Origin of the sequence: Streptomyces flavofungini, from assembly GCF_014650815.1 — a bacterium.
In the GTDB taxonomy this organism is placed as follows: Bacteria; Actinomycetota; Actinomycetes; order Streptomycetales; family Streptomycetaceae; genus Streptomyces; species Streptomyces flavofungini.
In genome coordinates, this window is the sequence record NZ_BMVR01000002.1 from 686,425 (window position 1) to 743,215 (window position 56,791).

Annotated in this window: 51 protein-coding genes and 1 pseudogene (1 of these 52 cut by a window edge); 28 read left to right on the plus strand and 24 right to left on the minus strand. The window is 72.6% G+C overall.

The window, feature by feature from the left end; all coding sequences use genetic code 11:
• The 5 genes from hutH to IE274_RS06830 form a co-directional block, all read right to left on the minus strand.
• A protein-coding gene (gene hutH / locus IE274_RS06810) for a histidine ammonia-lyase (RefSeq protein WP_190114764.1) crosses the window boundary here: on the minus strand, positions 1-824 show its 5' portion. It extends 715 nt beyond the left edge of the window; the window shows 824 of its 1,539 coding nt (coding positions 1-824); the start codon lies at positions 822-824; its stop codon lies off the left edge, out of view.
• Positions 825-1,030: 206 nt separating this feature from the next.
• On the minus strand, positions 1,031-2,179 hold the full coding sequence (locus IE274_RS06815) for a GGDEF domain-containing protein (RefSeq protein WP_190114645.1): 1,149 nt from the start codon (positions 2,177-2,179) through the stop codon (positions 1,031-1,033).
• Positions 2,180-2,372: 193 nt separating this feature from the next.
• Positions 2,373-3,167, minus strand: a complete 795-nt coding sequence (locus IE274_RS06820) for an enoyl-CoA hydratase/isomerase family protein (protein WP_190114646.1) — start codon at positions 3,165-3,167, stop codon at positions 2,373-2,375.
• Positions 3,168-3,251: 84 nt separating this feature from the next.
• Entirely contained in the window at positions 3,252-4,490 is a 1,239-nt protein-coding gene (locus IE274_RS06825; protein ID WP_190114647.1) for an adenylate/guanylate cyclase domain-containing protein, read from the minus strand.
• A gap of 199 nt (positions 4,491-4,689) precedes the next feature.
• On the minus strand, positions 4,690-5,568 hold the full coding sequence (locus tag IE274_RS06830; protein ID WP_190114648.1) for a biotin--[acetyl-CoA-carboxylase] ligase: 879 nt from the start codon (positions 5,566-5,568) through the stop codon (positions 4,690-4,692).
• A gap of 150 nt (positions 5,569-5,718) precedes the next feature.
• Here IE274_RS06830 and IE274_RS06835 point away from each other — a divergent pair, with 150 nt between their 5' ends.
• Entirely contained in the window at positions 5,719-7,338 is a 1,620-nt protein-coding gene (locus tag IE274_RS06835) for an acyl-CoA carboxylase subunit beta (protein ID WP_190114649.1), read from the plus strand.
• A gap of 24 nt (positions 7,339-7,362) precedes the next feature.
• The gene (locus tag IE274_RS06840) at positions 7,363-7,572 is read left to right on the plus strand and encodes an acyl-CoA carboxylase epsilon subunit (protein WP_190114765.1); all 210 of its coding nucleotides are present in this window, start codon (positions 7,363-7,365) and stop codon (positions 7,570-7,572) included.
• An 85-nt stretch (positions 7,573-7,657) separates the two neighbouring features.
• Here IE274_RS06840 and IE274_RS06845 read toward each other — a convergent pair whose 3' ends face one another.
• Positions 7,658-9,109: an FG-GAP-like repeat-containing protein gene (locus IE274_RS06845; RefSeq protein WP_190114650.1), complete on the minus strand. Its 1,452-nt coding sequence runs from the start codon at positions 9,107-9,109 to the stop codon at positions 7,658-7,660.
• Positions 9,110-9,261: 152 nt separating this feature from the next.
• Here IE274_RS06845 and mmpB point away from each other — a divergent pair, with 152 nt between their 5' ends.
• Both mmpB and IE274_RS06850 read left to right on the plus strand, forming a co-directional pair.
• Entirely contained in the window at positions 9,262-9,390 is a 129-nt protein-coding gene (mmpB, locus tag IE274_RS39995; protein ID WP_268255557.1) for a morphogenic membrane protein MmpB, read from the plus strand.
• 61 nt (positions 9,391-9,451) lie between these two features.
• Entirely contained in the window at positions 9,452-10,066 is a 615-nt protein-coding gene (locus tag IE274_RS06850) for a nucleoside triphosphate pyrophosphatase (RefSeq protein WP_190114651.1), read from the plus strand.
• Positions 10,067-10,164: 98 nt separating this feature from the next.
• Here IE274_RS06850 and IE274_RS06855 read toward each other — a convergent pair whose 3' ends face one another.
• Positions 10,165-10,608 (minus strand): hypothetical protein, encoded by a 444-nt coding sequence (locus IE274_RS06855; protein WP_229909281.1) that lies wholly within the window; start codon positions 10,606-10,608, stop codon positions 10,165-10,167.
• Positions 10,609-10,965: 357 nt separating this feature from the next.
• On the opposite strand from IE274_RS06855, the gene IE274_RS06860 reads away from it, so the two are divergent.
• Together IE274_RS06860 and IE274_RS06865 are read left to right on the plus strand one after the other, a co-directional pair.
• The gene (locus tag IE274_RS06860; protein WP_190114653.1) at positions 10,966-12,738 is read left to right on the plus strand and encodes an acetyl/propionyl/methylcrotonyl-CoA carboxylase subunit alpha; all 1,773 of its coding nucleotides are present in this window, start codon (positions 10,966-10,968) and stop codon (positions 12,736-12,738) included.
• Between the two features lie 239 nt (positions 12,739-12,977).
• Positions 12,978-13,535 (plus strand): TetR/AcrR family transcriptional regulator, encoded by a 558-nt coding sequence (locus tag IE274_RS06865; RefSeq protein ID WP_190114654.1) that lies wholly within the window; start codon positions 12,978-12,980, stop codon positions 13,533-13,535.
• Positions 13,536-13,730: 195 nt separating this feature from the next.
• Here IE274_RS06865 and IE274_RS06870 read toward each other — a convergent pair whose 3' ends face one another.
• Together IE274_RS06870 and IE274_RS06875 are read right to left on the minus strand one after the other, a co-directional pair.
• Complete coding sequence (locus IE274_RS06870; RefSeq protein ID WP_190114655.1) at positions 13,731-14,720, minus strand: DeoR/GlpR family DNA-binding transcription regulator; 990 nt, start codon at positions 14,718-14,720, stop codon at positions 13,731-13,733.
• A 216-nt stretch (positions 14,721-14,936) separates the two neighbouring features.
• Positions 14,937-16,385, minus strand: coding sequence for an NAD(P)H-quinone dehydrogenase (locus IE274_RS06875; protein WP_190114656.1), 1,449 nt, complete (start codon positions 16,383-16,385; stop codon positions 14,937-14,939).
• Positions 16,386-16,506: 121 nt separating this feature from the next.
• Between IE274_RS06875 and IE274_RS06880 the strand changes: the two genes are divergently transcribed.
• The 4 genes from IE274_RS06880 (at position 16,507) to IE274_RS06895 (ending at position 21,118) form a co-directional block, all read left to right on the plus strand.
• Positions 16,507-16,944: a gamma-glutamylcyclotransferase family protein gene (locus IE274_RS06880; RefSeq protein WP_190114657.1), complete on the plus strand. Its 438-nt coding sequence runs from the start codon at positions 16,507-16,509 to the stop codon at positions 16,942-16,944.
• 146 nt (positions 16,945-17,090) lie between these two features.
• Positions 17,091-17,915: a purine-nucleoside phosphorylase gene (locus IE274_RS06885; RefSeq protein ID WP_164321331.1), complete on the plus strand. Its 825-nt coding sequence runs from the start codon at positions 17,091-17,093 to the stop codon at positions 17,913-17,915.
• A gap of 97 nt (positions 17,916-18,012) precedes the next feature.
• On the plus strand, positions 18,013-19,680 hold the full coding sequence (locus IE274_RS06890) for a phospho-sugar mutase (protein ID WP_190114658.1): 1,668 nt from the start codon (positions 18,013-18,015) through the stop codon (positions 19,678-19,680).
• 229 nt (positions 19,681-19,909) lie between these two features.
• Complete coding sequence (locus IE274_RS06895; RefSeq protein WP_229909283.1) at positions 19,910-21,118, plus strand: glycosyltransferase family protein; 1,209 nt, start codon at positions 19,910-19,912, stop codon at positions 21,116-21,118.
• Positions 21,119-21,799: 681 nt separating this feature from the next.
• Here the strand turns inward: IE274_RS06895 and IE274_RS06900 are convergent.
• Positions 21,800-22,768 (minus strand): PH domain-containing protein, encoded by a 969-nt coding sequence (locus tag IE274_RS06900; RefSeq protein ID WP_190114659.1) that lies wholly within the window; start codon positions 22,766-22,768, stop codon positions 21,800-21,802.
• Between the two features lie 179 nt (positions 22,769-22,947).
• On the opposite strand from IE274_RS06900, the gene IE274_RS06905 reads away from it, so the two are divergent.
• A complete protein-coding gene (locus IE274_RS06905) occupies positions 22,948-25,281 on the plus strand; it encodes a glycosyl hydrolase family 18 protein (protein WP_190114660.1) in 2,334 nt (777 codons plus the stop codon).
• Positions 25,282-25,413: 132 nt separating this feature from the next.
• Positions 25,414-26,532, plus strand: coding sequence for an NAD(P)/FAD-dependent oxidoreductase (locus IE274_RS06910; protein ID WP_190114661.1), 1,119 nt, complete (start codon positions 25,414-25,416; stop codon positions 26,530-26,532).
• Here IE274_RS06910 and IE274_RS06915 read toward each other — a convergent pair.
• Positions 26,514-26,969: a MarR family winged helix-turn-helix transcriptional regulator gene (locus IE274_RS06915; protein WP_198897830.1), complete on the minus strand. Its 456-nt coding sequence runs from the start codon at positions 26,967-26,969 to the stop codon at positions 26,514-26,516. The genes IE274_RS06910 and IE274_RS06915 overlap by 19 nt on opposite strands.
• 169 nt (positions 26,970-27,138) lie before the next feature.
• On the opposite strand from IE274_RS06915, the gene deoC reads away from it, so the two are divergent.
• Genes deoC through IE274_RS06930 form a run of 3 tightly spaced genes read left to right on the plus strand, consistent with a single transcriptional unit; the run spans position 27,139 to position 30,507 of the window.
• Positions 27,139-28,122 carry a deoxyribose-phosphate aldolase gene (gene deoC / locus IE274_RS06920; protein ID WP_190114767.1) on the plus strand — a complete coding sequence of 328 codons (984 nt, stop codon included), beginning with the start codon at positions 27,139-27,141 and terminating at the stop codon, positions 28,120-28,122.
• A 5-nt stretch (positions 28,123-28,127) separates the two neighbouring features.
• On the plus strand, positions 28,128-29,585 hold the full coding sequence (locus tag IE274_RS06925) for an aldehyde dehydrogenase family protein (protein WP_190114663.1): 1,458 nt from the start codon (positions 28,128-28,130) through the stop codon (positions 29,583-29,585).
• A complete protein-coding gene (locus IE274_RS06930) occupies positions 29,578-30,507 on the plus strand; it encodes an aldehyde dehydrogenase family protein (protein ID WP_190114664.1) in 930 nt (309 codons plus the stop codon). Before IE274_RS06925 ends, IE274_RS06930 begins: the two co-directional genes overlap by 8 nt.
• A 263-nt stretch (positions 30,508-30,770) precedes the next feature.
• Here IE274_RS06930 and IE274_RS06935 read toward each other — a convergent pair whose 3' ends face one another.
• Positions 30,771-31,217, minus strand: coding sequence for a hypothetical protein (locus IE274_RS06935; protein ID WP_190114665.1), 447 nt, complete (start codon positions 31,215-31,217; stop codon positions 30,771-30,773).
• Between the two features lie 294 nt (positions 31,218-31,511).
• Between IE274_RS06935 and IE274_RS06940 the strand changes: the two genes are divergently transcribed.
• The 4 genes from IE274_RS06940 (at position 31,512) to IE274_RS06955 (ending at position 35,880) form a co-directional block, all read left to right on the plus strand.
• Positions 31,512-32,828, plus strand: a complete 1,317-nt coding sequence (locus IE274_RS06940) for a sensor histidine kinase (RefSeq protein WP_190114666.1) — start codon at positions 31,512-31,514, stop codon at positions 32,826-32,828.
• Positions 32,825-33,499 carry a response regulator gene (locus IE274_RS06945; RefSeq protein WP_190114667.1) on the plus strand — a complete coding sequence of 225 codons (675 nt, stop codon included), beginning with the start codon at positions 32,825-32,827 and terminating at the stop codon, positions 33,497-33,499. The genes IE274_RS06940 and IE274_RS06945 overlap by 4 nt, the downstream gene beginning before the upstream one ends.
• A 213-nt stretch (positions 33,500-33,712) precedes the next feature.
• Complete coding sequence (locus IE274_RS06950; RefSeq protein ID WP_190114668.1) at positions 33,713-34,942, plus strand: alpha/beta hydrolase family protein; 1,230 nt, start codon at positions 33,713-33,715, stop codon at positions 34,940-34,942.
• Positions 34,943-35,244: 302 nt separating this feature from the next.
• Positions 35,245-35,880, plus strand: a complete 636-nt coding sequence (locus IE274_RS06955) for a uridine kinase family protein (RefSeq protein WP_190114669.1) — start codon at positions 35,245-35,247, stop codon at positions 35,878-35,880.
• A gap of 255 nt (positions 35,881-36,135) precedes the next feature.
• Here IE274_RS06955 and IE274_RS06960 read toward each other — a convergent pair whose 3' ends face one another.
• A complete protein-coding gene (locus tag IE274_RS06960) occupies positions 36,136-36,912 on the minus strand; it encodes a SigE family RNA polymerase sigma factor (protein WP_190114670.1) in 777 nt (258 codons plus the stop codon).
• 201 nt (positions 36,913-37,113) lie between these two features.
• On the opposite strand from IE274_RS06960, the gene afsQ1 reads away from it, so the two are divergent.
• From afsQ1 to IE274_RS06985, 5 genes are all read left to right on the plus strand, one after another.
• On the plus strand, positions 37,114-37,791 hold the full coding sequence (gene afsQ1 / locus IE274_RS06965) for a two-component system response regulator AfsQ1 (protein WP_037659607.1): 678 nt from the start codon (positions 37,114-37,116) through the stop codon (positions 37,789-37,791).
• The gene (locus tag IE274_RS06970) at positions 37,788-39,395 is read left to right on the plus strand and encodes an ATP-binding protein (RefSeq protein ID WP_190114671.1); all 1,608 of its coding nucleotides are present in this window, start codon (positions 37,788-37,790) and stop codon (positions 39,393-39,395) included. Before afsQ1 ends, IE274_RS06970 begins: the two co-directional genes overlap by 4 nt.
• The gene (locus tag IE274_RS06975) at positions 39,392-40,000 is read left to right on the plus strand and encodes a hypothetical protein (RefSeq protein WP_190114672.1); all 609 of its coding nucleotides are present in this window, start codon (positions 39,392-39,394) and stop codon (positions 39,998-40,000) included. The genes IE274_RS06970 and IE274_RS06975 overlap by 4 nt, the downstream gene beginning before the upstream one ends.
• A gap of 166 nt (positions 40,001-40,166) precedes the next feature.
• A complete protein-coding gene (locus IE274_RS06980; RefSeq protein WP_190114673.1) occupies positions 40,167-40,661 on the plus strand; it encodes a VanZ family protein in 495 nt (164 codons plus the stop codon).
• Positions 40,662-40,763: 102 nt separating this feature from the next.
• Positions 40,764-40,964: a PspC domain-containing protein gene (locus tag IE274_RS06985; protein ID WP_190114674.1), complete on the plus strand. Its 201-nt coding sequence runs from the start codon at positions 40,764-40,766 to the stop codon at positions 40,962-40,964.
• 102 nt (positions 40,965-41,066) lie between these two features.
• Here the strand turns inward: IE274_RS06985 and IE274_RS06990 are convergent, their stop codons facing one another.
• Both IE274_RS06990 and IE274_RS06995 read right to left on the minus strand, forming a co-directional pair.
• The gene (locus tag IE274_RS06990) at positions 41,067-41,531 is read right to left on the minus strand and encodes an ATP-binding protein (RefSeq protein ID WP_190114675.1); all 465 of its coding nucleotides are present in this window, start codon (positions 41,529-41,531) and stop codon (positions 41,067-41,069) included.
• 132 nt (positions 41,532-41,663) lie between these two features.
• Positions 41,664-42,857 carry an adenosine deaminase gene (locus IE274_RS06995; protein WP_190114676.1) on the minus strand — a complete coding sequence of 398 codons (1,194 nt, stop codon included), beginning with the start codon at positions 42,855-42,857 and terminating at the stop codon, positions 41,664-41,666.
• Between the two features lie 103 nt (positions 42,858-42,960).
• Here IE274_RS06995 and IE274_RS07000 point away from each other — a divergent pair, with 103 nt between their 5' ends.
• Entirely contained in the window at positions 42,961-43,722 is a 762-nt protein-coding gene (locus tag IE274_RS07000; protein ID WP_190114677.1) for a prolyl oligopeptidase family serine peptidase, read from the plus strand.
• Positions 43,723-44,778: 1,056 nt separating this feature from the next.
• On the plus strand, positions 44,779-45,297 hold the full coding sequence (locus IE274_RS40320; protein ID WP_233103175.1) for an ATP-binding cassette domain-containing protein: 519 nt from the start codon (positions 44,779-44,781) through the stop codon (positions 45,295-45,297).
• Here the strand turns inward: IE274_RS40320 and IE274_RS40325 are convergent.
• A pseudogene (locus tag IE274_RS40325) lies at positions 45,248-45,361 on the minus strand (hypothetical protein); the annotation flags it as partial. The gene IE274_RS40320 and the pseudogene IE274_RS40325 sit on opposite strands and share 50 nt — an antisense overlap.
• Before the next feature lie 161 nt (positions 45,362-45,522).
• On the opposite strand from IE274_RS40325, the gene IE274_RS07010 reads away from it, so the two are divergent.
• Positions 45,523-45,927, plus strand: a complete 405-nt coding sequence (locus tag IE274_RS07010) for an STAS domain-containing protein (RefSeq protein ID WP_190114678.1) — start codon at positions 45,523-45,525, stop codon at positions 45,925-45,927.
• Here IE274_RS07010 and IE274_RS07015 read toward each other — a convergent pair.
• Both IE274_RS07015 and IE274_RS07020 read right to left on the minus strand, forming a co-directional pair.
• Positions 45,838-46,821, minus strand: a complete 984-nt coding sequence (locus tag IE274_RS07015) for a sigma-70 family RNA polymerase sigma factor (protein ID WP_190114679.1) — start codon at positions 46,819-46,821, stop codon at positions 45,838-45,840. The genes IE274_RS07010 and IE274_RS07015 overlap by 90 nt on opposite strands.
• A 204-nt stretch (positions 46,822-47,025) precedes the next feature.
• Positions 47,026-48,333, minus strand: a complete 1,308-nt coding sequence (locus tag IE274_RS07020; protein WP_190114680.1) for an MFS transporter — start codon at positions 48,331-48,333, stop codon at positions 47,026-47,028.
• A gap of 62 nt (positions 48,334-48,395) precedes the next feature.
• On the opposite strand from IE274_RS07020, the gene IE274_RS07025 reads away from it, so the two are divergent.
• Positions 48,396-49,358: a LysR family transcriptional regulator gene (locus tag IE274_RS07025; RefSeq protein WP_190114681.1), complete on the plus strand. Its 963-nt coding sequence runs from the start codon at positions 48,396-48,398 to the stop codon at positions 49,356-49,358.
• A 54-nt stretch (positions 49,359-49,412) separates the two neighbouring features.
• Here the strand turns inward: IE274_RS07025 and IE274_RS07030 are convergent, their stop codons facing one another.
• The 6 genes from IE274_RS07030 to IE274_RS07055 all read right to left on the minus strand — a co-directional run bounded on the left by IE274_RS07030 (position 49,413) and on the right by IE274_RS07055 (position 56,683).
• Entirely contained in the window at positions 49,413-50,693 is a 1,281-nt protein-coding gene (locus IE274_RS07030; protein WP_190114682.1) for a thymidine phosphorylase, read from the minus strand.
• A 191-nt stretch (positions 50,694-50,884) separates the two neighbouring features.
• Positions 50,885-51,283, minus strand: a complete 399-nt coding sequence (locus IE274_RS07035; protein WP_190114683.1) for a cytidine deaminase — start codon at positions 51,281-51,283, stop codon at positions 50,885-50,887.
• Positions 51,280-52,542 carry an ABC transporter permease gene (locus tag IE274_RS07040; protein ID WP_190114684.1) on the minus strand — a complete coding sequence of 421 codons (1,263 nt, stop codon included), beginning with the start codon at positions 52,540-52,542 and terminating at the stop codon, positions 51,280-51,282. Before IE274_RS07040 ends, IE274_RS07035 begins: the two co-directional genes overlap by 4 nt.
• Positions 52,539-53,702: an ABC transporter permease gene (locus tag IE274_RS07045; protein WP_190114685.1), complete on the minus strand. Its 1,164-nt coding sequence runs from the start codon at positions 53,700-53,702 to the stop codon at positions 52,539-52,541. Before IE274_RS07045 ends, IE274_RS07040 begins: the two co-directional genes overlap by 4 nt.
• The gene (locus tag IE274_RS07050) at positions 53,699-55,384 is read right to left on the minus strand and encodes an ABC transporter ATP-binding protein (RefSeq protein ID WP_190114769.1); all 1,686 of its coding nucleotides are present in this window, start codon (positions 55,382-55,384) and stop codon (positions 53,699-53,701) included. The genes IE274_RS07045 and IE274_RS07050 overlap by 4 nt, the downstream gene beginning before the upstream one ends.
• 246 nt (positions 55,385-55,630) lie before the next feature.
• Positions 55,631-56,683, minus strand: a complete 1,053-nt coding sequence (locus IE274_RS07055) for a BMP family lipoprotein (protein ID WP_190114686.1) — start codon at positions 56,681-56,683, stop codon at positions 55,631-55,633.
• Positions 56,684-56,791 lie beyond the last annotated feature (108 nt).

Consider the following 56,791-nt stretch of genomic DNA (forward strand, 5'->3'; position numbering starts at 1 on the left):
GCGTCGTCCTGGTGGTGGCCCGTCAGGCCCGAACCGTCGAGCACGGCGGCCATGTTGGCGGCGGAGGCGGCCTGGCCCGGGTGCGGGCGGATGGCGTGCAGCTCGGGGGCGAGGACCTTGGCGGTGCCGAGCAGCGCCTCCAGGCTGAGGGCGGCGGTGACGTCGGCGGACTTGTAGAGCGTGTCGAGGTCGGCGAGGGCCATGACCAGCATGCCGAGCATGCCGTCGGTGCCGTTGAGGAGGGCGAGGCCCTCCTTCTCGCGCAGCTCGACGGGGGTGATGCCGTGTGCGGCGAGCAGGTCGGCGGCGGGCTTGGTCGCCCCGTCCGGGCCCTCGGCCTCGCCCTCGCCCATCAGCGTCAGCGCGCAGTGGCTGAGCGGGGCGAGGTCGCCGGAGCAGCCCAGGGAGCCGTACTCGTGGACGACCGGGGTGATCCCGGCGTTCAGGACGTCCGCCATGGTCTGCGCGACCTCGGGGCGGACGCCGGTGTGGCCCGAGCAGACCGTCTTCAGGCGCAGGAACATCAGCGCGCGCACGACCTCGCGCTCCACCCGCGGGCCCATGCCCGCCGCGTGCGAACGCACGATGTTCCGCTGCAACTGGGCGCGCAGGTCCGGGCCGATGTGCCGGGTGGCGAGCGCGCCGAAGCCGGTGCTGACGCCGTAGACGGGCTCCGGCTTGGCCGCGAGCGCGTCCACGATCTCGCGGGCCGCGGCGAGGGCGGTGACGGCGTCCGCGCCGAGTTCGACGCGTGCGTTGTGGCGGGCGACGGCTACGACGTCCTCTGCGGTTGTGCCGGTGGTACCCAGCACCACGGTCTGCATATCCATATTCAGGGAGCCTACGCACTGAATCGCCTCGTGTCACGAGTCCGCCTGCCCCGCCTTTGGCCCCACGGGCGGGCCGGGCTGCCGCCGCCGGGGAGGGTGGTACGGCGCCGAGGGCGCGGACGGGGGGTGGGCGCAGCCCGGTCCGACGGCGCCCGCACCGCCCGGGCCCACGGCACCGTGACGCCAGGGGCGCCCCGCCCCTACCGCCCGCGGAAGCGCCGCCGCTCCCCCGCCCCCGCGGGCCGCGTCGAGTCGGCGAGCCGGATCACCGGGTCCCCGCCCGCAGGCCCCTCCCGCCCCGCCACCACGGGCTTCGCCGCCCGCGCGGCCTTCGCCCGGTACTGAGCCGCGTCCGCCAGCCGGAACAACCGCCGGGCCGTCCGCACCGCCCCGATCGGATCCCCCGTGGAGGCCACACCGCAGGCGACCCCGTCCCCCAGCTCCAACTCCCCGGCCCGCACGCACAGTTCATCCGCCACCCGCACCACCTCGTCCGCCGACGGCCCCACCGAGAGCAGGCAGAACTCGTCCCCGCCAAGACGCGCCGCGAGCGCCCCCGGCAGCATCGCCCCACACAGCGACAGCACCGACCCGAACCGCTCCAGCAGCCGGTCCCCCACCGCGTGCCCACGGCTGTCGTTGACCCGCTTCAGCCCGTTCAGGTCGCACACGACCAGGCTCACCACCGCCCCCTCCGCCCGGTGCCGCTCCACCGCCTCGTCGAGCCGCAGATCGACCGCACGCCGATTGGCGAGCCCGGTCAGGGAATCCGTGAAGGCCAGCCGCCGCGCCTCCTCCAACCGCTCCGTCTGGGCGATCCCGGCGGCGACCACGGCCGCGAGCACGGAGGCGAAGTCCGCGTCCCCCCGCGCGAAGGGCGGCGCCCCCACCGGCCGGGCCACGTACAGCTCCCCCCACGCCCGCCCGTGCAGCACGATCGGCGCCACCACGCAACACCCGCGCCCCCTCCTGCGCAGCGCGGCCACCCGCTGATGGCAGTACCCGGCCCGCTCCCGCTCCCCGGGCCCACCCGCCGTCTCCACCCACGCGTGCGGCTCCCCGCCCCCGGCCCAGCGCTCGTGCAGGAACTCGGTGATCTCCGGAAACTGGTGCACCGGGTACGCCTCCCCCTCGGGGAACTCCTCCTCCCCCGGGGCGCGTTCACCGACGTTGGCCAGCACGCGCAGCCGCCCCCGCTCCCGCTCCCACACGGACAGCGCGGCGAAGCTCCCGCCCAGGGCGAGCAGCGCGCCCTGGGCGGCGGCCCGCCAGGACTCACGCGGAGTGTGCGCGGCAGCCATGCCCTGTGCCAGGGCCACAACGGCGCGCAGCCGGACGTCCTCACCCATTGCTCCAGGTTACGGACATTTCACGCATTGAGTACACCAGCGTGCACAAACCCCACGCCCACCCGCCCGCGGGGCCCCGGGACACCCGGGCCCCGGCACCCTTTCCGCCCGTCGTGGGGGTACCCCCTGCCCCTCCCGAGCCCGGGCGAGCTAGAGGACGCGGCCGCAGGCCGATCGACGGCGCCCCGCCCGCCTACTCACCGGGCCACTGCGGCTTCCGCTTCTCGTTGAACGCGGCCACGCCCTCCGCCCGATCCCCGGAGAACGCCACCGACCGCCAGGCCGCGTCCTCGACCTCCAGCCCCGCCCGCAGGTCAAGCCCGTGCCCCAGGCGCAGCGCCCGCTTGGCGGCGCGCAGCCCGACCGGCGAGTTGCCCGCGATCCGCGCCGCGAGGGCGAGGGCCTCGTCCCGGTCCTCACCGTCCCCGGCGACGATGTCGACGAGCCCCAACTCCTTGGCCTCGGCGGCCTCCACGCGCCGCGCGGAGAAGATCAGCTCGGCGGCGCGGGCGGCGCCCACGCGCCGGGGCAGCAGTTGCGTACCGCCGCCGCCGGGGATCACACCGACGGACACCTCGGGCAGGCCGACCACGGCCGTGGGGTCGGCGACGATGATGTCGCAGGAGAGCGCGAGCTCGAACCCGCCGCCGAGCGCGAAGCCGTGGACGGCGGCGACAGTCGGCATGGGCAGTTCAAGGACGCCGGTGTAGGCGCCGCGCGCGACGGGCCGCTGGCGCACCAACTCGGCGTCGGAGAAGGAGTTCCGCTCCTTGAGGTCGGCGCCGACGCAGAAGGCGCGCTCATGGGTGGAGGTGAGGACGACGACGCGGGCGTCCGGGTCGGCGGCGAGCGCCGCGCAGGCCTCGCCGATGGACCGGGCCATGGCGCTGGACACGGCGTTCATGGCCTTGGGCCGGTCCAGCGCGAGCTCGGCCACGTACCCGTGCCGCCGTACCTCCACGAACTCCCCGAACCGACGCTCGCCCATGACCAGTCCACCTCCGGTTAACGACCGTTACCCGGCGATCATGTCAGCCGACGCGCCCCTTGGGTACCCGGCCCGGAGGACGGGTCAGCCGCGCCGGGCGAGCAGCCAGGGCTCGACGATGCCGAGCCCGCGGACGGGCCGCTGCCACATGGGCTGCAGGGCGAAGCGGTAGCCGGGCGGCTCCTCGCCCTCCTTCTCGGCCTTCTCGGCCAGGGCGGCGGCCTCCGTCTCGGAGGCGGGCGCGTCGCCGGTGCGCACCAGCTCCTCGGCGAGCGCGCCGTCGACGAGGACGGCGTCGCGCGGCGCTATCGAGGTGAGCCGGGACGCGAGGTTCACGGTGGTGCCGAAGACGTCGCCCATGCGCGTGGTGACGGTGCCGAAGGCGATGCCGACGCGCAGCTCGGGCATGGTCTCGTCGTTGGCCATGGTCTCGATGAGGCGCAGCGCGATCTCCGCGGCGGTGCCCGCGTCGTCGGCGGCGTAGAGGACCTCGTCGCCGAGGGTCTTGATGAGCCGCCCGCCGTGCGCGGCGACCAGGTCCGCGGCGGTGGTCTCGAACGCCTCGACCAGCTCGCCCAGTTCCTCCTCCTCCATGCGCCGGGTCAGCCGCGTGAAACCGACGAGGTCGGCGAACCCGACGGCGAGCCGCCGGTCGACCATCTCCTCGTCGTCGGCGGCCTGCACGACGCGCCCGGTGGCGGCGGCGAGCTGGCGCCGCCACACGTACACGAGGAACTCCTCGAGCTCCGGCAGGAGCAGTTCCACCAGGGGGTACGTCACCTCGGTGCGGGTCATGCCCGGCTCCGGCGGCTCCGTGAGGCCCTCCAGGAAGGAGTCGATCTGCCATTCGGCCAGGCGGGCGGTGGTCTGTCCGGTGGAGCGCGCCACCTGCACGGCCATGGCCTCGCTGAGCAGCCCCGCCTCCACCAGACCGGCGAGCCGCCGCAGCGCGAGCACGTCGGCCTCCGTCAGCGCCTTGGCCTGACCGATGTCCGGGAAGCCCATGGCCCGCCAGAAGCGCGAGGCCAACTCCATGGAGACACCGGCACTGCGGGCCGCCTGGAACGGGGTGTAGCGGCGGTCCGCACCGAGGATGAGCTGTTCGAGCCGGAGCGCGAGCGGATTCTTGCCCTCGCCGTCCAGATCGTCCAGGCCGCCGTCGTCCACGCCGAGGTCCGGTTCGTCGGGCTTCTCGTCGGGGGCCGGGCTGTCGTCGCCCGCGCCGCTCGCGTCGTTCTCGGGGTACGCCGATTCCGCCGGGCGGGGGGCACCGTCGGGGCCGGGGGGTGTGCCCTGGCCGGAGCCGGTGTCGTCGACGGTCACGCCTGCTGCCCTTCCGATCTGCCGTGGTCAGATATCGACCGGCGCCAACTTTACGGCAGGTGTGCCGCAGCTCACTCCCCACTCCGGCGCGCCGCACCACCCGACCTTCGTCCGACACCCACGCGGAACCGTCGACGACACCGCCCCCGCCCACCCGGGACCGCGCCCCCCGCCGCCCGCGGCGCGCCGCCGCCCCGCCTCACCCCTCCCCGGCCCCCCGCAGATGCACCACGTCGCCCGCCCCCACCGGCTCCCGCACCCCGTCCTCCGTGGCCAGGACCAGGCGGCCGTCGCCGTCCACGGCCACCGCCTCGCCGGTGACGTCCCGGCCGCCGGGGAGTTCGGCGCGGACGCGGCGGCCGAGCGTGGCGCAGCCGGCCGCGTACGCCTCCTGGAGGCGGGTCAGTGACGGGTCGCCCTTCGCGGCGCGCCACTCGCGGTACCAGCGCTCCAGTTCGCGCAGTACGGAGCGCAGGATCGGATCGCGGTCCGTGCCGACGGCCCCGGCCAGCGCCAGCGAGCCCGCTCCGGGGACGGGCAGTTCGTCGGCGCGCAGGGTGACGTTGACGCCGATGCCGACGACGATTCCGCCGCCGCCGACGGATCCGGCGCGCTCCGCGAGGATGCCACCGGCCTTGCGCTCCGCGCCGTCGACCTTGATCAGGAGGTCGTTGGGCCACTTCAGGGCGGTGTCGACCCCGGCGGTGCGGGCGATGCCCGCGGCGACGGCGACGCCGGTGAGGAGGGGGAGCCAGCCCCACCGCTCCACGGGCACGTCGTCCGGCTTGAGGAGGACGGAGAAGAACAGGCCGGAGCGCGGGGGCGCGCTCCAGCGCCGGTCGAGGCGCCCGCGCCCCGCGCTCTGCTCCTCGGCGACGAGCACCGCGCCCTCGGGCAGCTCGTCGGCGCGGGCGGCGAGGTCGGTGTTGGTGGAGCCGGTGGCGGCGACGACGTCGAGGGAGGTCCACAGGCCGCCCTCGCGGACGAGGGCACGGCGCAGCGAGGCGGCGTCGAGGGGCGGCCGGTCGAGGTCGGACCAGCGGTTCGGGGGGTCGTTTGAGTCATTCGGCGGCGTCATGCAAGCCACCCTAGGTGTGGTAAACGCCGCACTGCACAGGCGTATCCCCGCCGATACGCTACGGGTCAGTAGCCAGCTGGCACCGCGTGCCACCAACGCACGCCGTCACCCGCCCCAGTCCCCATTGAGCAGGCAGGGAGCCGCGACCCGATGTCCGAGCCGCAAGAGCCCAACCAAGCCGACACGCCCGACACCGAGATCGACATCCACACGACGGCGGGCAAGCTCGCCGATCTGCGGCGCCGCATCGACGAGGCGAAGCACGCGGGTTCCGCGCGGGCGGTCGAGAAGCAGCACGCGAAGGGGAAGCTGACGGCGCGCGAGCGGGTCGAACTGCTTCTGGACGAGGGGTCCTTCGTCGAGCTCGACGAGTTCGCCCAGCACCGCTCGACGAACTTCGGCCTGGAGGCCAACCGTCCGTACGGGGACGGCGTGGTAACCGGGTACGGCACCGTGGACGGCCGTCCGGTGGCGGTGTTCTCGCAGGACTTCACCGTGTTCGGCGGTGCGCTCGGCGAGGTCTTCGGCCAGAAGATCGTGAAGGTGATGGACTTCGCCCTGAAGACGGGCTGTCCGGTCATCGGCATCAACGACTCGGGCGGCGCCCGCATCCAGGAGGGCGTGATGGCGCTCGGGATGTACGGGGAGATCTTCCGCAGGAACACCCACGCTTCGGGGGTGATCCCGCAGATCAGTCTCGTGGTCGGGCCGTGTGCCGGTGGCGCCGTGTACTCGCCCGCGATCACCGACTTCACGGTCATGGTCGACCAGACGTCCCACATGTTCATCACGGGCCCGGACGTCATCAAGACGGTCACCGGCGAGGACGTCGGCTTCGAGGAGCTGGGCGGCGCCCGCACGCACAACGCGACCTCCGGCGTGGCGCACCACATGGCGGGCGACGAGAAGGACGCCATCGAGTACGTCAAGTCGCTGCTCTCGTACCTGCCGTCGAACAACCTGACCGAGCCCCCGGCCTTCCCGGAGGAGGCGGACCTCGAACTCTCCGACGAGGACCGCGAGCTGGACACGCTGGTGCCGGACAGCGCGAACCAGCCGTACGACATGCACACGGTGCTCGAGCACGTCCTGGACGACGCCGAGTTCTTCGAGACGCAGCCGCTGTTCGCGCCGAACATCATCACGGGCTTCGGCCGCGTCGAGGGCCACCCGGTGGGCCTCGTCGCCAACCAGCCGATGCAGTTCGCGGGCTGCCTGGACATCGACGCGTCCGAGAAGGCGGCGCGGTTCGTGCGCACCTGCGACGCGTTCAACGTGCCCGTGATCACCTTCGTGGACGTGCCGGGCTTCCTGCCGGGCGTCGACCAGGAGCACACGGGCATCATCCGGCGCGGCGCCAAGCTCATCTACGCGTACGCCGAGGCCACCGTCCCCCTCATCACCGTCATCACGCGCAAGGCGTTCGGCGGCGCGTACGACGTGATGGGCTCCAAGCACCTGGGCGCCGACCTGAACCTCGCCTGGCCGACCGCGCAGATCGCGGTGATGGGCGCGCAGGGCGCGGTGAACATCCTGCACCGCCGCACCATCGCGGCGGCCGACCCGGCGGACCAGGAGGCCACCCGGGCCCGCCTCATCCAGGAGTACGAGGACGCGCTCCTGAACCCGTACACGGCGGCCGAGCGCGGCTACATCGACGCCGTGGTCCTGCCGTCGGAGACCCGCTCGCACCTCGTACGCGGACTGCGTCAGCTGCGGACGAAGCGGGAATCCCTGCCTCCGAAGAAGCACGGCAACATCCCGCTCTAGTCCGTGCCGCCCCCGAAGGGAGCCATTGTGATCAAGGTCGTACGGGGCAATCCCACCCCCGAGGAGCTGGCCGCCGCCCTGGCGGTGGTCCAGGCGCGCGCCGCGGCGGCCGCGAACGCGCCGTCCGGCGCGCCCCCGATCCCGGCCGCCTGGGCGGACCCGGCGCGGGTGGCCCGCGAGCGGATGCCCGCACCGGGCGCGGCGGCGTGGAGCCGCACGTACTGGCCGGGGTGACCAAGGCTGTCCGTCCGGCCGGGGTGACCACGGGTGTCCGTGGGGCGCGCGCGATCCGTGCGCGCCCCACGGCCCGGCCCCCGGATCAGCTCCCGAGCACCGACCCGAAGCTCTTGTTCTGGTAGGTGAGCCCGAACGCCTTCTCGCTGAGCGCGTACGCAGAGGTCGCCGTGACCCCGGCGGCCGACCCGCGCAGCACCCAGTTCGAGCCGTCGGACCAGCGCGCGCCGGGGAACACGTCCTCGCCGGTCGCCGCGACGACGACCTCGGCACGGCCGTCGCCGTTCGTGTCCCGCGCGTGGACGGCGGAGCCGAAGCGGTCGTCGTCCTCGGCGGCGCCGGGCACACCCGCGGTGCTCTGGTTCAGGGCCTGCGCGCCGGCGCCGGTGAGGCCGGACGCGGAGCCCTTGAGGAGGGTGACGGCGCCCGTGGCGACGCGGCCGTCGACGTCCTCGGCGGGCGCGCCCACCGCCACGTCCGCGTAGCCGTCGCCGTCCACATCGCCGACCGCGGCGCTCGCGCCGAACTCGTCGGCGCCCTCGTCCACGCCCGGTACACCCGGGCTGTCCTGGTCGAGGACGGTCTTGCCGCCGGTGCCGGGTCCGGCGGGGCCGCCGTAGTAGACGCCCACGCCGCCGCCCTTGCCGACGTTGAAGTCGGTGACGACGACGTCCGCGTAGCCGTCCTTGTCGATGTCGCCGGAGCCCTTCAGGCCGGTGCGGGTCGGAGGCAGGGCGGCGGGCTGGTCGGTGAACTCCATGCCGTCGCGGCCGCCGGACCAGTGCCCGAACCAGCCGTTCAGCTCGTCGCCCTCGGCGTTCTCGATGCCGGAGGCGAGCAGGTCGTCGTCGCCGTCGCCGTCGTAGTCACCGGCGTCCAGGCGCTCGACGAGCCGGAAGCCGTCGGTGTCGCCGAGGGAGAGCCGCCGCTGCTCGGGCGCCCTGGTCCGGGTGAAGCCGTCACCGGACAGGCTGACGGCGCCGTAGTACGAGTGCGTGGCGAGCTGCTGCTTGCCGTCGCCGTCGAAGTCGCCGACGACGACGGACTGGCCGTAGTGCAGGTCGAGGTCCGGGTGCGGCGTCGCCGTGCTCAGGCCGCCGTTGTCCAGCCCGCCCCGGCCGCCCCACAGAACGGTCATGAGCCCGGCGTTGTCGTTCTCGCCCGGCACGCCGACGACCAGGTCGGTGTACCCGTCGCCGTCCAGGTCCCCGGTGTCGTACGCGCCCCCGAACCGGTCCCCGGCCTCCGGGGTGCCGGGCACCTTCGCGGAGGCCTGGCTGAGCAGCGCCTTGCGGCCGCCCTCGACGCCCCGCGCCGAGCCGTACAGGACGGCGACGTGCCCGGCCTTCTTGACGCCGTTCACGGTGGCCTTGGGGGTGGCGAGCACCAGGTCGCCGTAGCCGTCGCCGTTGAAGTCGGCGGCCTCGGGGGCGGCGGGGGCCGCCGCGGCGGTGCCGGACAGCGGGACCAGCAGTCCCGCGGCGGCCGTCACGGCCGTCGCCACCGCGGTCAGGACACTTCTGCGCATCTTGCGCATATCGGTTCGCTCCGTTCCCTGGAAACCCTCGGCTGGTTGACTCCGGGCGGCGGGCGGGGGTTGTACGGGTGAACGGACTCGGGGCGGGAAGCGCGGGAAGTTGAGTACGCGTACTCAGGCGCGGGCCGCGGGCCGGTCGCACCATCGGAGCCATGCTGTGGTCCGACCCGGAGAACGACCCGCCCAAGGACATGCGGGAGATGCAGGCGAAGATGCGCCGCGCTGGTGTCCTGCTCGCCCTCGCGATGGTGGTGGCGATGGTCGTCCTGGGCGTGATCTGAGCCGCCGGGACCGCCCGGGGCGCGCACCATGGCGCCCGGCGGCGCTCGCTAGGCTGACCGCATGAGCGATCAACCCCGCCGTCTCGTCCTCGCCTCCCAGTCCCCGGCCCGGCTCGGCCTGCTGCGCCAGGCGGGCCTCGCGCCCGAGGTGATCGTCAGCGGCGTCGACGAGGACGCGGTGACCGCGCCGACCCCCGCCGAGCTCGCCAAGGCCCTCGCCGTGGCGAAGGCGTCGGTGGTCGCGGCCCGCCCGGAGGCCAACGGCGCCCTGGTCGTCGGCTGCGACTCGGTCCTGGAGCTGGACGGCCGGGCCCTCGGCAAGCCCGCGGACGTCGCCGAGGCCACCGCCCGCTGGCAGGACATGCGGGGCCGCGCGGGCGTCCTGCAGACCGGGCACTGCGTGTACGACACGCTCTCCGGCGAGCACATGGCGGCGACCGCGTCGACGGTGGTCCGCTTCGGCAAGCCGTCCGACGCGGAGATCGCCGCGTACGTGGCCAGCGGTGAACCGCTGCACGTGGCGGGCGCGTTCACGCTCGACGGCCGCTCGGCGCCGTTCATCGACGGCATCGACGGCGACCACGGCAACGTGATCGGCCTCTCGCTGCCGATGCTGCGGCGCCTGCTCGGGGAACTGGGCGTCGGGATCACGGAGTTGTGGACGGACAGGCCCTAGGGGCAGTCTCAGGGGCAGACCCGAGCGGCTGGGCAGACAGACCCGAGCGGCCGCGCAGGCAGACCTACGCGGCCGCTCGGGCAGCCTCAGGGGGCCGCTCAGGCAGTCTGCGGGGCGCCGTTCCCCGGCGTCCCGTCCACGCCCGCCGCGGCCCTCCGGTCGTACGCCACCAGCGGCAGCACGATGAGCCCGAGCACCACCATCATGAAGACGAACGCGAGCCAGCCCACCAGGCCGACCGCGAACGCGCCCAGCAGACCGTGCACGACGGCGGCGCTGATCAGCAGGGGCTTCCCGAAGCGGCCGGGCGCGCGGTCGCGGACGGCGGTACGGGCGAGCGCCAGGCCGCACACCGCGAGGTAGAGCCCGAAGAGGCCGCCCGCGACCCACGCGCCCACGCTCATCGCGTGCGGGTCGAGGCCGCCCATCGACATGTCCTGCTTGTCGACGACGAGCCCGAGGAACCAGTTGAGGAGGACGATCCCGACCGCCTCGGCCCAGAGCGCGATCGCGCCCACCCACGCCACTGGTCTGCGCGCCACGGCGCCCACCCACTCTCTGCCGACCGCTGTTACCGCTAGTACGTGTGAGACATCGGCACGCTACTAACGGGTAAACCCAAGGACAAGGGCTGTACCGCAGGCAAAGAATCCTTGGGCCATTCGTAGGGACTCCACAAAGAATGACCGCGCGCCGCAGCACTGCCTCACAGAGACCTTGACCACACCGGAGGGCTACGCTGCCGGGAAAGGACCCTGCGTACCACGGTGCGACAAGGGATTTCGGGGATCGACAGGACCTCGGATCACGCTCCGTGTGGGCAAGCTCACCATTGGGGACGGGTCGTGAGGTCGTGTCGGCAGTCCCTAAACTCGGCTTGTTTCAAGGAGGGAGCCATCGTGCGCAAGGTGCTCATCGCCAACCGTGGCGAAATCGCTGTCCGGGTCGCCCGGGCGTGCCGGGATGCCGGGATCGCGAGCGTTGCCGTTTACGCGGACCCCGACCGGGACGCACTGCATGTGCGGGCCGCTGACGAGGCGTTCGCTCTTGGCGGTGACACTCCGGCCACCAGCTACCTGGACATGGCGAAGGTGCTCGCCGCGGCCAAGGACTCGGGGGCGGACGCCGTCCACCCGGGCTACGGCTTCCTTTCCGAGAACGCGGAGTTCGCCCAGGCCGTCCTGGACGCCGGACTGACGTGGATCGGCCCGCCGCCGCAGGCGATCCGTGACCTCGGTGACAAGGTCGCCGCCCGGCACATCGCGCAGCGCGCGGGTGCCCCGCTGGTCGCGGGCACGCCGGACCCGGTAGCGGGCTCGGACGAGGTCGTCGCGTTCGCCGAGGAGAACGGCCTGCCGATCGCCATCAAGGCGGCGTTCGGCGGCGGCGGCCGCGGCCTGAAGGTCGCCCGCACCCTCGAAGAGGTGCCGGAGCTGTACGACTCCGCGGTGCGCGAGGCCGTCGCGGCCTTCGGTCGCGGCGAGTGCTTCGTGGAGCGCTACCTGGACAAGCCGCGGCACGTGGAGACCCAGTGCCTGGCCGACCAGCACGGCAACGTGGTCGTCGTCTCCACCCGTGACTGCTCGCTGCAGCGCCGCCACCAGAAGCTCGTCGAGGAGGCCCCCGCGCCCTTCCTGACCGACGAGCAGAACGCCGAGCTGTACCGCGCCTCCAAGGCGATCCTGCGCGAGGCCGGCTATGTCGGCGCCGGGACCGTGGAGTTCCTGGTCGGCGTGGACGGCACGATCTCCTTCCTGGAGGTCAACACCCGCCTCCAGGTGGAACACCCGGTCACCGAGGAGGTCGCCGGGATCGACCTGGTCCGCGAGATGTTCCGCATCGCCGACGGCGAGGAACTGGGCTACGACGACCCGGCGTTGCGCGGGCACTCCTTCGAGTTCCGCATCAACGGCGAGGACCCGGGCCGGGGCTTCCTGCCCGCGCCCGGCACGGTCACCAGGTTCGACGGCCCGTCCGGTCCCGGTGTCCGCCTCGACGCGGGCGTCGAGTCCGGCTCGGTCATCGGCCCGGCCTGGGACTCGCTGCTCGCCAAGCTGATCGTCACCGGCCGCACCCGGAAGGAGGCCCTGGAGCGGGCCGCCCGTGCGCTGGCCGAGTTCGAGGTCGAGGGCATGGCCACCGCCATCCCGTTCCACCGCAAGGTGGTCGCCGACCCGGCGTTCGCGCCCGAACTGACCGGCTCCGACGAGCCGTTCACGGTCTTCACCCGGTGGATCGAGACCGAGTTCGTCAACGACATCCCGCCGTTCGCGCCCGTGGGCGGCGACGCCGAGGAAGAGGACGGCGACCGCGAGACGATCGTCGTCGAGGTCGGCGGCAAGCGCCTCGAGGTCTCGCTGCCCGCCGGTATGGGAATGTCCCTGGCCCGCACGGGGCTTTCGGCGGGTGCCAAGCCGAAGCGCCGCGCGACCAAGAAGTCCGGGCCCGCCGCCTCCGGCGACACCCTCGCCTCGCCCATGCAGGGCACGATCGTCAAGGTCGCGGTCGAGGAGGGCCAGGAGGTCAAGGAGGGCGACCTCATCGTGGTCCTGGAGGCCATGAAGATGGAACAGCCCCTCAACGCCCACCGCTCCGGTACGGTCAAGGGCCTGCAGGCGGAGGTCGGGGCGTCGCTGACGTCGGGCGCCGCGATCTGCGAGATCAAGGACTGAGTACTCCCCAACCCCGCCCCTTCCCGAACCTGGGGGCGCTGCCCCAGACCCCCGCTCCGCGAACGCCGGAGGGGCTGAATTACTTGCCGGTGCGGCAAGGCTTTAGCCCGCCCCGGCTAGTTCCAGCCCGTCCGGCGATTGAGGACGAGGCGCGGAGCACCGATCAGCGGGGGTCCGGGGGCGCAAGCCCCCGGTTTCGGAGAAGGGGCGGGACTGGGACGCCCCCGCGAGGAGACCTCATGCGAGCCGACGCCCGCCGCAACTACCAGCGGCTCCTCAGCGAGGCCCGCACCGCGTTCGCGGAACACGGCACGGACACCTCCCTGGAGGACGTGGCCCGCCGCGCGGGCGTGGGCATCGGCACCCTGTACCGCCACTTCCCCACCCGCCACGCCCTGTTGAGCGCGGTCTTCGAGGACGCGGTGAGCGACCTCCTGACCCGCTCCGGTGACCTCCTGGACGCCCCGCAGCCGTGCACCGCCCTGGTGGACTGGCTACGAGCGATCATCACTCATGCGGGTGAGTACCGCGGGCTGGCCCACGCCCTCATGTCCGCCTCCCGGGACGACAGTTCGGCGCTGGCCCGGTGCAGCCGCCCGATGCGGGAGGCAGGCACCAAGCTCCTGGAACGCGCCCAGTCGGCGGGCGCCGTACGCCAGGGCGTGTCGATCGACGACCTGCTCCAGCTCACGAACGCGATCGCCCTGGCGGCGGAGGAGTCCCCGGACGACCCGGAACTGGCGGACCGCCTCCTGACCCTGACGCTGCGCGGCCTCAAGGCGGAACCCGGCGCCTGAAGGCGCCTGCGGAGGCTCCAGCGAAGAAAGGCCGGGCGGGACGGGAAAAGGGCCGGGCGGACCGGAGAGAGCCCGTCCGGCGATTGAGGACGAGGCGCGCAGCGCCGGCAAGGGGCACCCCCGGCCAAGGAGCAGGCACAGGCCGCCCGCCGGGCAAGCAGGGGCCCACCCTCCCGCCCAGGGCCCAGGGGCCAGCTACCGTCTGCGCAGGTCGGCGACCCTCGCCGCCCGCTCCCCGCCCTGCTGCTCACCGAGGACGGACGCGCTGCGCAACTGCGGCCCGGCGCCGGGCCCCGCGCCATGGCCCCCGTGCCCCCGCCGCTGACCGGGCAACGGCACGTCTCTGCGTGGCTGCCGGCCTGCTGGGACGGAGTCAACTCCGGGGGCCTGGCCGGGGCCCGCTGACGCTCCGGCGACCGCGATCTGCACGCCCTGGTCGGCCAGTGCCTGCAACTCGGTCGCCGCGCGGTCGTCGTGCGCGGGCGGCTCGTCCGTGACCAGACGTGTGATGACGTCCGTCGGCACCGTCTGGAACATCGTGTCGGTGCCGAGCTTGGTGTGGTCGGCGAGGACCACCACCTCCGCGGCGGCCTGCACGAGCGCGCGGTCCACGCTCGCCGACAGCATGTTGGAGGTGGACAGGCCACGTTCGGCGGTCAGGCCGCTGCCCGACAGGAACGCCCGCGACACCCTCAGACCCTGTAGGGACTGCTCGGCGCCGCTGCCCACCAGCGCGTAGTTGGAGCCGCGCAGGGTGCCGCCGGTCATGACGACTTCGACCCGGTTGGCGTGGGCGAGGGCCTGCGCCACCAGCAGGGAGTTGGTGACGACGGTCAGGCCGGGCACCCGCGCGAGCCGGCGGGCCAGCTCCTGCGTGGTCGTACCCGCCCCGACGACGATGGCTTCGCCCTCTTCGACGAGACCCGCCGCGAGATCGGCGATGGCCGTCTTCTCGGCGGACGCGAGATGTGATTTCTGCGGAAAGCCGGACTCCCGCGTGAATCCGCCCGGCAATACCGCACCGCCATGTCGGCGGTCGAGGAGTCCTTCTGCCTCCAGCGCGCGCACGTCCCGCCGTACGGTCACTTCGGAGGTCTGGACGACGCGGGCGAGCTCACGGAGCGACACCGCTCCGTTGGCCCGCACCATTTCGAGGATCAATTGGCGACGTTCTGCAGCGAACACGAAACTGACAGTAACCCCAACGACCGTCTGCTTTCAGCAGTTTGCGCCGAATTACAGAAGTTGTTCGCACAGTAGGGGTGGAAGTGGTATAGGGGGTACTCTCCGCGCCTATGCCGAGCGAATGGTCGGCAACAGGCTGTGACCTGCGGAGAGTTGATTCCGGCCGACCGGACGATCACATCGGCCGATCGGCGCCCGCTGACCGAACGGTCGGGATCAGGCCTCCCCGGCGACCTTACGCGTGTGCAACTGACGGGCGACTTCGGCGATCGAGCCCGAAAGCGATGGGTACACGGTGAAGGCGTTAGCGATCTGCTCCACCGTCAGATTGTTGTCGACCGCGATCGAGATGGGATGGATCAGTTCCGATGCGCGGGGCGAGACGACGACACCGCCGACCACGATTCCCGTACCCGGACGGCAGAAGATCTTGACGAAGCCGTCGCGGATGCCCTGCATCTTCGCGCGCGGATTGCGGAGCAGCGGGAGCTTGACGACGCGGGCGTCGATCTTTCCGGCGTCGACGTCGGCCTGGCTGTAGCCGACGGTCGCGATCTCCGGGTCGGTGAAGACGTTCGACGAGACCGTCTTCAGGTTCAGCGGGGTCACCGCGTCGCCCAGGAAGTGGTACATCGCGATGCGGCCCTGCATGGCGGCGACCGAGGCGAGGGCGAAGATGCCGGTGACGTCACCGGCGGCGTACACGCCGGGGGCGGAGGTGCGCGAGACCCGGTCGGTCCAGATGTGCCCGGACTCCTTGACCTTGACCCCGGCCTCCTCCAGGCCCATCCCGTCGCTGTTGGGGATGGCACCGACGGCCATCAGGCAGTGCGAGCCGGTGATGACGCGGCCGTCGGCGAGGGTGACCTCCACGCGGTCGCCCACGCGCTTGGCGGAGGCGGCGCGGGTGCGGCCCATGACGTTCATGCCGCGGCGGCGGAAGACGTCCTCCAGGACGGCGGCGGCGTCCGGGTCCTCACCGGGCAGCACGCGGTCGCGCGACGAGACGAGGGTGACCCGCGAGCCGAGCGCCTGGTAGGCACCGGCGAACTCGGCGCCCGTCACACCCGACCCGACCACGATGAGCTCCTCGGGCAGCTCGTCGAGGTCGTACACCTGCGTCCAGTTCAGGATCCGCTCGCCGTCGGGCTGCGCGTCCGGCAGCTCACGCGGGTGGCCGCCGGTGGCGATCAGGACGGCGTCGGCCACGAGGGTCTCCTCCGAGCCGTCGGCGGCACGCACGACGACCTTGCGGGAGCCGTCCATGGCCTGCTGGCCCTCCAGGCGCCCACGGCCGCGCATGACGCGTGCTCCGGCCCGGGTCACGGACGCCGTGATGTCGTGCGACTGCGCGAGCGCGAGCCGCTTCACACGCCGGTTCACCTTGCCGAGGTCCACGCCCACGACGCGGGCCGCCTGATCGATGTGCGGGGTGTCGTCCTCGACGATGATCCCCAGCTCCTCGTACGAGGAGTCGAAGGTGGTCATCACCTCGGCCGTCGCGATCAGGGTCTTCGACGGTACGCAGTCGGTGAGCACCGACGCCCCGCCCAGACCGTCGCAGTCGACGACGGTCACCTCCGCGCCGAGCTGGGCGGCCACCAGGGCCGCCTCATATCCGCCGGGTCCGCCACCAATGATCACGATCCGAGTCACGTACTCCATTGTCCCGCACGACCGGGCGACCCGTACCCCCGGGGCCCTCCGTAGCGGCGGCCACGCCGGTGACCACGGGAGTGACGGTTGCGGCAAGAGGGGTACACCCGGCTGCCGTAGTCTCGTGGTCATGTCGCTCTACGCCGCGTACGCCGGCAATCTCGACGCGCGGCTGATGACGCGCCGCGCACCGCACTCGCCGCTGCGCGCGACCGGCTGGCTCAACGACTGGCGGCTGACGTTCGGCGGCGAGCACATGGGCTGGGAGGGCGCGCTCGCGACCATCGTCGAGGCGCCGCGCTCGCAGGTCTTCGTCGCGCTGTACGACATCGCCCCGATGGACGAGGACTCCATGGACCGGTGGGAGGGTGTCGGCCTCGACATCTACCGCCGCATGCGGATCCGCGTCCACACGCTTGAGGGCGAGGAGGCCGCCTGGGTGTACGTCCTCAACGGCTACGAGGGCGGCCTGCCCTCCGCCCGCTACCTCGGCGAGCTCGCCGACGCGGCGGAGTCGGCGGGGGCACCGCACGACTACGTCATGAACCTCCGCAAACGTCCCTGCTAGGACGGGCGCTACGGGCACGGCGGGCACTACGGGGGCTCCGCCCCCGCCCGCGCAGCCGACTTCGTCGGAAACGACAAGGCAACGATCCGGATCCCGTGGGCATCGTCATCTACGCGCGTAGGGCGTAACCGGCTACCCTCGTCGGCGTGAACGCTTCAGTTATTCCGGACGACATCCAGGGCGACCCCTACGCCGCCGCCGACGCCGCCGCGGCCCGCCTCCGCGAGCTGACCGGCGCCGAGACCCACGACGTGGCCCTGGTGATGGGCTCCGGCTGGGCACCGGCCGTCGAGGCCCTCGGCGCTCCCGAGGCCGAGTTCCCGGTCACGGAGCTGCCGGGCTTCCCGCCGCCGGCGGTCGCGGGCCACGGCGGCCGCATCCGCTCCTTCAAGGTCGGCGCGAAGCGCGCCCTGGTCTTCCTGGGCCGCACGCACTACTACGAGGGCCGCGGCGTGGCCGCGGTGGCGCACGGCGTACGGACCGCCGTGGCCGCGGGCTGCAAGACGATCGTGCTGACCAATGGCTGCGGCGGCCTCCGCGAGGGCATGCGCCCGGGCCAGCCCGTGCTGATCAGCGACCACCTGAACCTGACGGCGACGTCCCCGATCGTCGGTGCGAACTTCGTCGACCTGACGGACCTGTACTCGCCGCGGCTGCGCGCGCTGTGCAAGGAGATCGACCCGAGCCTGGAAGAGGGCGTGTACGCCCAGTTCCCCGGCCCGCACTACGAGACCCCGGCCGAGATCCGCATGGCCCGCACGATCGGCGCGGACCTGGTCGGCATGTCGACGGTCCTGGAGGCCATCGCGGCGCGCGAGGCGGGCGCCGAGGTCCTCGGCATCTCCCTGGTGACGAACCTCGCCGCGGGCATGACGGGCGAGCCGCTGAACCACGAAGAGGTCCTGCAGGCGGGCCGCGACTCCGCCACGCGGATGGGCGAGCTGCTCGGGCAGGTCCTGGGCCGCATCTGACCCGTCCGACCCCGCCGGGGGCGCGGCGGATCGGTCCGCGCCCCGGGCGGGTACGCCGTCCACAGCAAGACCCCCTTCACGGAGAGGCCGACCACACGTGCAGGACCACGGAGAACTCATCGCCCGCGCCCGGGCCTGGCTGGCCGAGGACCCGGACCCGGAGACCCGCGAGGAGCTGGCGAAGCTCGTCGACGCGGCGCCGGGCACCCTGGCCGTCCTGGCGGAGCTGGCCGCGCGGTTCGCGGGCACGCTGCAGTTCGGCACCGCGGGACTGCGCGGCGAGCTGGGCGCGGGACCGCTGCGGATGAACCGTTCCGTGGTCATCCGCGCGGCGGCGGGCCTGGCGGCGTACCTGAAGGGCAAGGGCCACAGCGGCGGTCTCGTCGTCATCGGATACGACGCCCGCTACAAGTCGGCCGACTTCGCGCGCGACACCGCCGCCGTGATGACCGGCGCGGGCCTGCGCGCCGCCGTCCTGCCGCGCCCCCTGCCGACCCCCGTCCTCGCCTTCGCCATACGGCACCTGGGCGCGGTCGCGGGCGTGGAGGTCACGGCCAGCCACAACCCGCCGCGCGACAACGGCTACAAGGTCTATCTGGGCGACGGCTCGCAGATCGTGCCGCCCGCGGACGGCGAGATCGCCGCCGAGATCGACGCCGTACGGAGCCTGCACGACGTACCGCGTCCTGACAGCGGCTGGGAAACCCTCGGCGAGGACGTCCTGGAGGCCTATCTGGCGCGTACGGACGCCGTCCTGGCCGCGGGGTCCCCGCGGACCGCGCGGACCGTCTACACGGCCATGCACGGCGTCGGCAAGGACACGCTCCTCGCGGCGTTCGCGCGAGCCGGCTTCCCCGCGCCGGTGCTCGTCGCGGAGCAGGCGGAGCCCGACCCGGACTTCCCGACGGTCGCCTTCCCCAACCCGGAGGAGCCGGGCGCGATGGACCTGTCCTTCGCGACGGCCCGCGAGGCGCGCCCCGACCTGGTGATCGCCAACGACCCGGACGCGGACCGCTGCGCGGTGGCCGTGCCCGGGGGCGACGGGGACTGGCGGATGCTGCGCGGCGACGAGGTCGGCGCGCTGCTCGCCGCGCACCTGGTGCGCCGGGGCGTGTCCGCGGACGGCGGCCGGGTGTTCGCCGAGTCGATCGTGTCGTCGTCGCTGCTCGGCCGCATCGCCGAGAAGGCGGGCCTCGGCTACGAGGAGACGCTGACGGGCTTCAAGTGGATCGCCCGCGTCGACGGCCTGCGGTACGGCTACGAAGAGGCCCTCGGCTACTGCGTCGACCCCGAGGGCGTACGCGACAAGGACGGCATCACGGCGGCGCTGCTGATCACGGAGCTGGCCTCCGAGCTGAAGGAGGAGGGCCGCACGCTCCTCGACCTGCTCGACGACCTGGCCGTGGAGCACGGCCTGCACGCCACGGACCAGCTGTCGGTGCGCGTGGAGGACCTGTCGCTGATCGCGGCCGCGATGCGGCGCCTGCGCGAGCGGCAGCCGGAGCGTCTCGCCGGGCTCGCGGTGACCCGCGCGGAGGACCTCACCAAGGGCACGGAGACGCTGCCGCCCACGGACGGCCTGCGGTACACCCTCGACGGCGCCCGCGTCATCGTGCGCCCCAGCGGCACCGAGCCGAAGCTCAAGTGCTACCTGGAGGTCGTGGTGCCGGTCGCGGACCGCGCCGCGCTCCCCGGGGCCCATGAGAAGGCGGCGGAGCTGCTGGCCGCGCTGAAGCGGGATCTGGCGGGGGCTGCGGGGATCTGAGGCGCGGGGGGGGCGCGACGGCTGCGGGTGCTCGCGTACGACGGGGCGGGCGGCTCGTACGGGCTCGTTCGGCCGCGTGGGTGACGTCGTCCAGGCGGCGTCACCTCCACCCCACCCCCGCCACCCGTACGGGTGGTTCCGGTACGGCGACTGACGCGGCTCCCCGCTGCGCCACCGGTCCCTCGGGAAGGGTCGACCGGTAGCGCACCTTCTCGTACCGGGAGCCGCAGTGCCGTACGGACCACCCTCCGACCTGTCGACCACCGCGCCGACCCGCGTACCCGCCTCCCGCCGCCCCCGCGCCAAGGCCCCGCGCGCGGCCGCGCACCGGCGTGCGGCCCGCGCGCTGCGGTACGCGGCGCCCGCGCTCCTCGCGTACGCCGCCGTCCGCGTCCTCGGCCTGCTCGTCCTCGCCGTCTGGGCCCGCCGCGAGCACCGTGAACTGTGGCATCTGCTCGCCGAGTCCTGGGACTGCGACTGGTACCTGAGGATCGCGGCGGACGGCTACGCGGACACCCTCGGGCATGCCTTCGACACCAACAACCTGGCGTTCTTCCCGCTGTTCCCGCTCCTGATCCGGGCGGGCGACGCGCTGCTCCCGGCGCCGCGCGGCGGGGTCGGGCTCGCGCTCGCCGTCGGCTGCTCGTTCCTCGCGGCGTGGGGGATCTTCAAGGTCGGCGACCGGCTGCACGGGCGGCGCGCGGGCGTGCTCCTGGTGACGCTGTGGGCCTGCCTGCCGGTCGCCCTCGTGCAGTGGATGGGCTACACGGAATCGCTGTTCACGGCGCTCGCGGCCTGGTCGCTGTACGCGGTGCTCACCGGCCGCTGGGTGTGGGCCGGGGCGCTCGCCGCGCTCGCGGGCCTGACCCGGCCGACCGGGGTCGCCGTCGCCGCCGCCGTGTCCCTCACCGCGCTGCTCGCGCTGCGCCGCCGCTTCGACGCCCGCGCCCTGACCGGCGCGCTGCTCGCGCCGCTCGGCTGGCTCGCGTACGTCGGCTGGGTGGGCGCGCGCCTCGGCCGCTGGGACGGCTACTTCGCGGTGCAGAAGCTGTGGCACAACGAGTGGGACGGCGGCATCGGCACCCTGCGCTGGATGAAGCGGCTGTTCCTGGTGGAGCGCCCGCAACTGTTCCTGGTCCTGGTGACGCTCGTCCTGCTCGGCGCGCTCGTGCTGTACGTCCTGTCGGTGGCCGGGCGCGAACAGCCGCTGCCGCTCCTGGTGTTCACGGGGCTGCTGGTCGCGATCGTGCTCGGCTCCAGCGGCGTCTACTTCCCCCGCGCCCGCTTCCTGCTGCCCGGCTTCCCCCTGCTCCTCCCGGTGGCCCTCGCGCTCGCACGGGCCCGTACCCGGGTGACGCTCGCGGTGCTCTCGACGGCGGCACTGACGTCGGCGGCGTTCGGCGGGCACATGCTGCTGGTGTGGCTGGGGCCGCCGTGAGCGGTGTTGTCGGCGGTGGTCTTCGACGTGAGCGGCCCGGTCGAGTTCCCGCGCACGGTGCGGGCGACTGAGGGAAATGCCGAGGGAGGCGCCAAGGAAATCCCGCGGGAAACGCTGCGGGGAATTGGGGGCCCGCGGAGGGGAACCCCGGGGCGGTGGGCGGTGTATCAGGGGTAGTTGCTGATTCGCCGCGGGGCGGCGGCGGGGCGGAATGGGGGGCGTCGCATGGATGGGCGGGTTCGGGGTGGTGGGGGCTTCGGGGAGTGGTGGCTTGCGTGGTGGTGGCGTGTGGGGGCGGCGGGGGTTCCGGGCCTCCGGACGGGCCGGAGCGGCGCGCGGGGCTAGGGCCATGGGTCGGCGCGACGTCGCGGCGTCTGGCACTTCCCCAAGCTCTCGGCTTCGTACGAGCAGGGGAGACCCCATCCGAGGACCTTCCGGCGCCTTGCGATCGCACGCTCCCCCGAGTTCTCGGCTTCGCTCGAACAGGGGGACCCCCATGACGCCGCTGCTTCCTCCACGCCGACCCATCGGACAGGCCCTAGGGAACCGAGGCGGACGGCGGCGGGCGGTCGGGGGCGGGCCGACAAGGGCGCGGCCGAGCCGGGCGCCTCGCGGCCCACCCGGCCCATCCGACTCACCCGGCCCATCCGGCCCACGGACCCGTCAGCCCACCCGCGCTCGTCAGCCCACGGCCAGCAGCACCGCGAGGAGCACCGCTCCGGCGACGCTGGGCGCCAGGATCTCGTAGGCCCAGCGGACCACCGGCTCGCCCTGTGCGGCCTCGGCGTTCTCGCGCCGCTCGGCGATCTCCCGCAGGTCGTCCATGGACTGGTCACCGGCGTCGCGGGTGTGGGGGTGGGTGGCGCCCGGGGCGCCGGGCCGGACGCGGCTCGCGGCCGGGTCGTCCGCGGCGACCTGCTGGGCGTGGCGCCGGGCGGCCTTCTTGCGGCCGCGCAGCGAGACGGGGATGGCCCAGAGCTGGAACTTGGTGCCGTCCTGCGTGAAGACCTCGTTCGAGTAGCCGGAGCGCAGTCCGGAGATGGCGCCCCAGGGCAGCGTGATGGTGCGGAACGGGTTGCGGATGCGCAGCCGGTCCTCGTTGGCGTACACCGCGGGCCGCAGGGTGTAGGCGATGACGAGGGGCACCGCGAAGAACAGCCCGGCGAGGGCCACCCACGGGGTGCGTCCCTCGCCCCGGATCAGCGCGTCGATGCCGAGCCAGGCGCCGATGGCGAGCAGCAGGACGCCACCGGCGATGGCTCCGTGGGACCGGTAGCCGCGGTCCTTGTAGACGGGGTCGGTCTGGTCGGCTGCCTGGTCGGCCGCGTCGACCGACTTCACCCGGGCTGCCGCCTTGGCCGGGGCTGCCGCCTTGGCCGGGGCCGCCGACTTGGCCGAGGCAGCCGCCTTCGCCGGGGCCGCCGCCTTCGCCGCGTCGGCCGACGTCGCCACGTCGGCTTGTGCCGCGTCGGTCGCCTGCGCCGCGTCGGTCGCCTGCACCGCGTCGTCCGGCTTCGCCGCCCGCGCCGGGGCTGCCGCCTTGGGTCGGGCCGCCGATTCACCCGGGTCGGCCGTCTTCCCCGGATCGGCCGGACTCGCCGGGGTCGCCGGGTCCTGCTCCGCCGGGGTGGGCTGCGGGTCGCTCGTCATGGGCCTGATTCTGCCTGACGCGATGACGGCGGCCGCGCGCGGCGGGGGTATGGGGATTGGTCCAGACCTAGTACGGTCGAGGGTTGTCATGTACGCCGACAACCAGTCGGCGGCGCGAGGAACCGGCGCCACGCGAACCTCCAAGGAGTCACCCGCACGACACACCCCCGAGGAGAGTCATGACCCCCACGGAAAGAGGATCCAGGAGAACGCCAGGAGTCTTACGAAGAGCGACCGAAGCCGTGCACGGCCGCACCGCCGCGCTGCTGATCGCCCTGCTGCTCCCGCTCTCCCTGCTCACCGCCCTCACGGCGGCCCCCGCGCACGCGGCGGGCACGCTCACCGCGACGTTCACGACGGAGGGCAGCGGCTCGTCCTGGCAGGGCAAGTACGTCGTCCGGAACAGCGGGTCCGCGCCGTCGACGGCCTGGACGCTGGAGTTCGACCTGCCGCCGGGCGTCACCGTCAGCGGGCACACACACGGCGAGGCGACGGTGTCCGGCAGCCACGTCACCGTGAAGAACGCGTACTACAACGGCCGGGTCCCGGCGGGCGGTTCGACCGAGCCGTACAGCTACCAGTTCACGGGCAGGGGGCCGGTCGGGACGCCGACGGGCTGCACGATCAACGGCGACAAGTGCGACGGCACACCCGACAAGCCGCCGACGGCGCCCGGCACCCCGACGGTCACCACCGCCACGTCCCGCACGATCTCGCTGGGCTGGCCCCCGGCCGGGGCGGGCGACTACCCGGTCACGACGTACGAGGTGCTCAGCGGCGAGAACGTGGTGGCGACCTCGGCGACGAACAGCGCGACGGTCACCGACCTCACCCCGGCGACGCGCTACACCTTCACCGTCCGCGCCAAGGACCGACGCGGCAACACCAGCCCCCAGAGCACCCCGGTCACGGCGACGACCGTCGACCCGTCGACCGACCCGACCCCGCCGACCGCGCCCGGCAATCTGCGCGCCACCGGCAAGACGCAGGTGTCGGCGGCCCTGGCCTGGGAGAAGTCGACGGACAACGTGGGCGTGGCCGCGTACGACATCTACCGTGGCGACGCGCTGGTGAAGACGGTCCCGGCCGCGGCGACGACCGCGACCGTGGAGGGCCTGACCCCCGCGACCACCTACGCGTTCACCGTGAAGGCGCGGGACACGGCCGACAACTCCTCCCCCGCCTCGAACACCGTGAGCGTCACCACGGACGACGCGGCCGGTCCCGGTAATCACCTCAAGGTGGGCTACTTCGCGCAGTGGGGCATCTACGGCCGCCAGCACTTCGTGAAGAACCTGGACACGTCCGGGGCGGCGGCGAAGCTCGACGTGATCAACTACGCCTTCGAGAACGTCGATCCGACCAACCACACCTGCCTCGCCGGAGTGGTGAAGGGCGTGTCCGGCAATCCGCAGGACCCGGACGAGGGCACCGGCGCGGGTGACGCGGAGGCGGACTACGGCCGGGCGTTCTCCGCCGCGCAGTCCGTGGACGGGGTGGCCGACGACGGCTGGGGCAAGCTGCGCGGCAACTTCAACCAGCTGAAGAAGCTCAAGGCCAAGCACCCGCACCTGAAGGTCGTGGTCTCGCTCGGCGGCTGGACGTTCTCGAAGTTCTTCGCGGACGCGGCGGCGACCCCGGCCTCCCGCGCGAAGTTCGTCAAGTCCTGCGTGGACACCTGGATCAAGGGCGACCTGCCCCTCTACAACGGCGCGGGCGGCCCCGGCACCGGCGCGGGCGTCTTCGACGGCATCGACATCGACTGGGAGTGGCCGGGCTCCGAGGGCCACCCCGGCAACCACTACGGCGCGGCCGACAAGGACAACCTGACGGCGCTGCTCGCCGAGTTCCGCAAGCAGCTCGACGCGACCGGCGGCAGCCACAAGCTCCTGACCGCGTTCACCCCGGCCGACCCGGTGAAGATCGAGGCGGGCTGGGACATCAAGAAGATCTTCGAGTACCTGGACTTCGCCAATGTCCAGGGCTACGACTTCCACGGCGCCGGCAGCGACAACTCCTGGGAGCCCAAGCGCACCGGCCACCAGGCCAACCTGCGCCGCGACGCCCAGGACCCGTACCCCTTCGAGTTCAGCGTCGAGAAGGCGATCCAGACCTACCTGGACGCCGGGGTCAACCCGCGCAAGCTGACCATCGGCTTCCCGTTCTACGGCCGCGGCTGGAAGGAAGTGGCCGACGGCGGCGCGAAGGGCGAATGGCAGTCGGCGAACGGCGCGGCCCCCGGCCAGTTCCCCGAGGAGGCGGGGACGAAGGGCTACCACAACCTGATCACCACGGTCCCGAACCTCACCGTCCACCACGACGAACAGTCCATATCCACCTACGGCTACACCGGGAACGGCGGCCAGTGGTGGAGCTTCGACGACACCTGGTCGATCGGCAAGAAGACCGAGTGGATCAGATCGAAGGGCCTGCTCGGCGGGATGGTCTGGGAGATGTCGGGCGACACCCCCACCGGCACGCTCATGACGGCCTTGGACAACGGCTTGAAGTGAGCGCCGTCACGCCTCATTGAAGTTCGCATCACGAACTAATACTATTCGTGATGCGAACTAAATGCGCGGCCCGCGCCGGGCGCACGCACACCGACCGACCGCGGGCCGCGCACGACAACGGCGAGTGGACACATGAGCAGCAAAACCGTCGCGGTGACAGGCGGGGGCTACGGCGGCGCCGCGGTCGCCAAGGCGCTCGACGAGCACACCGACGTCGTCCTCATCGAGCCGAAGGACGCCTTCGTGCACGCGGCCGGATCGCTGCGCGCCCTGGTCCGCCCGGACCGGGCGGGCAACACCTTCTTCCCGTACGACGGGCTGCTGCGGCGCGGCAAGGTCATACGGGAGTACGCGGCCTCGGTCGACCCGGACGGCGTCACCCTCGCCCCCGGCGCCCGCGTCGAAGCCGACTACCTCGCGCTGGCGACCCGCTCCGGCTACGCCTTCCCGGCCAAGGCGGACACGGACGACACCGCCGAGGCCCTGGCCCGCCCGCGTGCCACGCACGAGGAGCTGGCGGGCGCGGACCGGGTGCTGATCGCGGGCGCGGGGCCGGTGGGCCTGGAGCTGGCGGGCGAGATCAAGGCGGTGTGGCCGGACAAGGGGGTGACGATCGTCGACCCGGGCGCGGAACTGCTCCCGGGCTTCGACCCCGCCCTGCGCGCGGACCTGCACCGCCAACTCTCCGGCCTGGGCGTGGAGGTGCGCCTGTCCACGACCCTGACGGAGGAGCCGCCCGCCGACCCCGGAAAGGCGAAGACCTTCACGGTGGCCACGACGGGCGCCGACGCGCAGGAGCTGACGGCGGACATCTGGTTCCGCTGCCACGGAGTGCGCACCAACAGCGGCTACCTGAGCGACGGCCGCCTCACCCCCCGCACCCCCAAGGGCCAGGTCCCGGTGACCGAGTCACTGAACGTCCGGGGCCACGACCACGTGTACGCGCTCGGCGACCTCACGGACCTGGCCGAGGCCAAGACGGCGGGTTACGCGATGCGGCACGCGGAGGTGGTGGCCCAGAACATCCTGGCGCGGACGCGCGACGAGGAGCCCACGGCCACCTACCGCCCCTCCCCCGTCCCGGCGGTCCCGCTCCCCCTCGGCCCGGCGGGTGGGGTGGGCCAGCTGCCGACGGAGGGCGGCGCCGAGATCCTGCCCCCGGAAACGGTGGCGGAACACAAGGGCAGAACGCTCTTCACAGACCGCTTCGCGGACCTGTTCAACACCGCCCCTCAGGCGGACGGGACCTGACCGGACCCGACCTCGTCCCCGAAAACCACCGGCACGTCGTTGTCGAGCACGAGCCGCCCGAGCAGCCCGGCCAACTGAGCCCGCTCGGCCTCGCCGAAGCCGAGCGGCAGCTCGTCCATGCGCCGGCAGGTGGCGGCGTAGAACTCGTCCACGAGCACGCTCCCCTCCTCGGTGAGCGCCACCCGGATGGCCCGTCCGTCGGCCGGATCCGCCTCCCGCCGCACCAGCCCGCGCCGGGCGGTCCGGTCGACGAGCCCCGTAAGACTGGACTTGGCAAGCCCGAGGGCGGCCCCCAGCTCACTCATCCCGTACGGCTGCGCCATGAGCACACACAGGAGCTGCCCCTGCTGAGCGGTGATCCCGTACGCCCGGCTGGACTCGGCATACACGGCATTGACCAGGAACGCAGACCGCACCAGAGCGGTGGCGACCCCCATGGGCCCATCGACGGCTTTCCCCATCCCCCCACCCTAGACCGGGGGTCCCAGGGGGCGGAGCCCCTTGGTTCCGGTGGCAGGGCGGGCCCGGGGCGCCCCGCGGGGGCACCCACCCCCACCCGCCCCCTGTACACGCCGCTACGCGCGTAGATATGCTCCCCTCGTGACTATGCCGACGACGCCATCACCCCCAAGGACAGCCGCGCCCGCAGGGCCGCCGCAACCCTTCGCTGACGTCACCGCGTCGGCATCCACACTCCGCCGCTTCCTCCACGGCCTCCCGGGCGTGGACGCGGTCGGTCTGGAGGCCCGCGCGGCGGGCCTCGGGACGCGCTCGATCAAGACCTCGGCCAAGGCGTACGCCATCGACCTGGCCATCTCCATGATCGACCTGACGACCCTGGAGGGCGCGGACACCCCGGGCAAGGTCCGCGCGCTGGGCGCGAAGGCCGTCCACCCGGACCCGACGGACCGCACGACGCCGCGCACGGCGGCGGTGTGCGTGTACCCGGACATGGTGGCGACGGCGAAGCAGGCGGTCGCGGGCACGGACGTGAAGGTCGCCTCGGTGGCGACGGCGTTCCCCGCGGGCCGCGCGGCGCTGGCCGTGAAGCTCGCGGACGTCCGCGACGCGGTGGCGGCGGGCGCGGACGAGATCGACATGGTCATCGACCGCGGCGCGTTCCTCGCGGGCGACTACCTGAAGGTGTACGAGGAGATCGTCGCCGTGAAGGAGGTCTCCGCGCAGGCCCGCCTGAAGGTCATCTTCGAGACCGGCGAACTCTCGACGTACGACAACATCCGCCGTGCGAGCTGGATCGGCATGCTCGCGGGCGCGGACTTCATCAAGACGTCGACCGGCAAGGTCGGGGTGAACGCGACCCCCGCGAACACCCTGCTCATGCTGGAGGCGGTCCGCGACTTCCGCGCGCAGACCGGTGTCCAGGTGGGCGTGAAGCCCGCCGGCGGCATCCGCAGCACCAAGGACGCCATCAAGTTCCTGGTCCTGGTCAACGAGACCGCGGGCGCGGACTGGCTGGACAACCACTGGTTCCGCTTCGGCGCGTCCAGTCTGCTCAACGACCTGCTGATGCAACGCCAGAAGCTGGCCACCGGACGCTACTCCGGCCCCGACTACGTGACGGTGGACTGAGACCCATGAAGACGGAAAACGTGTCACCTGCATCCCCGTTCGCGTACGCACCGGCACCCGAGTCCCGCTCGGTGGTCGACATCGCCCCCTCCTACGGCCTGTTCATCGACGGCGAGTTCACCGAGGCGGCCGACGGCAAGGTGTTCAAGTCGCTGTCGCCGTCGACCGAGGAGGTCCTCTCCGAGGTCGCGCAGGCGGGCGAGGCGGACGTCGACCGCGCCGTGAAGGCGGCCCGCAAGGCGTTCGAGAAGTGGTCCGCGCTGCCGGGCGCCGAGCGTGCGAAGTACCTCTTCCGCATCGCCCGGATCATCCAGGAGCGCAGCCGTGAGCTGGCCGTCCTGGAGACCCTCGACAACGGCAAGCCGATCAAGGAGACCCGCGACGCGGACCTCCCCCTGGTCGCCGCGCACTTCTTCTACTACGCGGGCTGGGCCGACAAGCTCGACCACGCCGGCTACGGCGCGAACCCGCGCCCGCTCGGCGTCGCGGGCCAGGTCATCCCCTGGAACTTCCCGCTCCTGATGCTGGCGTGGAAGATCGCCCCGGCGCTCGCGACGGGCAACACGGTGGTCCTCAAGCCCGCCGAGACGACCCCCCTCTCCGCACTCTTCTTCGCGGACATCTGCCGCCAGGCGGGCCTCCCGAAGGGCGTGGTCAACATCCTCCCCGGGTACGGCGACGCGGGCGCGGCCCTGACCGCCCACCCGGACGTGAACAAGGTGGCCTTCACCGGCTCCACGGCCGTGGGCAAGCAGATCGCGCGCACGGTGGCGGGCACGGACAAGAAGCTGACGCTCGAACTCGGCGGCAAGGGCGCGAACATCGTCTTCGACGACGCACCGATCGACCAGGCCGTCGAGGGCATCGTCACGGGCATCTTCTTCAACCAGGGCCAGGTCTGCTGCGCGGGCAGCCGCCTCCTCGTCCAGGAGTCGATCCAGGACGAGCTCCTGGACTCCCTGAAGCGCCGCCTGTCGACCCTCCGCCTGGGCGACCCGCTGGACAAGAACACCGACATCGGCGCGATCAACTCGGCCGAGCAGCTCGCCCGCATCACGGCGCTCGCCGAGACGGGCGAGGCGGAGGGCGCGGAGCGCTGGAGCGCGCCCTGCGAACTCCCGGCGTCGGGCTACTGGTTCGCCCCGACGCTCTTCACGAACGTCACCCAGGCGCACACGGTCGCCCGCGACGAGATCTTCGGCCCGGTCCTCTCGGTCCTCACCTTCCGCACCCCGGAAGAGGCCGTGGCCAAGGCCAACAACACGCAGTACGGCCTGTCGGCGGGCATCTGGACGGAGAAGGGCTCGCGCATCCTCGCGGTCGCGAACAGGCTCCGCGCCGGGGTCGTCTGGGCCAACACGTTCAACAAGTTCGACCCGACCTCGCCCTTCGGCGGCTACAAGGAGTCGGGCTTCGGCCGCGAGGGCGGTCGCCACGGCCTGGAGGCGTACCTCGATGTCTGACAAGTCCGAGCGCTTGACTGTCTTCAAGACCTACAAGCTGTACGTGGGCGGCAAGTTCCCGCGTTCCGAGAGCGGCCGGGTGTACGAGGTGACCACAGCGACATCAGCCGCTGCCGCGGCGGGCAAGGGCAAGTGGCTGGCGAACGCCCCCCTGGCGTCCCGCAAGGACGCGCGGGACGCCGTCGTGGCGGCCCGCAAGGCGTTCGGCGGCTGGTCGACGGCGACGGCGTACCTGCGCGGCCAGATCCTCTACCGCGTCGCCGAGATGCTGGAGGGCCGCCGCGACCAGTTCGTGCGCGAGGTCGCCGAGGCGGAGGGCCTGTCGAAGTCCAAGGCGGCGGCCGTCGTGGACGCGGCCATCGACCGCTGGGTCTGGTACGCGGGCTGGACGGACAAGATCACGCAGGTGGTGGGCGGGGCGAACCCGGTGGCGGGCCCGTACTTCAACCTCTCCACCCCCGAGCCGACCGGCGTCGTCACCGTCATCGCCCCCCAGGAGTCGTCCTTCCTGGGCCTGGTGTCGGTCATCGCCCCCGTGATCGCGGCGGGCAACACGGCGGTCGTCATCGCCTCCGAGAAGTCCCCGCTCCCCGCCCTCTCCCTCGGCGAGGTCCTGGCCACCTCGGACCTGCCGGGCGGCGTCGTCAACGTCCTCAGCGGCAGGACCGCGGAGCTGGCCCTCCCCCTCGCCGCCCACCAGGACGTGAACGGCCTGGACCTGGCCGGCGCGGACGCCGACCTGGCGAAGGACCTGGAGATCGCGGCGGCCGACAACCTGAAGCGCGTCCTGCGTCCACAGGCTGTGGACACGGACGCGGACTTCAGCACGGCCCCCGGCACCCACCGCCTGACCACGTTCCTGGAAACCAAAACGGTCTGGCACCCCACGGGCTCCCTGGGCGCATCGGGCTCCGCCTACTAGCCGCCCCCGCTTCAGCCCTCAGCCCGCCCGCCGTCCAGGGCGGGCTGAGGGCGTTTTCAGGGGGCTCGGCGCAGGCCGCTCCATGTCGCCCGCCTCGGCGAAGTCTTCAGCCCGTCGTGGGGTCCCCTGATCCTCAAGAGCTTGGGGGAGTTTGACGAGGCGCGGCGGCGGACCGTCCTGCCCGAAGGGGACATCCACCCCGGGGTCCGGGGCAGAGGCCCGGTTCCGGGAAGGGGCGGGACTGGGGAATGCCCCGCGGGGCCCTACCCGGGCAACACGCCAGCCACCGTCCCCACGACGGGCATCTCCGCCAACGACCCGCCCTGAGTCAACGGCCCCGTGGCCACGGCCGTGGACACCGGCTTGAAGTCGGCCACCTGGGTCCCCACCGCGTTGTCGAGCGGATCGACCCCGGTCCCGGCCAACGGGTTGAGCCGCAGGTTCTTGGCGGCCCCCAGCCCACCGGCGGTAGCCCGGTGCAGCCCATCGGTGAGCGCGCTCCCGGCAATGGCGGGATCGACGTCCCCCACCGGCGTGGCCAGCTCCGAGGCGGGCACGGCCGCAGGCGCGGCGCCGGCGACCCCACCCCCGAGCCCCAGTGCCGCCCCCGCGACGGAGACGCTGAGCCCCGCGCGCAGCAGCGCCCGGGACGCGGAGGAACTCTTCGTCGCCGCGTGCCGCGCCGAGTCACGTGCAGGGTTTCGAGCCATGGGGACCACCTCACGGAACATACGTAAGTAATCGAGCGTGCACGAAGAGTAGTTGACCGGGCCCCCTCGTATCAAAGACCACCCCAGCGCCGACCACCTCACCGCTCCCCAAAATCCCCCGCCGCGCCCCGCCCCGAGCCCACCCCGTCCCCCCACAGAGCTACACCCCGAACCGCCCCCCAGCGGGACGCCCCCCACCCCTTCGGTCGCATAGCGTCACCACGACCCTGCCCACAGGCCGACCGGCCGACCGGCACCCGGGCCCAGCCACACCCCGCCCGAAGGACAACGACCGTGCCCACCACCCCCGCGAGCGGCGGACCACCTCCCACCTCCCGGCCCGAAGCCCCCACGAACCCCCGCACCACCCTCCGCACCACCCCCCGCAAGCCCCTCATCGCGAACGTCCTCAACCCCCTCCTCACCACCACCCCCCACCCCCTCCCCGCACTGACCTGGCCCCGCCCCCTCCGCCACCTCCCCCACACCCTGGTGCTCCTCGCGGCCGTAGCCCTGTCCGCGACGGGCGCCGACCTGCCGGCACGCCTCCTGGCGATCACCCACGCGGCCACGCTCCTGCTCGCCCTGCGCCGACCGCCCCTGGCGTACTGGCTGTCCCTCGCCTGCTTCACCGCCCTCGCACTCGGCCACCCGCCCACCCCGGCCAACGAGTTGTGGGCCTGGCTGGTCCAGGCAGGAACCCTCTTCCTCCTGGCCCTGCGCCTCCCCCTGCTCCCGGCGGCGACGGCGACGGCACTGAGCGCCGCCCTGGGGGCGTCCCTGAAACTCCTCGGCGCGGGCGTCGGCTCGTGGGCGACGGTGGCGACCGGCACCGCCCTGTACGCCACCGCCCTCCTCGCGGGAGCCATCCGCCGGGGCCGCCGCGAGGACAGGAATCGCCTGGCGGAACAGATCGCGGCGACGGCGGAGGAGCGCGCGCAGCGCACGGTGCTGGAGGAGCGCGCCCGCATCGCCCGCGAGCTGCACGACGTGGTGGCCCACCACATGTCGCTGATCTCGATCCAGGCGGACGCCGCCCCGTACCGCGTCCCGGACCCGCCGCCCGAACTGGTCACCGAGCTGGCGTCGATCCGCGCCAACGCCCTGGAGGGCCTGGCCGAACTGCGCCGCCTGCTGGGCCTGCTGCGCGCCGACCCCCCCGGCGGCACCCGGGCCGACACCACCCCGCAGCCCTCGCTGGACCAGCTCGACGCCCTCCTGTCCCAGGTGCGGGCCACCGGTCTGCCCGTGTCCGCACGGGTGCGGGGCGCCCGCCGCACGCTCCCGCCGGGCGTGGAGCTGTCGGCGTACCGCATCGTCCAGGAGGCCCTCAGCAACACCCTGCGCCACGCGCCCGGCGCCCCCACGACCGTCGAACTCGGCTACGGTCGCACCACCTTGACCCTGCGCGTCACCAACGCCCCGGCCACCGGGCCCGCCCCGCCCTCGCCCGGCGCGGGGCACGGCCTCACCGGCATGCGGGAGCGCGCCGCGATGCTCGACGGCGACTTCACGGCGGGCCCCACACCGGAGGGCGGGTACGAAGTGGCCGCGACCCTCCCCACCCGCACCACGCCCGCGCCCCCTACCGACAAGGACACCCCCGCATGACGATCCGCGTGGTGATCGCCGACGACCAGGCGATGGTCCGCGACGCGTTCTCGGTGCTGCTCGGCGCCCAGCCGGACATCGAGGTCGCCGGCACGGCACGGGACGGCGCGGAGGCCGTGGACCTCGCGCGGGACCTGCGCCCCGACGTGATCGTGATGGACATCCGCATGCCCGGCGTCGACGGCATCGACGCCACCCGCCGCATCACCGCGCACCCCGACACCCACCCGAAGGTCCTGGTCCTGACCACCTTCAACCTCGACGAGTACGTGTACGAGGCGCTGCGCGCGGGCGCCGCGGGCTTCCTCCTGAAGGACGCGTCGGGCGTCGAACTCGCCGAGGCCGTACGGGTGGTGGCGGGCGGCGACGCGCTGCTCTCGCCGGACCTCACCCGGCGCCTCATCGCGGAGTTCGCCCGCCTGGGCACCGGTCCAGCGCGGGCCTCCGGCGCCCGGGTCCAGGGGCTGACCGGCCGGGAGACGGAGGTGCTCGCCCGGATCGCGCAGGGCCTGTCCAACACGGAGATCGCCGCGGCGCTCACCGTCGCCGAGGAGACGGTCAAGACCCACGTGGGCCGCATCCTGCACAAACTCCAGCTGCGCGACCGCACCCAGGCCGCGGTCTTCGCGTACGAGAGCGGCCTCGTCGTCCCGGGCGGCAACGCGGGCTGACGGCACGCCACCATCCGGCCCGCCGCCCCGACCGCTTCCCCCAAGCCGCTTCCCCCAAGCCGCCTCCCGGCCCGCGTCCGGCCGCCTGGCTCCCCAGAGCCACCCCCGGAGTCGGCTCCCCAGCGGGACTCGCCCCGGACACCCCCGCTCCTACGTTGAGGTGGCCGAGGCCGCCGCGATCCGGTGCGGCCGCGAATCAAGGAGCCCACAGCCATGCAGACGCGCCGCCGCACAGCCGTCGCCGCCCTCCTCACCTGTGCCCTCACCGGCGGGACCGCGGCCCTCACCACCGGTGCCCGAGCGGCCCCGGCCCCGTCGGCCACGACCGCCGACGCCGGGCCCACGACCGCCGGGCTCACCGCCGCCAAGACCCAGGCCCCGAGCCCCCGACTGCGCCTCCCCCGGCCGACGGGCCCGCACGCCGTCGGCCGCGCCTCCCTGCACCTGGTCGACCACAGCCGCCGCGACCCCTGGGTGCCGAAGGCGGGCGCGCGGGAGCTGATGGTGTCGCTGTACTACCCGGCGCGGACGGGCACCGGGACCCCGGCGCCGTACATGAGCCGCAAGGGTGCCCGGCTCTTCCTCGCGGACCGGGGGCTCGACGACGTACCGGCGGAGGTCCTGAGCGGCACCCGCACCCACACCCGCACCGGCGCGCGCCCGGCGCCCGGCTCGCACCCGCTGGTGGTTCTCTCGCCCGGCTTCTCCGTGCCCGGCACCACCCTCACGGGCCTGGCCGAGGAGCTGACGAGCCGGGGGTACGTCGTCGCGGTCGTCGACCACGCCTACGAGGCCGTGGGCGTGGCGTTCCCCGGCCGGGGGATCCTGCCGTGCGCGGCCTGCGACCGGGTCGGCGACGACACCTTCGAACCCGCCGCGAAGGGCCGCGCCAAGGACCTGCGGTTCGTCCTCGACCGGCTGACCGGCGCCCGGCCGGGGTGGCGGCACGCGGGCCTGATCGACAAGAAGCGCGTGGGCATGGCCGGGCACTCGCTCGGCGGCGCGGGCGCGGCGGCGGCCACCGCGGGCGACGCCCGGGTGCGGGCCGCGGTGAACATGGACGGCCCCTTCGCCGACGTCGGCCCCGCGTCGGACCTGTCCGGCCGCCCGCTGCTGATGCTGGGCACGGCGGCGGACCACAGCGGCAGGGACAAGCTGTGGGAGGCCACCTGGGACCGGATCAGCGGCTGGAAGCGCTGGCTGCGGGTGGCGGGGGCGGACCACTTCGCCTTCACCGACCTGGCACCGCTGGCGGGGCAGTTAGGCGAGGACACGCCGGGCGGGCTGCCGGGCCGTCGTGCGGCGGCGATCACCGGCACGTATGTCGGCGCGTTCTTCGACCAGCACCTGCGCGGCCGCCCGCAGCCGGTCCTGAACGGCCCGAGCGCCGCGAACCCGGAAGTCCGCTTCCATCACCTGGCCCCTCCCACGTCACAGAACTGACGTTTCCGCAAGCCGGTCCGTGGCGGCCGCACATTGCCGCCGCCCCGGGTCTGGGCACCCGCCTCGCACCGGTTGATAATGACCCGGACCACCGCCGACGAGCCGTGCCCGCAGCAACGGCCCGCCGACCCCCGGACCCCGGCGCCGAACCGCCCTCCCGCGCGCGTACCCACAGGTGCGCGCGCACCCGAGAGCGGAGCGGGACACGGCCGGACCAGCCGGGACCGAGGGGGTCAGCAGGGCCGAAAGCGGCAGCCACAGCCGATCCGTCGGCAAGACCACTGGTGAGAAGGTTCACAGCATTGGGTTCCCATCCCCCGATACCCACCCGAGTCGTGCTGCTCGCCGGCCCCTCCGGCTCGGGCAAGTCGTCGTTCGCGTCCCGCACGGGACTGCCCGTGCTGTGCCTCGACGACTTCTACAAGGAAGGCACCGACCCGTCGCTGCCTCAGGTCGCCGGCACTTCGGACATCGACTGGGACTCCCCGCTGTCCTGGGACGCCGACGTCGCCCTCGCCGCGATCGGTGAGCTGTGCCGCACCGGCCGCACCCGGGTCCCGGTGTACGACATCGCGACGAGCTCGCGGGTCGGCGAGGAGGCACTCGACATCGAGCGCACCCCGCTGTTCATCGCGGAGGGCATCTTCGCCGCCGACATCGTGGACCGCTGCCGTGAGCTCGGCGTCCTCGCGGACGCGATCTGCCTGCGCGGCCGCCCCTCGACGACGTTCCGGCGCAGGCTGCTGCGCGATCTGCGCGAGGGCCGCAAGTCGGTGCCGTTCCTGCTGCGCCGCGGCTGGCGGCTGATGCGCGCGGAGCGCTCCATCGTGGCCCGGCAGACGGCGCTCGGTGCGCACGCCTGCGGCAAGGAGGAGGCCCTCGGGCGGCTCGCGGCCGCGGCGGCGGGCCGCTGCGTGAAGGCCCGCGCGGCGGCCTGACCCGGCCCTCGCGCCCCGCGCACCGGCTCCCCCGCGCCCCGGCCCCGCGACACGCCGGGCCGCGCACGCCAAACAGCGGGCCCGGAAGGACCCCCCGGCCCTCCGGTCCCGCTGTCTGTTTTTTCCTTGATTTCCCCCGTGCACCCCCGTGCGTCCCCCCGTGGGTTCCCCCGAACCCCCCGGTTCCCCCGTGGGTCCCCCACCTCTTGCTCCCGCCGCCTCCCCCGAAGCGACGGCCCCCGTGCCCCCCCGTCCTCAGGCGACCAACTCGCCGAAGGACTCTTCCTGGTCACGGCCGAAGCTGAGGACCTCGTCCTCGCGCAGCCGGCGGAGCGACCGCCAGATGCTGGACTTCACCGTGCCCACGCTGATGTCGAGGATGTCCGCGATCTCCGGGTCCGTACGGCCCTCGTAGTAACGGAGGACCAGCATGGTGCGCTGGAGCTCGGGCAGCCGGGCCAGGGCCTGCCACAGCACGGCGCGCAGCTCGGTGCCGCGCATCGCGTCCGTGTCGCCCACCGTCTCCGGCAGTTCCTCGGTCGGGTACTCGTTGAGCTTGCGGCGGCGCCAGGCACTGATGTGCAGGTTCGTCATGGTGCGCCGCAGATAACCGCCGACGGCGGCCTTGTCGCTGATCCTGTCCCAGGCCCGGTACGTCGAGAAGAGGGCGCTCTGCAGCAGGTCCTCGGCCTCGAACCGGTCACCGGTCAGGTGGTAGGCGGTGGCGTACAGGGAGGCGCGGCGCTCCTGGACGTAGGCCGTGAACGCCGCTTCGGCGTCCTCGCTCCCCGTCCGGGACTGCGTCCGCTCCCCCGAGACCTCCCTGTACGCGGCTCCCCCGTGAGCTCCCCCGTCACCGCCGCCCTTGAGTGCGTCAACCACCGTCATGTACGTGGTGTGCTGACGCCCGGTGCCGCGAGCGCACCCCCGCCCGCTCACGGCACCGGACTTCTCGTGCTTCTCAGAACTCCGGTGGACGTCGTGCAGACGCGTGACAACTGCGCTTGAGCTGGTGCTGTGCAGCGTGTTCATCTCGCGCCCCCCGTCGTGGAGTCTGGGATTTCCGTGTGACCAAAACTCTGCCCGGCCCACTTCATGGCGGTGTCCGCCGACTGTCACAGGCCTGCAACAGGCCTCGTGGCACCGAAAGCGCGCCGCAGACTCGTGTGGGTGCGGTGTGAGACCCCCACCAACAGTCGAACTGGGCCCGCACCATGGGACAGAATGACGTTTGTGCCTTCCCTGTTGCTGATCGAGGACGACGACGCCATCCGGACGGCCCTGGAGCTTTCGCTGACGCGCCAGGGCCACCGGGTGGCCACCGCTGCCACCGGCGAGGACGGTCTGAAGCTGCTCAGCGAGCAGCGCCCGGACCTGATCGTGCTGGATGTGATGCTGCCGGGCATCGACGGCTTCGAGGTGTGCCGTCGCATCCGGCGCACCGACCAGCTGCCGATCATCCTGCTGACCGCGCGCAACGACGACATCGACGTGGTCGTGGGCCTGGAGTCCGGGGCCGACGACTATGTGGTCAAACCCGTGCAGGGGCGGGTGCTCGACGCTCGTATCCGCGCGGTCCTGCGCCGCGGCGAGCGCGAGGCCAACGACGCGGCGACGTTCGGTTCGCTGGTGATCGACCGCGCGGCCATGACGGTGACGAAGAACGGCGAGGACCTGCAGCTCACGCCGACGGAGCTGCGGCTGCTCCTGGAGCTGAGCCGCAGGCCCGGGCAGGCGCTGTCGCGCCAGCAGTTGCTGCGCCTGGTGTGGGAGCACGACTATCTCGGTGACTCACGGCTCGTCGACGCCTGCGTGCAGCGGCTGCGCGCGAAGGTGGAGGACGTGCCGTCCTCGCCGACGCTGATCCGTACGGTGCGCGGCGTGGGATACCGGCTGGACACGCCTCAGTGACCAAACCGCACGACAAGCTCCGCGGGCTGCCCGCGGCCCGCAAGAAGATCCTGTCCGGCCTGCGCTTCACCAGTCTGCGGCTGCGCCTGGTCGTGGTGTTCGCGCTGGTGGCGCTGACCGCCGCCGTGTCCGCGTCCGGCATCGCGTACTGGCTGAACCGCGAGGCCGTCCTGACGCGCGCGCAGGACGCGGCCCTGAAGGACTTCCGGCAGCAGTTGCAGACCCGTGCGGGCGCGCTGCCGCTGAACCCCACGCAGGACGAGCTGCAGACCGCCGCCGGGCAGATGGCGAACAGCAGCCAGCGCTACAGCGTGCTCCTGATCAGCGAGAACGCCAGCGGTGACCAGGTGCTCGGCTACTCCGACCTGGAGTCCTTCACTCTCGCCAAGGTGCCGAAGTCGCTGCGGGACGCGGTCAAGAAGGAGCAGTCGGTCTCGTCGGGCAACAAGAGCCCGTACCACCTGTACTGGCAGCGGACCGTGGACCACGGCACGCCGTACCTGGTGGGCGGGGCGAAGGTGATCGGCGGCGGGCCGACGGGCTACATGCTCAAGTCGCTCGAACCGGAGGCCAAGGACCTCAGTTCGCTCGGCTGGTCCCTCGCGATCGCCACGGCGCTGGCCCTGGTCGGTTCGGCGCTGCTCGCGCAGGCCGCCGCGACGACCGTCCTGAAACCCGTGCACCGGCTCGGGGTGGCCGCGCGCAGGCTCGGCGAGGGCAAGCTGGACACGCGGCTCAGGGTGTCGGGCACCGACGAGCTGGCGGATCTGTCACGGACGTTCAACCGCACCGCGGAGAACCTGGAGAAGAAGGTCGCGGACATGAGCGCCCGCGACGAGGCGAGCCGTCGCTTCGTGGCGGACATGTCGCACGAGCTGCGCACCCCGCTCACCGCGATCACCGCCGTCACGGAGGTCCTGGAGGAGGAGCTGGACGCCGAGACCGGCTCCGTCGACCCCATGATCGAGCCCGCCGTCCGCCTCGTCGTCAGCGAGACCCGACGCCTGAACGACCTGGTCGAGAACCTGATGGAGGTCACCCGCTTCGACGCGGGCACCGCCCGGCTCGTCCTGGACGACGTCGACATCGCCGACCAGATCACCGCGTGCATCGACGCCCGCGCCTGGCTCGACGCCGTCGACCTGGACGCCGAGCGCGGCACCACCGTCCGCCTGGACCCGCGCCGCCTCGACGTCATCCTCGCCAACCTCATCGGCAACGCCCTCAAGCACGGCGGCTCCCCGGTGAAGGTCTCGGTGCGCCTGGACGGCGACAGCCTGGTCATCTCCGTACGCGACGGGGGTCCGGGCATCCCCGAGGACGTGCTGCCGCACGTCTTCGACCGGTTCTACAAGGCCAGCGCGTCCCGGCCGCGGTCGGAGGGCAGCGGGCTCGGGCTCTCCATCGCCCTGGAGAACGCGCACATCCACGGCGGCGAGATCACCGCGGCCAACTCCCCGGCCGGGGGCGCGGTGTTCACGCTGCGGCTGCCGCGGGACCCCTCGCCGCTGACGGAGGAGCCCGGTCCCGACCGGGAGGACGGGGCGGACGCCGACGGGGACCGGGGCGAGGACCGCTCCGAGGAAGGCAAGGAACAGAAATGACCAGGCGACGGCTGAGCGCCGCGCTTGCCACCGCCGTGCTCACCGCCACGCTGACCGGCTGCGGCATCCGCTCCACGGAGGTGCCGACCGACTTCGGGGCGGCGCCCTCGCGGGTGCCGTGCGTGGCGTCGGGCCCGGACATCTCCGCGCGCGACTCGGTCACCGGCGTGCCCGTGCAGGTCTTCCTGGTGTGCGCGTCGCAGCTGGTGATCGTCGACCGGACGGTGCGGATCCCCACCGAGAAGGCGACCACGGACCGGGTGCGGATCGCGCAGGCGCTCCTCGACGAGCTGTCCGTGCCGCCGTCCCAGGCCGCCAAGCAGGCCGGGTACGCCACCGACGTGCGCCGTGGCATGACCGTCACCGGCCCCCAGCGCGACGACCCGGACGAGGCGCTGCGCCTGAGCACCCGCCCGCGGAGCCTGTCGGCGCACGCGCTCGCGCAGATCGTCTGCACGTACGCGGACAGCGCCGCGTCGGACGGTGACGGCTCCGTCGTCCTGGGCGGCCCCGCCGGTACCGGCCTGGAGCGCTACGAGTGCACGCAGGCCGTGCGGGCCCGCCCCGGCACGGTGTCGCCGCCGTCGGAGCCGCTGGACTCCTGAGCCGGAGCCGCTGGACTCCTGAGGGGCCCGGGGCGGGCGCCTGCCCCACCACGTACGCAGGAGTCCCGACCCGTGCGGAACCGATCCCGCCGCCACCGGCGTCTTGGGGGGCGTGCGTCAAGGCTCGGGCGGGCGCGGTGCCGCCATTCGCTTTCGCGCGGCGGGGATGCTTCTCCTCGCCGCGCATCTCCTGGTCGTCGCGTGGATCACGCTGCGCCCGCTGGACGTGCCCTGGGTGAGCGCGGCGAACCTGGAGCCGCTGGCCGGCATCAAGGCGGACCTGGAGCGCGGCCCGGAGCAGGCGGCCCGGCAGATCGGCGGGGCGCTGCTCCTTCTCGCGCCGCTCGGGGTGCTGCTGCCGCTGGTCGGGGGGCGTCTCGACGTCTCGCGCCTCGCGTCGCTCGCCCGTACGGTCGCGGCGGGGGCGCTGCTCTCGCTGGGCATCGAGCTGTTGCAGACCGGGGTGCCCGGGCAGGTCGTCGACGTCGACTCGCTGCTCCTGAACACGCTGGGCGTGGCGCTCGCGCATGTCGCCGTGGTGCCCGCGGCCCGGGCCCGGCTGCGCCGCCGCTCCTCCGTGCGGCCCCGGACGGCCCGCCTCAGGGAGGAGGCCCCTCAGGGGTCGACCCCGACGATTCCCAGGGTCGGCATCGCTCCGTAGCCTGACGCTTTGCCCGTTTCGCGGACCTACCTTGGGTATATCGAGGCGCCGACAAGCCGACGCCTCCCGCCCAGACCCGACAACGGTCGACGAGGAGCCCCCATGTCCGCCCTTGCCCGCCCCACCGACGGCCGCATGATCGGCGGCGTGTGCGCTGCCATCGCCCGCCGCTTCGGCTGGTCCGCCACGACCGTGCGCGTCGCGTTCGTGCTGTCGTGCCTGCTGCCCGGCCCGCAGTTCCTGCTCTACATCGCCATGTGGATCGTGCTCCCGAGTGAGAACAGGGCGAAGACGGCCTGGTGACGACGGCACCGGTCCGGTACGCCGACGGACCAGTCCCGGTACGGCGACGGGGCGCACCCCCCAGAGGGTGCGCCCCGTCGTGCGTGTGCCGGGTGGTTCAGGTCAGCCGAGCGGCAGGCCCGAAACGGCCCCCAGGGGCGTGCCCTGGGTGGGCAGCGCGCCGGTCACCGCGTCGGTGGGGAGGGCGTTGGTGCCCAGGCCCTGGGCGACGGGGACGCCACCGAGCAGGCCCTTGACCGGGTCGGCGGGCTTCGGCGCGGGCTTGGTGCTCATGGCCCGGTCGGCGGCGCCCTCGCCCTGGTCGTCGCCGAGCGGGAGGAGCTTGTCGGTGGTGGGCTTGGCGGACTTCAGGCCGCTCTGCAGCGCGCTGTGGCCGGCGGCCAGGGCCTCGGGGGCCCCGTCGGGCAGGCTCTGGGCGGTCTCCTCCAGCGGCAGCGTCGAGGCGACCGTGCTCAGGGCGCCCACGGCGTCCGGTCCGGCGGCAGCGCTCGCGGCACCGGCGCCCGTGGCGGCGAAGGCGGCACCGAGAGCGGCGACACCGAGGGTCTTGACGGCAGACTGCTTCATGTTGAATGCGTCCTTGATGACGGGGGCGTTGAGCGGGGCTCGACGGTAAGCACCCGCTGGTACAGCCCGCAAACAGTCGAAAGCGGCCGGGAGTTACTCCTCCCGGCCGCCGTGTTGACGTACAAAATCCGCTTAGCTGTCGACGGACCCGCTGGTCGAGACCGTCTGGCGGAAGAGCCACTCGGACTTCAGCTCGGCGTAGCCGGGCTTGATGACGTCATTGATCATGGCGAGGCGTTCATCGAAAGGAATGAACGCCGACTTCATGGCATTGACGGTGAACCACTGCATGTCGTCGAGCGTGTAGCCGAAGGTGCCGACCAGGTGCTCGAACTCGCGGCTCATGCTGGTGCCGGACATCAGGCGGTTGTCGGTGTTGACGGTGGCCCGGAAGTGCAGCTTGCGGAGCAGGCCGATGGGGTGCTCGGCGTACGAGGTGGCGGCGCCGGTCTGCAGGTTCGAGCTCGGGCACAGCTCCAGCGGGATGCGCTTGTCGCGGACGTAGGAGGCGAGGCGGCCGAGCTGGACCGTGCCGTCGTCGGCGACCTTGATGTCGTCGATGATGCGCACGCCGTGGCCGAGGCGGTCGGCGCCGCACCACTGCAGGGCCTGCCAGATCGACGGCAGGCCGAAGGCCTCACCGGCGTGGATGGTGAAGTGGTTGTTCTCCCGCTTCAGGTACTCGAACGCGTCCAGGTGCCGGGTGGGAGGGAAGCCCGCCTCGGCGCCCGCGATGTCGAAGCCGACCACGCCCAGATCGCGGTAGCGGTTGGCGAGTTCGGCGATCTCCAGGGCGCGGGCCGCGTGCCGCATCGCGGTGAGCAGGGCGCCGACGCGGATGCGGTGGCCGTTGGCCTTGGCGCGGCGCTCGCCCTCGCGGAAGCCCTCGTTCACGGCCTCGACGACCTCTTCGAGGGTGAGGCCGCCCTCCAGGTGCTGCTCGGGGGCGTAGCGGATCTCGGCGTAGACGACGCCGTCCTCGGCCAGGTCCTCGGCGCACTCGGCGGCGACGCGGAACAGCGCCTCGCGGGTCTGCATGACGGCGCAGGTGTGCGCGAACGTCTCCAAGTACCGCTCCAGGGAGCCGGAGTCGGCCGCCTCGCGGAACCAGACGCCGAGCTTGTCGGGGTCGGTCTCGGGCAGGCCGTCGTATCCGTTCTCGCGGGCCAGCTCGACGATCGTGCCGGGGCGCAGGCCGCCGTCGAGGTGGTCGTGGAGGAGGACCTTCGGGGCGCGGCGGATCTGCTCGGGGTCGGGGGTGCCGGAGTGGCTTTCACGGCCCGGGCGGCCGCTCGCTGCGCTGATCTTGCTGGTCTGGCTCGTCATTTCCGCACTCTAACTCCTACGCGCGTAGAACTCACCGGGTCGATATGTAACAGTGACCCTGCGGACGGGTGGCATACACCATGACTTCTGACACTGTTCTGCCATGGCACAGCAAGCGACGTCCTGTCCCGTGCGCACGGCCAGGCTCGGGCGTGTGATCGGCCCCCGCCCCTCGACGGTGAGCGCGGTGGCGCTGCTGTTGCCGGGTGGGCACGAGACGTCCGGCCGCAAGCCCTCGCCCCTCACCGGCGGGGCGATACGTTCCCTCGGGCGGACCCTCGGCCGGGCCGGGCAGGGCGACGGACTCGCCGCGCACGTCGTGCGCTACCGGGTCGCCGGGTGGAACGGCGCCGAGGCGGAGCTTGCCCGGGACGCCGAGTGGGCCGCCGACGAGGTCGTGCGGCGCTACGGCGATGTGCCCGTCTGTCTCGTCGGGGTCGACATGGGCGGGCGGGCCGCGCTGTGGGCCGCCGCGCATTCCGCCGTCAACTCCGTACTGGCGTTGGCTCCCTGGCTGCCCGAGGACGATGTGGCCGCGCCCGCCGAGCCCGTCAAGCAGCTTGCCGGGCGGCAGGTGATGATCGTGCACGGCACCAATGACGAGCGGACCGACCCTGAGCTGTCGTTCCGGCTCGCCGAGCGGGCCAAGAAGGCCAATCGGGACGTCTGCCGGTTCGAGGTGCATTCGGACGGGCATCGGCTCAGCCAGCATCACGCCGAGGTGCATGCGCTCGCCGTGAACTTCGTCCAGGGGGCCCTGTTCGGGCAGCGGTACGCCCGGCCGGTCGAGGACGCGTTGGCCGCGCCGCCGCCTTTGGGGTTACGTATGCCGCTCGCCTCCGGCTTTGGCAGGACGCTGGGCTAGGCCGGTGTCGAGCGCGGGTGGGACCACCCGCCGATCGGCCTGCGGCCTCGTCGGCAAGCTCCCCCAAGCTCTGGAGGAGCAGGGGGTGCCCCCACGACGGGCGGAAGCGGTGCGGCCATCTTCCACCCATGCGGGGTGATTTGGGGGCATCGGGGCCGCGCACATCGCCGGGCGCAGCACCATGAGCGCGTGACCAACTCCCCCCAGCACGTCGGCCTTCGCAGTGACTCTCGGTTCCAGGACATCGCTGATGCCTCCTGGTGGCGGATGGCCTCGCGGTTGCCGCAGGCGCTCGGGGCCGCTGTGCGGCTGGGGTGGGCTGCCGACCGGGGGGCCATGGGGTGGCTCGCCGGGTGCCAGTTGGCTGTGGTGGGGGCCTCGGTCGTGGGGCTCGCGGCGTTGCCGGGGGCGTTGGCGCAGTTGTTTCACGGCGGGGCGGTGGGTGAGCGGGTGGGGGCGGCCGCTCCGGCGCTGCTGGTGGTCGCGGGGGCGGCCGGGGTGCGTGCGGGGGCCGACGCGCTCGGTGTGTACGCCTCCGCCCGGCTGGCGCCGGAGGTCGCGTCCGAGGCTGATCTGCGGATTCTCGCGGCGGCGCCGCGGGTGGAGTTGGAGGCGTACGACCAACCGGGCTTCGCCGACCGGCTGCAGGCCGCGGGGCGGGGTGCGAAGGCGACCGAGAATCTGATCGCCGACGCCCAGGCGCTGCTCTCCGCGCTCGGCCAACTCGTCGCCGCCGCCACGGTCCTGGCCGTGCTCCACCCCGTACTGCTGCCGCTGCTCGTGCTCGCCGTGGTCCCCAAGGGCACCGCCGCCGTCACCACCGCGCGCATCCGGCACCGCGCCGACCACCAGAACATCGCGGACAGTCATCTGCGGTACCTGCTCCGGCACTACGCCACCCACCAGCGCACCGCGGCCGAAGCGCGCGCCACCATCATGGCCGACGTCCTGGCGGGCTGGTACGCGGAGATCACCGGCCGGATCAAGGCCACCCACCGCCGTGCCGCCCCCCGCGTCCTGCGCGTCACCCTGCTCGGCGCCGGTCTCAGCGGCCTGATGCCCGCCTCGACGTGGGCCGCCCTCGGCTGGCTCGCCGCCGGCGGGCGCCTCGACCTCGCCCTCGCCGCCACGGCCGTCGTCGCCGTCCGCACCTCCACCGGCGCCCTGACCTCGCTGGTCCTGGCCGCCGCCCGGCTGTTCCGCACCAGCCTGTACCTGGAGGACTGGCAGGCCTTCCTGCGCCGGGCCGCCGCCCTGCGGGCCGTGCGCGGGTCCCTGCCCATCCCGGCCGGGGCGCCCGCCGAGATCCGCGCCGAGGACGTGACGTACACCTGTCCCGGCGCCACCACCCCCGCCGTCGACGGCGTCAGCCTCACCCCGCGGCGCGGTGAACTCATCGCCCTGGTCGGCGAGAACGGGTCCGGCAAGACCACCTTGTCCGCCCTGCTCACCGGGCTCCGCATCGCCTCCACCGGCACGGGCCGCTGGGACCCAGGGCCTCGCCGCGGGTCAGTTCGGCGAAGTCACCGACTTCCACCATGGCCGGGGGTTCGTACACTTCTTCGTGCTGCATGAAGGCTTCTCCTTCGTCCGCCGGTGGCATGGAACTCCACGCCGATGCGGACCGTGCCCAGGGCATTTCGACACCATGCCCCAGGGGTGCTCGTCCCACTCGATGCAGTGAAGTGAGCGGATTTCTCGCCTCGAAGGAGGCACGGGGGCGGCGCCGTGCGCGCCCGGAGCCGGGTGGCGAGGGACGGCACGGGAGGCATCCCGGGCAAGCCGAAGGGACCGCTACCGATGAGTTCCGACCGCCGGGGCGGTCCCCCTAACGTGGCTGTCTCTCAAGCGCATTCGCCGAACTTGCTGGTCATGAGCGGGCCCGTCCGCCAGGACGACATACCGCGGCTCGTCGCCGACCTGTGTGCCGTCGCGCACGCGTCCGGCGCCGCCGAGGTGATCTGCGACGTCGGCGGTATCACCACCGCCGACCTGATGACCGTGGAGGCGGTGGCGCGGCTCGGACTGGCCGCCCGCAGGGCGGGGACGGGGCTGCGGCTCCGCGGCCCCACCCCGGCCCTGTGGGCGCTGCTCCGGCTGGTCGGTCTCGCGGAGCTATGCGTCGAGGTGGAGGGGGACCCCGAAGAGCGGGAACCACCGCTGGGTGTCGAGGAAGCAGTGGAATCCGGCGACGCGGCCCGCTGAGATCTCGATGACCTGGATCGCCCAGGGCATGTACCCGCCGTTGTCGGGGTCGGGCTTGTACTGCGCGAAGCCCGGGGTGCCGTTGACCTCGACCGGGAGCAGCCGGGAGCCCTCGCACGGGGCGCCCATGGTCGCCATGAAGCCTGTGATGTCCCGCGGGCCGCGCAGCCACAGGTCGAACGGGGGCATCGTCATGACCGCGTCCTCGGCGAGGAGGGCGGTGAGCGCCGCCATGTCGTACCCCTCGAAGGCCGTGACGTAGCGCTCCAGGAGCTTCTGCTGCTCGTCGTCCAGCGGGTCGGACGTCGCCGTGTCGTCGGCCGGGCGGTCGGCGAGGGTGGCGCGGGCGCGCTGGAGGGCGCTGTTGACCGAGGCGACCGTCGTGCCGAGCAGCTCGGCGACCTCGGTCGCCTTCCACGCGAGCACCTCGCGCAGGATCAGCACCGCCCGCTGTTTGGCGGGCAGTTGCTGCAGGGCGGCGATGAAGGCGAGGCGCACCGACTCCTTGGCGACGGCGGCCTCGGCGGGGTCGCCGAGGGTGGGCAGGACCCGGCCGTCCGGTATCGGCTCCAGCCAGACGTTGTCCGCGCGGGGGGTCAGGGCCGCCTGGGCGAGGGGCGTGGAGGCGGTCAGGTCCATGGGGCGGGCGCGGCGGTTGCCCGCGTTCAGCATGTCCAGGCAGACGTTCGTCGCGATGCGGTACAGCCAGGAGCGGAGGCTGGAGCGGCCCTCGAACTTGTCGAAGCTGCGCCAGGCGCGGACCATCGTGTCCTGCACCGCGTCCTCGGCCTCGAAGGCCGAGCCCAGCATCCGATAGCAGTACCCCGTCAGCTCGACGCGGTGCTTTTCGAGCCCCGCGTCCAGTTCTGTGGTCGCCCCTGCGCTGCTACTCATCCCCACCCACCCCTGTGCCTGTGCGTGCCTCATGGTGCCTGCGTCTTGCCGACGCGGAATTCCCAGCACCTCGGAAGCTACCGCAGCCCACTGACAATGGCCTGCGGAGCGGCGAAAACGGCAGCTCAAAGGGGTTGTTTACGGTAAGGGCGCACCGCCGGTGGACCGGCGGCGCACCCTTGCCCGGATGCCGAAAGCCCGACGTCAGGCGGTGCGTGCCGTCGCCACCCGCTGCACGCGCGCCACCCGGCTCCCGTACAGCGTGATCGACACGACGCCGACGACGGCGAGGATGCCGAGGCCGACCGTGCCGCCCCAGCCGCCCGCGTGGAAGGCCATGGCGCCGAGGGTGCCGCCGAGGCTGGAGCCCACGTAGTACGCGGACTGGTACAGCGCGGAGGCCTGCGCGCGGCCCGTGGTGGCCGTGCGGCTCACCGACGAGGACGCGACCGCGTGGCCCGCGAAGAAGCCCGCGGTGATCAGGACCAGGCCGAGCAGGACCAGCAGGAGGGACGTCGACAGGGACAGCAGCAGGCCGCCCGCCGTGGTGCTCACGGCCAGGTACAGGGCGCCGCGCCTGCCGAGCCGGGCCACCAGCTTCCCGGCCGCCGCCGACGACGCCGTACCGACGAGGTAGACGAGGAAGATCGAGCCGATGACGCCCTGCGGGAGCGAGAACGGGGCCTCGGTGAGGCGGTAGCCGATCACCGTGTAGACCGCGCCGAAGACGGTCATGAACAGCGCGCCGATCGCGTACAGGCGGCACAGGAGCGGGTTCGACAGGTGCGAACGGACCGTGCGGGCCAGGGACTTGGGGCTGAGCGTGCCCGGCGTGAAGTGGCGCGGGGCGGGCAGCAGCGCGCGGAAGGCCAGCGCGCCGGCCACCGCGAGCAGGCCGACCACGGCGAGCGCCCAGCGCCAGCCCCAGGCCTGCGCGGCCCAGCCCGTGACGATGCGGCCGCTCATGCCGCCGATGGAGTTGCCCGCGACGAACATGCCGATCGCGGCGACCAGCGCCTTGGGGCGGACCTCCTCCGCGAGGTACGCCATCGCGGACGCCGGGAGTCCGGCGAGGGCCGCGCCCTGCACGGCGCGCAGCGCGATCAGTACGCCGATGTTCGGCGCGAACGGGACCAGCAGGCCCACCGCGACCGCGACCGTCAGCGAGACCGTCATCAGGGTGCGGCGTCCGAACCGCTCCGACAGGGCGCTCAGCGGCAGGACGAACAGGGCCAGCGCGCCGGTCGCCGCCGACACCGTCCAGCTCGCCGTGGACGCGCTCACGCCGAGGTCGGCGGAGATCAGCGGAAGCAGGGCCTGCGTGGAGTAGAGCAGCGCGAACGTGGCTACGCCCGCCAGGAAAAGGGCGAAGCTCATGCGGCGGAAGCCCGGGCCTCCCGGTGCCATGCGCGAGTCGTGCGTGGTGGTGGATTCGGTGGACTTGGAATCGGGGGACGACGGAGTGAGGGCGACCGCGTGGGTGGCGGACGCCCCGCTACTGGCAGGAGGCATGCCACGAACGTACGACCATGATTCTCATGCGTCCAATGCATGGAATCGCCATAATCGTTCCCATGCAGCATCAGCAGAGGTCAGGCGGTCGCCTGTCGCAGAACAGTGACACAGAGGACACAGCTCACATCGTGCGGCTGCTCGCGCCCCGGCTCGCGTACTTCGCCGGGGCGGCCCGGACGGAGCACGTCACGCGGGCCGCGCAGGAGTTGGAGGTGCCGCAGTCGACGCTGTCGCGGGCGCTGGTGCGGCTCGAACGGGACCTGGGTGTCGAGTTGTTCGCCCGGCACGGCCGCACGGTGTCGCTGACGCCCGCCGGCCGTACGTTCCTGGCCTCGGCCGAGCGGGCGCTATCGGAGGTGGGCAAGGCGGTCGAATCGGTCCGCGCGGACGCCGACCCCACCTCCGGCAAGGTGGCCTTCGGCTTCCTCCACACCATGGGCTCCGAGACCGTCCCCGGCCTGATCCGCGCCTTCCGCGCGGACCACCCCCGCATCCGCTTCTCCCTCGTCCAGAACTACGGCGAGGCCATGCTGGACCGCCTGCGCGCCGGGGAACTCGACCTGTGCCTGACGTCCCCCGTACCCGACGCCCCCGGCCTCGTCGCCCGCCGCCTCGACGAACAGCGCCTCCGCCTCGTCGTCCCCGACGACCACCGCCTCGCCACCCGCAAACGCATCCGCCTCGCCGAGGCCGCCGACGAGGCCTTCGTGACCCTCGAACCCGGCTACGGCCTGCGCCGCATCACCGACGACCTGTGCGCCGAGGCCGGGTTCCGGCCCCGGGTCGCCTTCGAGGGGGAGGAGGCGGAGACGCTGCGCGGGTTGGTCGCGGCGGGGCTCGGTGTGGCCCTGCTCCCGCCGCCCGCGGTGGCCCGGCCCGGGGTCGTCGAGCTCACCGTCACCGGGCAGCGGGCCGTGCGGGAGATCGGGGTGGCGTGGCTGGAGGGGCATCCGGACACGGCTCCGGTGGCGGCGTTCAAGAAGTTCCTGCTGGGGAGGAGGGGGCGACTGCTCCCGGAGTAGGCGGGGCGCCCCTCCTCGGGGGACGCCCCCGCCCGGCGTCCAGGACGAGGCCGGTCAGGCCGAGACGCGTTCCAGGACGATCGGCCGCGCCGAGAACTCCGTCCCCGCCGGAGCCACGTCGTACGCGCCCTCCAGGGACTTGAGGGCGTACTCGAAACGCTCGGGTGTGTCCGTGTGGAGGGTGAGGAGAGGGGTGCCCGCCACCACGGAGTCGCCCGGCTTGGCGTGGAGCTCGACGCCCGCGCCCGCCTGGACGACGTCCTCCTTGCGGGCCCGGCCCGCGCCGAGGCGCCACGCGGCGACGCCGATGTCGTACGCGTCGAGGCGGGTCAGGACGCCGGAGGCGGGGGCGGTGACGGTGTGGGTCTCGCGGGCCACGGGCAGGGGGGCGTCCGGGTCGCCGCCCTGGGCCGCGATCATCCGGCGCCAGACGTCCATCGCGGAGCCGTCGGCGAGGGCCTTCGCGGGGTCGGCATCCGGCAGTCCGGCCGCCGCGAGCATCTCGCGGGCGAGCGCGAGGGTCAGGTCGACGACGTCGGCGGGGCCGCCGCCCGCGAGGACCTCGACCGACTCGCGGACTTCGAGGGCGTTGCCCGCGGTCAGGCCCAGCGGGGTGGACATGTCGGTGAGGAGGGCCACCGTGCGGACGCCGTGGTCGGTGCCGAGGCCCACCATCGTCGAGGCCAGTTCGCGCGCGTCGTCCAGGGTCTTCATGAACGCGCCGGTGCCCACCTTCACGTCCAGGACCAGGGAACCCGTGCCCTCGGCGATCTTCTTGGACATGATGGAGGAGGCGATGAGCGGGATCGCCTCGACGGTGCCGGTCACATCGCGGAGCGCGTACAGCTTCTTGTCGGCGGGGGCCAGGCCGTCGCCCGCCGCGCAGATCACCGAGCCCGCGTCGTTCAGTACGTTCAGCATCTCCTCGTTCGAGAGGAGGGCGCGCCAGCCGGGGATCGCCTCCAGCTTGTCCAAGGTGCCGCCGGTGTGGCCGAGGCCCCGGCCGGAGAGCTGCGGGACGGCCGCGCCGCAGGCCGCCACCAAGGGGGCGAGCGGGAGCGTGATCTTGTCGCCCACGCCGCCGGTGGAGTGCTTGTCGGCGGTGGGGCGGGCGAGGGAGGAGAAGTCCATGCGCTCGCCGGAGGCGATCATCGCCGCTGTCCAGCGGGCGATCTCACGGCGGTTCATGCCGTTCAGGAGGATCGCCATCGCCAGGGACGACATCTGCTCGTCGGCCACGGTCCCGCGCGTGTACGCGTCGATCACCCAGTCGATCTGCTCGTCGCTCAGCTCGCCCCGGTCCCGCTTCGTACGGATGACGGAAATAACGTCCATGGCAGCAGCCCTTCTTCGCGCCTAAACCGGCTCCGCTCTCGCGGACCGAATTGCTCGCCGTGGGGGTTGCTCAATTGATGGTGCGGTGATCACTGGGCGCCACGGCAATCTTGCAGGGGAACTCTACGCGCATAGAGTCATGAGGTGAAGGTGGCCCCTCGCCCAGGATTCCAAGGGCGGGGGGCCGACCGTCAGTTCAGGTGTTCCGGGCCGAACGCGTCCGGCAGCATGTCGCCGAGCGACCGCACCCCGGCCGACGTCTCCAGGAGCAGGCCGACGCCGCCGAACTCGTACAGGAGCTGGCGGCAACGGCCGCACGGCATCAGGACGTCGCCCTTGCCGTCCACGCAGGTGAAGTGGGTGAGGCGGCCGCCGCCGGTGAGCTGGAGCTGGGAGACCAGGCCGCACTCGGCGCACAGGCCGAGGCCGTACGAGGCGTTCTCGACGTTGCAGCCGGTCACGGTCCGGCCGTCGTCGACCAGCGCCGCGGCGCCGACCGGGAAGCCCGAGTAGGGGGCGTACGCACGGGACATGGCCTCGCGCGCGGCATCCCGCAGGCCGTCCCAGTCGACGTCCGCGGCAGCGGTCATTTCCCTTGTCCCTTCCGGTACGGCATCCCGTTCGCCTTCGGCATCCGCAGGCGCTGGGCGGAGAGCGAGAGCACCAGCAGCGTGACGACGTACGGCGTGGCGGTGACGACCTGGTTCGGCACCTCGTCGGTGAGGCCGTACCAGAGGAACATCAGCGCCGAGGCCGCCGCGGTGATCACCGCGGGGACGTAGCGCTTGCGCCAGATCAGGTAGGCCGCGCCGATGAGAAGAAGGATGGCGATCAGGAGCAGCAGGGCGTGGACATTCGTGCCGCCGCCCCGCAGCTTCAGGCTGTCGGTGTAACCGAACAGGCCGGCGCCGAGCGCGAGTCCGCCCGGCATCCAGTTGCCGAAGATCATGGCGGCGAGGCCGATGTAGCCGCGCTGGCCGGTCTGGCCCTCCAGGTAGATGTTGGAGGCGACCAGGGACAGGAACGCGCCGCCGAGGCCCGCGAGGCCGCCGGAGATGATGACGGCCAGGTACTTGTACTTGTAGACGTTGACGCCGAGGGACTCCGCCGCGATCGGGTTCTCGCCGCAGGAGCGCAGCCGCAGACCGAACGCCGTGCGCCAGAGGATGAACCAGCTCAGCGGCACCATGGCGACGGCGATGAGGGTGAGCGGCGAGACGTCGGTGAGCAGACCGCCGAGCAGACCCGCGATGTCGGACACCAGGAACCACTGCTTCTGGTTGAGGTCCTGGAGCCAGTCCGAGAGACCCGGCACCGAGAACTTCCCCAGGGATTCCACACCGGGCGACTGCTTCGACGTACCGCCGTCCTCACCCTCGAAGGCGAAGGTGGAGAGGTAGCGCGTGGTGCCGAGGGCGAGGATGTTCAGGGCCACACCGGAGACGATGTGGTTGACGTTGAAGGTGACGGTGACGATCGCGTGCAGCAGGCCGCCGAGCGCCCCGCCGAGCACGCCGAAGACGATGCCGACCCACGGGCCCCACTGGAAGCCCGCCCAGGCACCGAACCAGGTCCCGAGGATCATCATGCCCTCAAGACCGATGTTGACGACGCCCGCGCGCTCGGCCCACAGGCCGCCGAGGCCCGCGAGGCCGATCGGCACGGCCAGGCGCAGGGCGCCGGACATCTGGCCGGTGGAGGTGATGCCGTGGGCGTCGGTGATGAGCCGGACCACGGAGGTCAGGACCAGGACGCCCGCGATGATCAGGAGCAGGACGGGGAGCGAGACGCGGCGGCGGCCCGGCGCGGTCTTCGCGGGCGCGGCCTTGGTGACGGTTGCCGTGCTCATCGGGCAGCCACCTCCTTCACGGAGTCGTTGTTGCCGGGGTTGCCGGGGTTGCCGTTGTCGTCACGGGCGGCACGGGCCGCGGCGGCCAGTTCCTCACCGACGCGCTGCTGCTGGCGGCGCAGGCCCCAGCGGCGTACCGCCTCGTAGGAGACGACGACCGCGATCACGATGAGGCCCTGCATGATCACCGCGATCTCCTTGTCGTACGCCACCGGCTGGGCGTAGTCGAGGGCGGGCGAGGCCTTGTCGAGGAAGGCGATGAGCAGCGCGGCGAACGCGATGCCGACCGGGTTGTTGCGGCCGAGCAGGGCGATGGTGATGCCGGTGAAGCCGAGGCCGGTGGGGAAGCTCAGGCTGTACGTGTGGACGTCGCCGAGGAGGATCGGCATGCCCGCGAGGCCCGCGACCGCGCCGGAGATCAGCATGGCGGTGAGCACCATGCGCTTGGCGTTCACACCGGAGGCGGCGGCGGCCGACTGCGAGGCGCCGGTGGCGCGCAGGTCGAAGCCGAAGCGGGTGCGGTTGAGGACGAGCCAGTACAGGACGCCCGCGAGGGCCGCGATGATCACGAAGCCGTAGATCTCGCCGGAGTCGCCCATGGCGATGCCGGGGAACCAGCCGGACTTGTGCATGATGCCGGTGGTCTGGTTGTTGCCGACCGGGACGCCGAAGTTCTCGGTGAGGGTGAGGTAGCCGATGACGCTCGTCGCGATCGCGTTGAGCATGATCGTGGCGACGACCTCGCTGACGCCCCGGGTGGTCTTCAGGATGCCCGCGATGCCCGCCCAGAACGCGCCGGTCAGCATCGCGACCAGGATGAGCAGCGGGATCTGCAGGCCGGACGGCAGCGAGACGTGCGCGCCGACGACGGCCGTGACCATCGCGGCGAGCCGGTACTGGCCGTCCACACCGATGTTGAACAGGTTCATGCGGAAGCCGATGGCCACCGCGAGGGCCGCCAGGTAGTACATCCCGGCCTGGTTGATGATCAGGACCTGGACGTCGGAGAACCCGGCCTGCTCGAACATCAGGCTGTACGGCTCGATCGGGCTCTTGCCCGAGGCGAGCAGCACGACCGACGTCAGGGCGACGGCCGCGATGAGCGCGATGACCGGACCGGCCACCGCGAGGAGCACGCGCTCCTTGTCGAACTTCTTCATCGGGCCTCGTCCTCCGGGGCGGCTTCTTTGCGTACGTCGACGGCGTCGGCCGCATCGGCCGCGGCCGCGTCGGTGTTCTCGGGGTCCGCGGCCGCGTCGTCGTTCTCGGCGTCCTCGACGTGCTCCAGGTGGCCGGAGGCCGCGCCCGTCATCGCCGAGCCCAGCTCCTCCGGGGTGACCGTCGCCGGGTCGGCGTCCGCGACCAGGCGGCCCCGGTAGATCACGCGGAGGGTGTCGGACAGGCCGATCAGCTCGTCCAGGTCGGCGGAGATGAGGAGCACCGCGAGGCCTTCGCGGCGGGCTTCGCGGATCTGGTCCCAGATCTGCGCCTGCGCGCCGACGTCCACACCGCGGGTGGGGTGCGCGGCGATGAGGAAGCGCGGCTGATGGCTCATCTCGCGGCCGACGATCAGCTTCTGCTGGTTGCCGCCAGACAGGGAGGCCGCGGTGACGTCGATGCCGGGGGTACGGACGTCGTACTCCTCGACGATGCGCCGGGTGTCGGCCTGCGCGCCCTTGGTGTCCAGCCAGAAGCCGCCGCCGCGGCTGTTGGGCTTCTCGGTGACGTGGCCGAGGATGCGGTTCTCCCAGAGCGGGGCGTCCAGGAGCAGGCCGTGGCGGTGCCGGTCCTCGGGGATGTAGCCGACGCCGCCCTCGCGGCGCCTGCGGGTGGCCCAGTCGGTGATGTTCTCGCCGGACATCCGGATGACGCCGGAGTCGGCGTGCTTGAGGCCGATGAGGGCGTCGATGAGTTCGGTCTGGCCGTTGCCCTCCACGCCCGCGAGGCCGAGCACTTCGCCCTCGTGGATGGTGAAGGAGATGTCGTCGAGGAGGGCGCGGCCCGATTCGCCGTCGGCGAGCAGCCTCAGGCCCTCGACCTCGATCATCGGCCGGTCGGTGACCGTGGACTCCGCGGTCTCCGGCGTCGGCAGCTCGGAGCCCACCATCAGCTCGGCGAGCTGGCGCGGGGTGGTCTCGGACGGCACGGCCGTGCCCACCGTCGTACCGCGCCGGATGACGGTGATGTCGTCGGCGACGGAGAGGACCTCACCGAGCTTGTGCGAGATGAAGATGACGGACAGGCCCTCGGACTTGAGCTCGCGCAGGTTGTCGAAGAGCGCGTCGACCTCCTGCGGGACCAGGACCGCGGTCGGCTCGTCGAGGATGAGGGTGGTGGCGCCGCGGTAGAGGACCTTGAGGATCTCCACGCGCTGCCGGTCGGCGACGCCGAGGTCCTCGACGTAGGCGTCGGGGCGCACCCCGAGGCCGTAGCGGTCGGAGAGCTCGGCGATCTTGCGGCGGGCCCCGGTACCGATGCCGTGCAGCTGCTCGCTGCCGAGCGCGATGTTCTCCAGGACGGTCAGCTGGTCGGCCAGCATGAAGTGCTGGTGGACCATGCCGATGCCGCGGCTGATGGCGTCCGCGGGGCTGGCGAAGGAGACCTTCTCCCCGTCGACGGCGATGGTGCCCTCGTCGGGCTTCTGCATGCCGTACAGGATCTTCATCAGCGTCGACTTGCCGGCGCCGTTCTCGCCGACGAGGGCGTGGACGGTGCCCTTGCGGACGCTCAGGTGGATGTCGTGGTTGGCCACGACGCCCGGGAACCGCTTGGTGATGCCGACGAGTTCGACGGCGCAGGCGGGCGCCCGGTCGGTGGACGGAGGGCTGGTGGACGCGTCGATGGCGCACTCTCCTCGGGAAACTTAAAGGAAAGGGGCCGGACCCGCACACGCGGTGTGCCCCTGCTTCACGCCTCAGTCGCCACCGGACGGCCGACCGAGCTCACGGAGTACGACGCCTGCCGGCTGTCGTACGCCGTCAACTGGGGTGCCGGGCGCGGTGGTTGAGGCCCTGGCCGCGCGAACGGGGCGCGAGGAGGCCGTTGCGCCAGTGTCCTCACACCCCGTTCCGCCGCCATGACGGCGCCGTTACAGCGTCGTCTTGACCTTGATCTTGTCGGTGGTGATGCCCTGCTCGGCCTTCTTGATGGCGGCCTGCAGGTCCTTCATCTTGGTGAACTCGGGGTTGGAGTCGGCGAGACCGACACCGCCCGACTTGAGGTCCGCGCGCACGACGCCGCCCTCGGCCTTGTCATCCTTCACCGACTTCACCAGGTTGTACACCGCTCCGGCGACGTCCTTGGTGGCCGAGGTGAGGATGTACTTCTTGTACTTGCCGAGCGCCTTCTGCTGGTACTGGTCGGAGTCGACGCCGATCGCCCAGATCTTCTTGGCGGCGGCGGCCTCGATGACGCCCTGACCGGAGAGACCGGCCGCGTGGTAGACCACGTCGGCGCCGCCCTCGATCTGGCCGCTGGCCGCCTCCTTGCCCCGGTCCGGGCTGGAGAAGCCGCCGTCCTCGGCCTTCTCGGTGAGGAACTGGCGCTTGACCTTGACCGACTTGTCGGTGTCCTGGACGCCCTGGACGAAGCCCGCCTCGAACTTGCGGATCAGCGGGTTGTCGACACCGCCGATGAAGCCGACGGTCTTGGACTTGGTGGCCTTGGCGGCGGCGACACCGGCCAGGTACGAGGACTGCTCCTCGTTGAAGACCAGGTCGGCGACGTTGTCGGCCTTGATGGTGGCGTCGTCGACGATGCCGAAGGTGACGTCCGGGTTCTTGGCCGCGACCTCCTTGATCGCGGGCGCGTAGGCGTAGCCGACGCCGATGACCGGGTTGTAGCCCTGCTTGGCCAGCTCGGTGAGGCGCTGGACCTTGTCGGCGTCGGACTCGCCATCGGTGGGCTCGACGGCCTTCTTGCCGACCTTGAGCTCCTTGGAGGCACGGTCCATGCCCGCGGTGGCGGCGTCGTTGAACGACTGGTCGCCCGCGCCGCCGACGTCGTACGCGATCGCGACACCCTTGCTCTTGCCGTCGTCGTTCTTGGCGGCGTCGCTGGAGGTACCGCCGCAGGCGGTGGCGGAAACGGCGAGAGCGGCGGTCGCGGCAGACGCGAGCGCTATTCGGGACACCCGGCGCATAGAGACGAACTCCTTATGTACAAGGACGTGAGTACGGACGCGGCTTGGCGGACCTGGGGACACACGACCGGCCACGTACGTGCAGTGCGCCTCACCCGGCGCTGATTT

Coding starts and splice junctions, on each gene's coding strand:
- IE274_RS07015 (WP_190114679.1), bottom strand. CDS start 46,821: ATGAGTAGCAGCGCAGGGGCGACCACAGAACTGGACGCGGGGCTCGAA.
- IE274_RS06880 (WP_190114657.1), top strand. CDS start 16,507: ATGTCGCTCTACGCCGCGTACGCCGGCAATCTCGACGCGCGGCTGATG.
- IE274_RS07025 (WP_190114681.1), top strand. CDS start 48,396: ATGCAGCATCAGCAGAGGTCAGGCGGTCGCCTGTCGCAGAACAGTGAC.
- IE274_RS06915 (WP_198897830.1), bottom strand. CDS start 26,969: ATGGGGGTCGCCACCGCTCTGGTGCGGTCTGCGTTCCTGGTCAATGCC.
- deoC (WP_190114767.1), top strand. CDS start 27,139: ATGCCGACGACGCCATCACCCCCAAGGACAGCCGCGCCCGCAGGGCCG.
- mmpB (WP_268255557.1), top strand. CDS start 9,262: ATGCTGTGGTCCGACCCGGAGAACGACCCGCCCAAGGACATGCGGGAG.
- IE274_RS07020 (WP_190114680.1), bottom strand. CDS start 48,333: ATGCCTCCTGCCAGTAGCGGGGCGTCCGCCACCCACGCGGTCGCCCTC.
- IE274_RS06930 (WP_190114664.1), top strand. CDS start 29,578: ATGTCTGACAAGTCCGAGCGCTTGACTGTCTTCAAGACCTACAAGCTG.
- IE274_RS06910 (WP_190114661.1), top strand. CDS start 25,414: ATGAGCAGCAAAACCGTCGCGGTGACAGGCGGGGGCTACGGCGGCGCC.
- IE274_RS06820 (WP_190114646.1), bottom strand. CDS start 3,167: ATGGGCGAGCGTCGGTTCGGGGAGTTCGTGGAGGTACGGCGGCACGGG.
- IE274_RS06990 (WP_190114675.1), bottom strand. CDS start 41,531: ATGAAGCAGTCTGCCGTCAAGACCCTCGGTGTCGCCGCTCTCGGTGCC.
- IE274_RS07030 (WP_190114682.1), bottom strand. CDS start 50,693: ATGGACGTTATTTCCGTCATCCGTACGAAGCGGGACCGGGGCGAGCTG.
- IE274_RS06985 (WP_190114674.1), top strand. CDS start 40,764: ATGTCCGCCCTTGCCCGCCCCACCGACGGCCGCATGATCGGCGGCGTG.
- IE274_RS06850 (WP_190114651.1), top strand. CDS start 9,452: ATGAGCGATCAACCCCGCCGTCTCGTCCTCGCCTCCCAGTCCCCGGCC.
- IE274_RS06925 (WP_190114663.1), top strand. CDS start 28,128: ATGAAGACGGAAAACGTGTCACCTGCATCCCCGTTCGCGTACGCACCG.
- IE274_RS07000 (WP_190114677.1), top strand. CDS start 42,961: ATGGCACAGCAAGCGACGTCCTGTCCCGTGCGCACGGCCAGGCTCGGG.
- IE274_RS07010 (WP_190114678.1), top strand. CDS start 45,523: ATGAGTTCCGACCGCCGGGGCGGTCCCCCTAACGTGGCTGTCTCTCAA.
- IE274_RS06960 (WP_190114670.1), bottom strand. CDS start 36,912: ATGAACACGCTGCACAGCACCAGCTCAAGCGCAGTTGTCACGCGTCTG.
- IE274_RS07035 (WP_190114683.1), bottom strand. CDS start 51,283: ATGACCGCTGCCGCGGACGTCGACTGGGACGGCCTGCGGGATGCCGCG.
- IE274_RS06935 (WP_190114665.1), bottom strand. CDS start 31,217: ATGGCTCGAAACCCTGCACGTGACTCGGCGCGGCACGCGGCGACGAAG.
- IE274_RS06900 (WP_190114659.1), bottom strand. CDS start 22,768: ATGACGAGCGACCCGCAGCCCACCCCGGCGGAGCAGGACCCGGCGACC.
- IE274_RS06950 (WP_190114668.1), top strand. CDS start 33,713: ATGCAGACGCGCCGCCGCACAGCCGTCGCCGCCCTCCTCACCTGTGCC.
- IE274_RS06875 (WP_190114656.1), bottom strand. CDS start 16,385: ATGGAGTACGTGACTCGGATCGTGATCATTGGTGGCGGACCCGGCGGA.
- IE274_RS06945 (WP_190114667.1), top strand. CDS start 32,825: ATGACGATCCGCGTGGTGATCGCCGACGACCAGGCGATGGTCCGCGAC.
- IE274_RS06815 (WP_190114645.1), bottom strand. CDS start 2,179: ATGGGTGAGGACGTCCGGCTGCGCGCCGTTGTGGCCCTGGCACAGGGC.
- IE274_RS06975 (WP_190114672.1), top strand. CDS start 39,392: ATGACCAGGCGACGGCTGAGCGCCGCGCTTGCCACCGCCGTGCTCACC.
- IE274_RS06865 (WP_190114654.1), top strand. CDS start 12,978: ATGCGAGCCGACGCCCGCCGCAACTACCAGCGGCTCCTCAGCGAGGCC.
- IE274_RS07055 (WP_190114686.1), bottom strand. CDS start 56,683: ATGCGCCGGGTGTCCCGAATAGCGCTCGCGTCTGCCGCGACCGCCGCT.
- IE274_RS40320 (WP_233103175.1), top strand. CDS start 44,779: ATGCCCGCCTCGACGTGGGCCGCCCTCGGCTGGCTCGCCGCCGGCGGG.
- IE274_RS06845 (WP_190114650.1), bottom strand. CDS start 9,109: ATGCGCAAGATGCGCAGAAGTGTCCTGACCGCGGTGGCGACGGCCGTG.
- IE274_RS06905 (WP_190114660.1), top strand. CDS start 22,948: ATGACCCCCACGGAAAGAGGATCCAGGAGAACGCCAGGAGTCTTACGA.
- IE274_RS07045 (WP_190114685.1), bottom strand. CDS start 53,702: ATGAAGAAGTTCGACAAGGAGCGCGTGCTCCTCGCGGTGGCCGGTCCG.
- IE274_RS06830 (WP_190114648.1), bottom strand. CDS start 5,568: ATGACGCCGCCGAATGACTCAAACGACCCCCCGAACCGCTGGTCCGAC.
- IE274_RS06995 (WP_190114676.1), bottom strand. CDS start 42,857: ATGACGAGCCAGACCAGCAAGATCAGCGCAGCGAGCGGCCGCCCGGGC.
- IE274_RS07040 (WP_190114684.1), bottom strand. CDS start 52,542: ATGAGCACGGCAACCGTCACCAAGGCCGCGCCCGCGAAGACCGCGCCG.
- IE274_RS06835 (WP_190114649.1), top strand. CDS start 5,719: ATGTCCGAGCCGCAAGAGCCCAACCAAGCCGACACGCCCGACACCGAG.
- IE274_RS06980 (WP_190114673.1), top strand. CDS start 40,167: ATGCTTCTCCTCGCCGCGCATCTCCTGGTCGTCGCGTGGATCACGCTG.